Genomic DNA, 53845 nt, shown 5'->3' on the forward strand with positions numbered 1-53845 from the left:
TCCAGCAAGGGGCTGAACTCCCACTCGCGGGTACCGTTCGCGCCTTCATCGGCACCGGAAAACAGCAGCGAGCTGAGGGTGTCCGCCACGCTCTGCTCTGCCAGGCATTCCAAGGTCCAGGCAAAGGGCTCGTCCCATAGCTCGCCGTAGTACTCCAGATGCAGGCCGTCACGCATCGGCGCCAGGGCCAGGTAGTTGTAGTCGCTGGCCCACAATGGGCCGGCGGGGTCTTCGCCGGTGTCGTCGTGCTCGGCGGCCTGCTCCCGAGTGAACTCATGGATGCGTTGCTGCAGGGCCAGCAGCCGCTGGTAGCCAGGGGAAGACAAGGGATTGGACATGGGCTGGATTCCGCGGGTAACGCAGGCGCGGGCCTGCTGGATAAACGCTGGGCATGGTGAGGGCCGATCATAACAAAGCGGCGAGGGCGGCCCGCTGTGAAGCGAGCGCTGGGCGGTACACATTTTTCCAACAAATAAACTCTGTCGTCAGGGCCTGACCGGACGCTAGGATCCGTCGCCGACCTGCCGGCCTAGTGTTTTCCAGGGGCTCCACAGCATGCAATCAAGGCTACTGCCGTCATCAGCAACCGGGCTCGCGCCCAGGGAAATCACCCTGGATGACGCAGCGCTGTTGCAGCGTTTCTTTGTCGAGAACCCGGAGTATTTCCATATCGTCCACGGTGCAGCGCCGCAGCCGGACGAGGCGCGCGACGAGATCGATGATGCACTGCCAGCGGGCTGGTCCTACACCCACAAGTGGAAAATCGGTTACTTCGACAGTGAAGGGCGCCTGCTGGCGTTCGTCAGCATTGTCAGCGACCTGTTGGCACAAGGGGTCTGGCACATAGGCCTGTTCATGCTGGCTACCCCCTGTCACGGCAGCTCCCTTGTCCGGCAGTTGCACGCTGAGCTGGAGGCCTGGGCTGCGGGCGAGGGCGCACGCTGGCTGCGCTTGAGCGTGGTCCAGGACAATGCCCGGGCACAGGGCTTCTGGAATGCCTGCGGTTATGCCCAGGTGCGTACCCGTGACGGGATCGAGCTGGGGCGCTTGCAGCACCAGGTGCGGATCATGATCAAGCCCCTGGCCGGGGATGCGCTGGCCGACTACCTGGCCCTGATGCCCCGTGATCGCAGCGAGGAGCAGGTACCTTCCTGACAAGGTGCCAGGAGCACCCGGACGGCGTGACTACCGCAAGGCACCCCCCCCAGCCAGGTGCTAGGCGTGGCTGAGCGACAGCTGGCTGATGATGCAGGCCGAGCCATCCTCCGCCGGAGTGCTGGGGGTGAAATCGATCTGGTTGTAGATCCCGCCATGAAAGTCGAATACCTGGCCATTCCAGGTCGAGTCCAGGGCGTGCGGGGGAGAGCTGGCTTGCTGACCATTGCAACTGGCGCCGATGGTGATCAGCCCAGCGTAGGTGCAGTGGATGCTGAGCTGGAACAGCGCGTCGAGCGGGACGCCGCCGAGCAGCAGTAGCGGCCTGGGGTCGGCGCCGTTGAAGCTCTGGCGCAGGGCATAGGTCAGGGTGCCCTTGTCCCAGAACACCTTGACGGCCGGATTCACGTCATCGCGTACATGCATTTGCGCAACCACCACTTTCTGCGCCGAGTTGACCTTGGTCAGGGTCATCTGCTGGCGGCTCCAATGATCGGCGGCGCTGCTCAGGGCCCAGTAGCGGGATTCCTTCCACTCGCAGCGGGTTCGATGGGTGCTTTTGCTCGCCGCGCCCCGGGTCGGCGCGCACAGTTGTATCGAGCCATCTGCCAGGCGCGAGATCACGCTCGGGCATTGGGCCAGGGCGAGGTTGCCGTTGAGCTCCAGTGCCAGCGGGTTGCTGGCCGAGGTGGGCAGTGGGGTGGCGATGTCGAGTGTGCTGATGTCTACCGGCATGTGGAGGTTTCCTTGTCGGGGCGGTCGGTGGGCCAGCGTCCAGGGCGATGCTCGCGGCTGCGGGGCCGCGGCATCAGCGGGAGCTGTTTCCCGGAGCGCCCCCGGAGCCGCTAGACCGCGGTGCCGATGTGACTGTCGACCCCGTTCCTCACCGACCCGCAGTTCTATCTCGAGCTTTGCCGCACCGTGGTCCGAGGGGCTTGATCAGCCTGAACTAAAAACGCCCCTGCCAGTCCCATTGGGCATCTTTGAACGACTGGGGGAACACCATGAAAACTCATCCTGCAATGCTCTGCGCCGCGGTTCTGGCTTCAAGCCAGGCGCTCTTGGCACAGGCTGCCCAGACCACTACCGCCGAGCCGGCCTACCAGAGCCAGGTAGCACGCTACCAGTGTGAAGGGCAGGTGCGCATCGACGCCGCCTACCTGAACATCGACAACGGCTCCTCGTTTGCCACGCTGTATTACAAGGACCAGTTGATCCCCATGCACATCGCGCGTTCCGCTTCCGGCGCCCTGTACGTGGCGGACGACGAGCAGAACAGCTTCCGCTGGCACACCAAGGGCAAGATGGGGGTGCTCTCGTTCCTGGAGGCGGACCACACCGCCACGGAGCAAACCCTGCTCAAGGACTGCAAGGAACTCGAGCAGGACTGAAAAACCGCCAACGCACTTTCCCGCGGGCAAAAAAAAGCCCGCGGGGAGTGCGGGCGAACGTAGTTGCTTGAATGAGCGAGGCGACTATACACAGCGCTTTTTCGCCGCTGGGTGAAAGAAGTTTCATCTTGCGCCTCAGGGGGCCGGCCTTGCCCAGTCCCGTACTCGGCCGGCACGCTGGCGTGCTTCGGTTTCAGACGAAGGGCTGGCCGTGAAAGCCCCGTGGCAGACGCTGCAGGCCCGGCAGGGCGGTCAGGCGTTCGGTCCAGGCGTTACGCCAGAGTTGGCCGCCATGGCTGGCCTTGGCCTTGCGTGCAGCCCGACGAGCGGCATTGCGCTGGTTGCGTCGGGCCTCCTTGTAGATCTCGGTGTTTCGGCAACTGCGGCATTTGACCCGGTTCAGTTCGCCGGTGGAGGCCAGTTGGGTGCCATGATGACCGCAGGCCAGATGCCCGGCGACCTTGAAGTGAGTAACCATCGCGTTTCTCCTTCGGAGTGAGTACGGAGCACGCGTCGTGTGTTCGATGCGTCTCCATTCTTTTACGACCGCAGGGCACAGGCGACGTTCGTTGTTTTGTCGGCAAACCCCGAGCCCCCGGCAGATCTGTTCTAACCTGCTAAGGCGAGTGAAAAATCCCTTCAGGAAGAGAGGTGGGCATGGCAACGCAACAGCAACGCCCTTACGAGCAGGAACGCAGCGATGAGACGGCACCCTACGAGGTTGAACACAAGGAGCCGCCTCCGCAGACCTGGAAGCATCCGGATGATGGCAAAAGCCTGTCGGAACTGGATGAAGAACGTCCCTTGAAACCGTGACCCACAGCCCCGCTCCAGAGCGGGGCTGTCGTTTGTGGCAAAGCCTTGGGCGGGCTCTGTTACCATCCCCGGTTTTGCCGCCCCGAAGCGCCGGGGCGAGTGGTCCGTTCAAGGGAGAAACACATGATTGTCACCACCACCGCCCATATCGAAGGCCGGGAAATTGCCAGCTACCTGGACATCGTCAGCGCCGAATCGGTCCACGGCATCAACGTGGTCCGTGACCTGTTCGCCGGCATGCGCGACTTTTTCGGCGGCCGCTCCCAGACCCTGGAGCGCGCCCTGAAGGAAGCGCGGATACAGGCCACCAATGAAATCAAGGAGCGCGCCCGGCAGTGCAACGCCGATGCGGTGGTCGGCGTGGATTTTGAGATCAGCATGCCGGCAGGGCGCGGTGGCATGGTAGTGGTCTTCGCCACCGGCACCGCCGTCAGGCTCAAGTAGCGTTCAACTCCTCCGGGCGTTCAGGGCGCGACCGGGGTGCACAGCTCCACTAAAGTGCCGTCCGGGCAGCGCACATAGGACACCGTCTGCCCCCAGGGCTTGCTTGTGGGGGGCGCCAGTTCCCGGGCACCGTGCTCCAGGGCCCGGGCATGGGCCGCCTGCACGTCTGCGGTGACCAGCCCCAGTTCCATGCCCAGGGGCCTGGGCGAGGAGTGAGCCGCCACATGGCCGGCCGGGAAATTCATTTCTGCCAGGTCATGGTCGGCGAAGGCCAGGGTAGTGCTGCCGGTTTCCAGCTCGCCATAGGTGCCGGATTCGTGGAGAAACCGCCGCTTGAAACCAAAGGCCTGCTCGAAAAAGCGCAAGGAACCTTCGACTTCGGGTACGTAGATGATGGTGTATCCGAACTGCATGGCGTGACGCTCCTGTCCATGGATTGTGAGGCGGCGAATCTAGCACGGGCCTGCGGCTGCGCAGGGCCCGTCGTTGTAAGCCGCTGTTTCATGGCTGCTGCTCCCTCAGGTGCCAGCCCAGGGCCGAGCATTGCAGCTCATGGGTCGGCGCCAGGGCCTGGAGAAAGGCCTGATCGTGGGAGGCCACCATCAGGGCCCCGGGAAAGTCCCGCAGGGCGCATTCGAAGGCCTGCACCGATTCCAGGTCCAGGTGGTTGGTGGGTTCGTCGAGCAACAGCAGTTGGGCTGGGTTGCCGCCCCACAGGGCCAGGGCCAGGGCGGCTTTCAGGCGCTCGCCGCCGCTCAGTTGCGCGCAGGGTTGCAGCACCCGCCGGGCATCCAGTTGCAGGCGTGCCAGGCGGGTACGCAAGGCGCTTTCCTCCAGGGGCGTGGCGGCGTTGCCCAGTTGTTCGAGCAGTGAGTGTGCAGGATCGAGTTGCGCCAGATGCTGATCCAGATAGGCACTGGCTACCGCCACTCGGCATTCGCCGCTCAGTGGCTGCAACTGGCCGGCCAGCAGTTTCAGCAAGGTGGACTTGCCGCAGCCATTGGGGCCGACCAGGGCGATGCGCGCAGGGCCGACGACGTTGCAGGTGAGGCGGCTGGCCGGGGCTTGCGGGTCCAGCCAGGGCAGTTGCGCCTGCAGCAGACTGAATACCGGCTGTCCGGCCTGCAAGGTGGTGGCGGGCAGAGTGAGCAAGGTCGGTGACTGCGCGCCGACCCGGGCAAAGGCGTCGCGCACCTGCTCGTCGAGCTCGCTCTTGTGCCCCTGATGGGCGTGGCGTACCTGGCCCATGATGTCCCGCGCGGCGCCGAGCAGCTTGGCCCGTTCGAAGCCTGAGACATTGGCGGTCTTGGCGTGCCGGCGCGAGGCCGCGGCGTGGCGCTGGATGGTGTCGTGTTCCCGTTGCAGGCGCTTGTGCTCGCGGCTGCGCTGGGTACGCGCATGGTCCAGCGCCGCCTGCGCCGCCTCGCTGTGGGCCTGGCGCTGCGCCTGGTACAGCGCATAGTTGCCGCCATAGACCTGGGCGCCCTGGGGGCCGAGTTCGACGATGCGTTGCACCTGCATGAGCAACTGGCGGTCATGGCTGACCAGGATCAGCCCGCCACGCCAGCCTTGCAGTTGTTCCGTCAGCCAGCGCCGGCCGTGGCGGTCCAGGTGATTGCTGGGCTCGTCGAGCAGCAGCAGGTCGGCGTTGCCCAGCAGGGCGCCGATCAGCACCACCCGGGCCAGTTGGCCGCCGCTGAGGACGTCCGCCGGGCCCTGCGGTTCCACGTGCTCCAGGCCGGCTTCATCCAGGGCCAGGCGCAGGCGCTGGGCCAGGTCCCAGCGATCATCCACCAGGTGCAGGTCTTCCAGGCTGGCGCTGCCGTCGGCCAGGCGCTCCAGGGCGCCCAGCGTCTCGGCGAGGCCGGCGACCTGGGCCACGCTCTGCCCCGGCTGTACCTGCGGGTCCTGGGGCACATAGGCCACGCTGGCAGTGTGGCTGATGCTCCCGGAGGAGGGTTGCAGGTCGCCGGCGATCAGGCGCAGCAGCAGGGACTTGCCCACGCCATTGCGCCCGACGATGGCCGTGGGCAGGCGATCGAAACTCAGGTTCAGGGCATCAAGCAGGGTTTCGCCATTGGCGAATTGATAGGTCAGCTGGTTCAGGGAAACCAGTGCGGGCAGCCGGGTGACGTGAGTCATCAGCACCTCCGGAAAATGTGGCAACAGGCCAATGAGCGCTAGCAGTGCTCATCGCGGATACATTTTTGGAAGGCTTAGTTGTTCACGTCGGCAATCGTCCTTGGACGGGAAAGAAGGTGCGTAGCCTAACCTCAGAATTCTCTGGCTGACAAGTACGCAAATTCGAAGGTGGCCGTCGTCAGCCCGGTTGGGCCTCCTTTGCCAGGCGCCGCAGAAAGTTCGCCAGGCCCGCTTCCTCGGCCTTCAGGCCCTGGCGGGCCCGGGCCTTGGGCAACTGCGCCAACTCACCGAGGACGAAGCGCTCCAGCAGCGCCGGATGGATGTAGCACTTGCGGCACACCGCCGGAGTGTTACCCAGTTCCCGGGCCACTTCCTTGACCGTTGCCACTATGTGTTTCTTCGCCTCGGCCTGGGGCTCCCAAGGCTGCTGGCGCAACCGCTCCAGGGCCAGGACGCTGCCGGCCCAGGTGCGGTAGTCCTTGGCGGTGAAGTCGGCTCCGGTCAGTTGCTGCAGGCAGGCGTTGATGTCCGACGAGCTGACGTGGTGCCGTTGACCGTCTTCGTCCAGGTACTGGAACAGCTGCTGCCCAGGCAACTCCAGGCAGCGCTTGACCACCCGTGCCAGGCGCGGGTCCTTGACGGTGATCTGGTGCTCGACCCCGCTCTTGCCACGGAACTGGAAGTGGATGGCGCTGCCGCTGACCTGTACATGGCGGTTGCGCAACGTGGTCAGGCCGTAGGAGCGATTGTCCCGGGCATACTGGCTGTTGCCGACGCGGATCAGGGTTTCATCCAGCAGCAGGATCAAGGTGGCCATGACCTTTTCCCGGCTGAAGCCGGGCACCGCCAATTGCGCCTGCAACTGCCGGCGCAGCTTGGGCAAGGCGTTGCCGAACGCCAGCAGGCGAGCGTACTTGTCACCGTCGCGCACTTCGCGCCAACGCGGGTGGTAGCGGTACTGCTTGCGGCCCCTTGCGTCGCGGCCGGTGGCCTGCAGATGGCCCTTGGGGTCGGGGCAGATCCACACCTCAGCGTAGGCCGGGGGAATCGCCAGGGCGTTGATCCGCTGTACCTCGGCGGCCTGGGTGAGGCGCTGGCCCTGGGCGTCGTAGTAGACGAACTTGCCCCGCAGCTTGCGCCGCCGGATGCCCGGCTGGCGGTCGTCGGTGTAGTGCAGGTCGGCGGGGAGGGCGGGAGTATCGCAAGCGTCGGGCATGGCGGCAGGTCCTGGGCAAAGTGCGGGCCGGTAGACCATGGACCGCGGCCTCGGCCAAGGGTGCCGATTTTCTCTGCGGGTTACGCCAGGACGGCCACTGCCTTGATCTGTGCCCAGAGTTGCTGCCCGGGGTGCAGGCTCAACTGGTCCCGGGAGAAGCGGGTGATGCGCGCCAGCAACGGGCTGCCCGCCACGTCCAGACGCACCAGCACATGGGCGGTGTTGTCCGCGGGGATTTCGTCGCGCACCGTTACCGGCAGGCGGTTGAGGATGCTGCTGTGCTCGCTGTCCTGCAGGCTCAGGCTGACGTCCCGGGCCTGGACCTTGAACCGCAAGGCCTTGCCCAGTGCCAGAGGCTCGTGGGCCACGCGGATAGTCAGCTGGCTGCCGGGCAGTTGCAGGGTCAGCAACTGGTAGTCCGGGTCGTAATGGCTGACCCGGCCTTCCACCACCACGCCCGCGTCGTCACCCAGGGCCAGGGGCAGGTCCAGGCGCGCCAGGGTCTCGCCCACGGGGCCGCTGGCCAGGGCCCGGCCATCGCTGAGCAGGACGATATGGTCGGCCAGGCGCGCCACTTCATCCTGGGAGTGGCTGACGTACAGCACCGGGATATCCAGTTCGTCGTGCAAGCGTTCCAGGTAGGGCAGGATCTCGCTTTTGCGTTTCGAATCCAGGGCCGCCAGGGGCTCGTCCATCAGCAGCAGCCGCGGGCTGGTGAGCAGCGCCCGGGCAATGCCGATGCGCTGGCGCTCGCCGCCGGAAAGGTGCTGCGGGTGGCGCTGCAGCAGGTGGCCGATGCCCAGCAGTTCAGTGGCCTGGGCCATGTCCACCCGGCGTTGTGCCTTGGCGATGCGCCGCAGGCCGAATTCCAGGTTGGCTTGCACGGACAGGTGGGCGAACAGGCTGGCCTCCTGGAACACATAGCCCAGGGAGCGCTTGTGGGGCGGGACGAACAGCTTGCGCTGGCTGTCCTGCCAGACTTCGTCGTTGATCTGGATGCGCCCGCGGCCGGCTTTTTCCAGGCCGGCGATGCAGCGCAGGCAGGTGGTCTTGCCCGAGCCCGAATGTCCATACAAGGCTGTTACCCCGCGCCCTGGCAGTTGCAGGTCGAGATCCAGGGCGAAGTCCTGGTAGCCCAGGTGCAGCTTGACGTGAATGCTCATCGGCTCAGCTCCAGCCGGCTTTGGTCTTGCGGCTGGAGTACAGCGCCAGCAGCACCAGGAACGAGAACACCAGCATGGCCCCGGCCAGCCAGTGGGCCTGGGCGTATTCCATGGCCTCGACGTGATCGTAGATCTGCACCGAGACCACCCGGGTCTTGTTGGGAATGTTGCCGCCGATCATCAGCACCACGCCGAACTCGCCGACGGTGTGGGCAAAGCCGAGGATCGAGGCGGTGATGAAGCCTGGCCGCGCCAGGGGCAGGATCACCGTGAAAAAGGTGTCCCAGGGGTTGGCGCGCAGGGTTGCGGCCACTTCCAGGGGACGGCTGCCAATGGCAGAAAAGGCATTTTGCAACGGCTGTACCACGAAGGGCATGGAGTAGATCACCGAGCCCAGCACCAGGCCGGCAAAACTGAACGTCAGGGTGCCCAGCCCCAGGGACTGGGTGAACTGGCCGAAGAAACCGTTGGGCCCCAGGGCCAGCAACAGGTAGAAACCTATCACCGTCGGTGGCAGCACCAGGGGCAGAGCCACCACGGCACCGATCGGCCCCCGCAGCCAGGAGCGGGTGCGCGACAGCCACAGGGCTATCGGAGTGCCGACCACCAGCAGGATCAGCGTGGTCAGGGACGCCAGCTTGAGGGTCAGCCAGATGGCGGAAAAATCGGCACTCGACAGGCTCATTTACAGTTGGTAGCCGTAGGACTTGATCACCGCGGCAGCTTTTGGCCCCTTGAGGTAGTCCACCAGTGCCTTGGCGGCCGGGTTGTCCTTGCCCTTGTTGAGGATGACCGCGTCCTGCTTGATCGGGTCATGCATCTGGGCCGGGACGATCCAGGCCGAACCGCTGGTGACCTTGCCGTCCTTGTAGATCTGCGACAGGGCGACGAAGCCCAGCTCGGCATTGCCGGTGGAAACGAACTGATAGGCCTGGGTGATGTTCTGGCCTTCGACGATCTTGTCCTTGACCTTGTCGGTCAGGCCCAGCTTGGCCAGTACCTGGGTTGCGGCCAGGCCGTAAGGCGCGGCTTTCGGGTTGGCGATGGACAGATGCTGGTACTGGTTGTCCTTGAGCACCTGGCCCTTGGCGTCGACGTAGCCGTCCTTGGCCGACCACAGGGCCAGGGTGCCGATGGCGTAGGTGAAGCGCGAGCCCTTGACGATGTCGCCTTCGCTTTCGAGCTTTTGCGGGGTGCTGTCGTCGGCCGAGAGGAAGACTTCAAAAGGCGCGCCGTTCTTGATCTGGGTATAGAACTGTCCGGTAGCGCCGTAGGCGGCCACCAGTTTGTGCCCGGTGTCTTTCTCGAAGTCGGCGGCAATCGCCTGGATCGGTGCGGTGAAGTTGGCGGCCACCGCGACCTGAACTTCATCGGCCTGGGCCGAACCCAGGGCGAAGACAGCGAGCAGGGCGGCGAGGCAAGTCGGGGCAAAACCTGAGGCGCGAAGGTTCATCAAACAGCTCCATTGGGGGGGCGGATGCGTTGGGCAGTGAGTTATTGGAAGGGGCCTGCACCAAGGCGAGGGGGAATCGCTATATAGCGGAATATATAGCGATTTGTCGATGAACGGAACTCTGTTGCCAGCGCTTGTGGCCCGGGCCGCGATGTGGATCGCGGCTCTAGTGAATCAGCGTCTGCGCAGTTGTGCCAGGGTTTGTTCGGCCAGGCGCAGGGTCAGTTCGTAGGCGGGCAGTTCCACCCCCAGGCGCAGGGCCTGGCCGGACCAGAGGTTGGCGAAGTCCGCCTCGTCCTTGGCACGCAGCGGCATCAAGGCGCCGCCGGCCCGGGGGAAGGCCGGCGCCAACGGGCTGATGGGGCCGATTTCGCGCATGACGCGGTTGACGATGCCCCGGGCCGGGCGCCCGGTGAACAGGTTGGTTAACGCGGTTTCGCTTTCCTTGGCGTGGCGCAGGGCATGGTGGTGGGCGGCGCTGACCTTGGCTTCCGGGGTGAACAGGTAAGCGGTGCCCAGTTGCACCGCCGAGGCTCCCAGGGCCAGCGCCGCGACGATGCCCCGGGCATCGCCGATGCCGCCGGCGGCAATCACCGGCAGTTGCACCGCGTCGACGATCTGCGGCACCAGGGCCATGGTGCCGACCTGGCTGTTGAGATCGTCGCCGAGGAAGATTGCCCGGTGGCCGCCGGCTTCGTAGCCCATGGCGATGATTGCGTCGCAGCCGCGCTCCTCCAGCCAGAGCGCTTCATCGACGGTGCTGGCCGAGGACAGCACCTTGGCTCCGGTGGCCTTGACCCGGGCCAGCAACGAAGGCTCTGGAAGGCCGAAGTGGAAACTCACGACTTCAGGGCGCAACTCTTCCACCAGTTGGCAGGTGCTCTCATCGAAGGGCGCGCGGTTGCTGACCGGGGTCGGAGCATCGAAGTCGGCGCCCAGCTCGCGATAGTAGGGCTCCAGGGCGTTCTTCCAGCGTTGCTCGTGTTCGGCATCGACGGGCTGCACCTGGTGGCAGAAGAAGTTCAGGTTCAACGGGTTCTGCGTGGCTGAGCGAATCACCTGCACTTCCTGACGGATCTGCCCGGCGTCGAGCATGGCGCAGGGCAGGGAGCCCAGAGCACCGGCCCGGGAGGCGCCGATCACCATGGCGGAGCCGGAGGGGCCGGCCATGGGCGCTTGGATGATGGGCAGGGCGATACCCAGCAGGTCTAAGAGGCGGCGATCAGTCCATTGGCTCATTTGCGGGAATTCTCCGTCGGCAGGTTTAGACGATGCAGCCCGTGGTTTTTATCAGGAGATGGCGCCCCGAGGCCAGCTGACTTTTCCACGGGGCTCGATTCCAGGCCTTTGCAACCGATACGGCGGCCGCTGCCGACGGCTGTTGGCGGCGTCGATCCGGCGCTAGACTGCGGCGGATATTTTTCCTCATCGCACCCCTCAAGGAAGGCTGGCCATGGATGTAAAACTGCGTGAAGTACTGCCGTTCAGCGTTGCAGGCCTGCAAGTAAGGACCCTCAACGCCGCCGAGCAACGGGCCGACAGCGCACGGATCGGGCCGATGTGGCAGCGCTTCTATGTCGAGGGGCTGTTCGACAAGATCAGCCCTCGCCAGGCTGATTCGTTCGTCTATGGCGTCTATTCCAACTACGAGTCCGATGCCAGCGGGCACTTCGACGTGACCGCCGGCGTGGCGCTGGAAGGTGCCTGCGCCGACTACCCGAGCGTGGCTGTCCAGGGCGGGGACTACCTGGTGTTCAGTGCCAAGGGCGCTATGCCCGATTGCGTGATCCAGACCTGGGGGCTGATCTGGGCCTACTTCCAGGACAACCCCCAGGTCCGGCGCGCCTTCGCCACGGATTTCGAGGTCTACACCAGTGCCGATTCGGTGGCGATCTACATCGGCATCGAGGCCTCGCAGGCCGCTTCGCGCTCCAGCAACTGACGCTTGCGTTCCACACCCCAGCGGTAGCCTGAAAGGCTGCCGTCGCTGCGTACCACCCGGTGGCAGGGAATGGCCACCGCCAGGCTGTTGGCCGCGCAGGCCTGGGCCACGGCGCGCATGGACTTGGGCGCGCCAATGCGCTGGGCAATTTCGGCGTAGCTGGCGGTGCTGCCCAGAGGAATGCTCCTCAGGGCCTGCCATACCCGCTCCTGGAACACCGTGCCCTGCAGATCCAGGGGCAGGTCCAGGCCAATGGCCGGGGCCTCGATAAACCCCACTACCTGGGCGACCAGGCGCTCGAAATCGCGGTCGGCACCGATCAGGTTGGCCCGGGGGAACTTGTCCTGCAGTTGCTCCAGCAGCGGGTCGGGTTCATCCCCCAGGAGAATCGCACACACACCGCGCGCGCTTTGCGCCACCAGTATTGCCCCCAGGGAACACTGGCCGAGGGCGAAGCGGATATCGGTGTTGGGGCCGCCGGCGCGGTAGTCGCTGGGCGTCATGCCCAGCAACTGGTCGGCCGCTTCGTAGAAACGGCTGTTGGAGTTGAAGCCGGCGTCATACAGGGCTTCGGTGACCGACTGGCCGCGTTCCAGGTGGGAGCGTACCTTGCGTGAGCGTTGCGCGTTGGCATAGGCCCGGGGGGTCAGCCCGGTGGCGGCCTTGAACACTCGGTGAAAGTGATAGCTGCTCATGCCGGCCTGCTGCGCCAGCTGGCCCAGGCTGGGCGGTGTTTCGGCGCCCTCGATCTGCCGGCAGGCCAGCGCCACCAGCGTGGCATGGTGCGCCGCGACCTGGGTCTGGTCACTGGCCAGGCGCTTGCTCGGGCGGTAGCCGGCGGCTTCGGCTTGCTCGGCGCTGTCGAAGAATTCGACATTCTCGGCCTTGGGCAAGCGCGACAGGCTGCTGGGGCGGCAATAGACGCCGGTGGTGCGCACGGCGTAGACAAAGCTGGCGTCGGCGCTGGCATCGCGCTTGAGCACGGCTTGCCAGCGGGGGTCCTGTTCGATGCGGTGCTTGCGCGACAAGGCGGTCATGGTCGGTACTCGGTAAGCGGTGGCGGCCAGATTAACCAAGCTGGGGCCGTTCGGCACTCCGGGCCTTGCGCTTGAATTCTCAACGTCAGCCGGCCCGGCGCAAGGTCAGGTTGATCCGTTGCTGGCCCAACAGCGGGTGGTGGCCGTCCTTCAGGGCCAGCACTCCGTGATAGCGCAGGCGGTCGACGCCGCCCCAGACCACCACGTCGCCATGCAGCAGCGCGACCCGCTGGCTCTTGTCGCTGCGCTGCCGGCCGCCGAAGAGAAAGATCGCCGGCAGGCCCAGGGACAGGGACACGATAGGGGCCGAGTAGTCGCGCTCGTTCTTGTCCTGATGCAGTGACATCTTTGCCCCCGGCCGGTAGCAGTTGATCAGGCAGGAGTCCGGGGCGAACCCGGGAAAGCCGGCCGCCTCGGCCGCGGCTTCGGCCAGCTCCTGGAATACCTTGGGCAGTGCTGGCCAGGGGCGCTGGCTTTGCGGGTCGATGGGGCTGTAGCGGTAGCCGCTGCGGTCGGTGGTCCAGCCCAGTTGCCCGCAACTGCTGAGGCCCACCGACATGGTGAAGCCGCCGGGCGTCTGCATCTGGCGAAAGGGTGCGGCGGCGAGCACGGCATCGAGTTGCGGCAGCAGCGCTTCGACCCAGGGCAGGGCGAAGCCGCGCAAGACCCGGGACTCTGGGCCCAGGACCTCGACGCGGGCAGGCTGCTGCAGGTCGCTGTCACTGAACAGCCCGAGGGTGGCTGGGCCGTCATCATTACAGTGCATCGTGAAAAATCACTCCAAGGGTATGGCGCTGGCCACTGTGAACGCGGCTGACACCGTGGCGCAAGGTCACCCGATAGTGCCCGCGCGCTCCGGCTACCGGGCGATGATGCACGGCGAAAACCAGCCCATCACCCTGCTTCAGACCAATGACCTGCGGCCGCGATTGCATGCGTGGGCGCTGTTCGGTGAGCACCAGTTCACCGCCGCTGAAGTCGCTTCCCGGCTGCGACAACAGGAAGGCCACTTGCAAGGGGAATACGTGCTCGCCGTACAGATCCTGGTGCAGGCAGTTGTAGTCCCCGGGGCCGTATTGCAGCAGCAAGGGCGTCGGGCGCATCTGCCCGGCGTCGTGGCAGCGCTGGATGAAGGCGGCGTGTTGCATCGGGTATTGGACGTCGATGTTCATCAGGCGGTTCCAGCGGTTGGCCTGGTCCACCAGGCGCGGGTAGAGCAACTGGCGCAATTGCGCCACGGGCTCCGGCAGCGGATAGCCAAAATACTGGTACTGGCCACGGCCAAAGCCATGGCGGGCCATGATTACTTTCGAGCGAAACAACTCGGGGCTCTGGTAAAGCCGGCTCAGGGCCTGGCATTGCGCTGGGGTCAACAGGCCTTCGAGGCGGGCGCAGCCGTCCTGGTCGAGGGCCTGCTCGATGCGGGCCCAATCCAGTTGTTGCAGGCGATCGTGTAGCGAGGGGGCGGGCATGGCGGGAGTGTCCTGGGCGGTAGGGAACCCGGCCAGTCTGCGGCACGGTTGGCCGCGGAACACTCCGTTGCTTGCGCTTGAATCGGTGGTGCGCAGCGGCGCTCTACAAGGCCTTGCTGGCGCTGACGTCGCTGATGACATCGTCGGACTGGCCATGCAGCGCCTCGAGGGCGGCCCGGGCTTCTTCCTCGGAGCCGGTCTGCAGCTGGGCGAATTCGAAGCGGCGCTCACCGTTGAGCTTGTATTTGATGACGTACTTGGTGGTCTGGGGCACGGGGCTACCTGTTGTCGCGAGGGGAGGGCTTAGCGCAGTTTCGAGCTGGAGCGGCGAATGATGCGGATCGAATGCGTCAGGTTCGGCTTGCGGGTCACGCTGATGGGCCGACGGTTGACGGTGTCGATGGTGATGTTCCAGAAGCCAGTGCTGGGGGCGGTGATCTTTGCCGGGAACTTGTCGAAGGCGCCGCCGTGATAGGTATGACGGCCGCCGTTCTTGAAACTGCGGAAGTTGGCGTCGCTCATCAGGCGAATGTTACAGACCTGGGAGCATTCGATGACGACGATATCGTCTTCGTTCAGGTGCTCGCGCTGGTGGATGAATTTCATGGGCGCCTCCAGAAGGGCTATAGCTACAAAAGCAAAAAACGTTTGCGTGGGCGGTGGCGCAGTTTATCAGGCCCAAAGGAGTATTATTCGGCCCCGGCGTCGAGCTTTGACAATTTAAAACAGTTATTTGGATTTTTATCGGCGATAAAGCCGTGCCTCCGGAGAAAAACGGCGCCTTTGCTGTCGGAGGGACTTTATTGGAGATTTTTATATGAAGCGCTGGGTGTGGGTTCTGGTCTTGGCCATCGGCGGTTGCGCAAGCGTCTCGGACATCAACCAGACACCGCCAACCCTGAGCGTGATTTCCGGCAAGAAGCCTCAGGAATACGCCAAGTGCCTGGCCGACAAGCTCTCCGGCAGCCGCGGCGCGCTGCAGGTCGAGCCGCACAAGGACGGCTTTCGGGTACTAGTGCCCCAGAGCCTGTCGCCGGCCCCGGCTGCAGTGTTCTACATTGAGGCGCGTTCCGGTGGCAGCAGCATCAAGCTGCACGAGCAGATGAGCAACAACCCCTTGCGCCCTCAGGATGTGCGCAAGGCGGGTGAAGACTGTATCTCCGGCTAAGCCGTTGCTCCCTGCGGGTGACCGGCCCCGGTTACCCGCTTGCATCCCTTCTCCAGACTTTGCCCCAGGCCCCGGGTAGCGCCGCCAAGCGCGGCCCGGGGCCGCTTTTGCGTGGGCAGAAGCCTTGTTGCACTGCGGCGATTAGCCGCTTTTTTTCGCCTGGTAAAACCTTGTTTTGCTGTTCGGTATTCGATAGGCGCGGGGCAATTTCGCGTTGTCCCGGTGGATCAATTGACCTACTATTTGTGTGCTTATGCCATGCAGGTCTAAGCATATAACTAGAATAATGGAGTCCATATGATCCCACTGGATCGAATGCTATTGAGTGGCCTGATGCTGCTGTTGGTTCAAACTGCCCATGCCGTGGAGGGGCAGAAAGTCTTTACCCAGGGAGGCGCCCAGCCGGGGGCGACGGCTTGCCTGGCCTGCCATGGCGCCGATGGCATGGGCCTGGCTCCGGCCGGGTTTCCACGCCTTGCCGGGTTGCCAGCGGGATATCTGGGCAAGCAGTTGCACGACTTTCGCAGCGGCGCCCGCACCAGCCCTGTGATGCAACCGCTGGCCAAGGCCTTGAGTGAGGAGGAAATCACCGCGGTCACCACGACCCTGGCCGCCATGCCTGCGCCCAAGCTGGCTCCTGTCAGCCGTAGCCAGGTGGCCACCAGTGTCGGTGAGCGCCTGGCCCTGCGTGGTGCCTGGGAACGGCAAGTGCCCGAGTGCGTCAGTTGCCACGGACCGGGTGGCGTGGGCGTCGGTACCGCCTTCCCACCCCTGGCCGGGCAGCCTGCCAGCTACCTGGTGGCACAGCTCAACGCCTGGCGTGAAGGTACCCGCCACAACGACCCCAATGACCTGATGGGGCACATCGCCAAATCCCTGAGCGCCGAAGAAGTGGCTGCCGTGGCGGACTACTTTGCAACCTTGAACTCCCAGGAGGCGCGCCCATGAAACTATTGATTCCAGGGGCGCTGCTGAGCCTGCTCGCGATCCAGGTCCAGGCGGCCACCATCGCCATGGAGGACCAGTCGCAGATCCCGGCGCCGAGCGCTTCCGCCCATGTCGAGTACTTCAAGCCGCCGGCTGAAAGCGAGCTGCCGGACAACGCCTACGGCAAGCTGGTACGCGAAGGCTACGCCCTGTTCGTCGATACCAAGCGCCTGGCGCCGCAGTTCGTTGGCAACGGCCTCAATTGCAGCAATTGCCACCTTGATCAGGGGCGCCTGGCCAACTCGGCGCCACTGTGGGGCGCGTACCCGATGTACCCGGCCTATCGCAAGAAGAACGACAAGGTGAATACCTTTGCCGAGCGCCTGCAAGGCTGTTTTCAGTTCAGCATGAACGGTGGCAAGCCGCCGGCGGCGGACAGTCCGCAGATTACCGCGCTGTCGGTGTATGCCTACTGGCTGGCGAGCAAGGCGCCGCTGGGCGTCGAGCTGCCCGGGCGCGGGTATCCCGATGTGGCGCAGCCCGCCAAAGGCTACGACCTCAAGCAGGGTGCGGCGGTGTATCAGGCGCAGTGTGCGGTTTGCCACGGTGACAACGGCCAGGGCCAGAAGGCCGGTGCGGATTACGTGATGCCGCCACTCTGGGGCAAGGATTCCTACAACTGGGGTGCAGGGATGCACCGGATCAATACTGCGGCGTCCTTCATCAAGCACAACATGCCTCTGGGCAAGGGCGGCAGCCTGAGCGATCAGCAGGCCTGGGACGTGGCGGCGTTCGTCAACAGCCACGAGCGGCCGCAGGACCCGCGCCTGGTGGAGGGTTCCATCGAGAAGACCCGGGTCAAGTTCCACGCCAATGACGGGGTGAATTTGTACGGTCAGACGGTAGAAGGCGTGCTGATAGGCCAGGGCATCCGATAAACTAGCGCCCATTGTTGCCGGTGCCGCCCGGGCTCACGCCTGGGCGGCATCGATTTTTTGGGAGAAAGCATGAAGCGGGAAGATGTCAGGGCAAAGCATGCAGAGGGCTTGATCTCTGCCACCCACGTGATCCAGAACCCGGCCAATTCAGGGGAATGGATTGTGTTTTTCAAGAAGAGCGCCGGGCGCAGCTATTTTCTGGTGGACGACAGCGACGAGGTGGAGTCTTTCTGCCGTCTCGACGACCTGATCGAAACCATTCGTGGCCTGGGCATCAAGTTCGCCGAAATTCATATGTAGAGGGCGTGCGCCTTCTACTTGCAGACCACCACCACGCTGCGGCTCTTATAGTTGCCAACATCGACGCCGAGGGTCTTGTCGCTTTCCTTGGTGGCGGGTGTGCCGACAGTGCTGACGATCCGATAGCCGGTGCCGGCGCAGGACGCCTCGGCTTTCTCGTAACAGCTGGCCCAGGAGCTGGCCTCGCCAGAGCAATCGATGCTCAGGCCTTGTTCGCCATTGGCCAGGTAGGTATTGGAGGCGGTGGCACATCCACTCAGGGCCAGTACTGCGGTGACAGTGAAAAGTCTGTTCATGGGGGATTTCGTCATCTGAGGGGGAGGGGGTGAAGTGGCCGTGCATGCCAGTGGCGATGCTATAGCTAATGGCCATTTCGGTACAGCACGTCACCTTAGTCCTCCGCGGGCCTGCAAAAGTGCCGCAGCCCCTCTGGGTGAGGGGGTTGTGGTGCCTGCGGGTGAACATCGCCAGGGCGAAAACGGTGCCATCATGGAGTCCGGATGGCCCGCCTTGGCCGTTGAGTCGAGGGTGTACCTGGTCGATGCCTGGGGCATTCCGGCAACCCTGTGCAGGTGCCGGTTTACAAGCGCTGTGCGGTGATGGAGGTTTACCTGGCAGGCTATCTGGAGGATGCTGCGGAACTATCTGGCACTTTATTTCTCTATGATGGCAGCGGTTAGCCAGCGCGGGGCATTGTAAGGCGCTCGCGCCCTCATTAGACTGCGCCGAAACTCGTACACACAGCCTTTTTAAGGACTCATATGATCAAGAAATGCTTGTTCCCAGCAGCCGGTTACGGTACTCGCTTCCTGCCAGCGACTAAAGCCATGCCTAAAGAAATGCTGCCGGTGGTGAACAAGCCACTGATCCAGTACGGCGTTGAAGAAGCGCTGGATGCCGGATTGAATGAAATCTCCATCGTGACCGGCCGCGGCAAGCGCGCCCTCGAAGACCACTTCGACATCAGTTACGAGCTGGAAAACCAGATCAAGGGCACCGACAAGGAGAAATACCTGGTCGGTATCCGCAAGCTGCTGGACGAGTGCTCGTTCTCCTACACTCGCCAGACCGAAATGAAAGGCCTGGGCCACGCCATTCTGACTGGCCGCCCGCTGATCGGTGACGAACCCTTCGCCGTGGTACTGGCGGACGACCTGTGCGTCAACCTCGAAGGCGACGGCGTACTGACCCAGATGGTCAAGCTGTACAAGCAGTTCCGCTGCTCGATCGTGGCCATCCAGGAAGTCGATCCGCAGGAAACCAACAAGTACGGCGTGATTGCTGGCGAGATGATCCGTGACGACATCTACCGCGTTCACAGCATGGTCGAGAAGCCAAAGCCGGAAGACGCACCGTCGAACCTGGCGATCATCGGTCGTTACATCCTGACTCCGGACATCTTTGACCTGATCGAGCAGACCGAGCCGGGCAAGGGTGGCGAGATCCAGATCACCGACGCCCTGATGAAGCAGGCGCAGAACGGTTGCGTGATGGCCTACAAGTTCAAGGGCAAGCGTTTCGACTGCGGTGGTGCCGAAGGCTACATCGACGCAACCAACTTCTGCTTCGAGAACTTCTACAAGACCGGCAAGGCTTACTGATAGCCGCTGCACGGGTTTTTCGGAAAAGCCACCTTCGGGTGGCTTTTTCATTTGTCGCCCTTATGTAGACCTCTGCGCTGACCCGATCGCCATCTGCGGTTATGCTTGTCAGCCTGCCTGGGAGAGTGAAATGGCCTACGATTTTGATCTTTATGTAATTGGTGCCGGTTCCGGCGGTGTGCGCTGTGCGCGATTCGCGGCGGGTTTTGGCGCGAAGGTCGCGGTCGCTGAAAGCCGCTATCTGGGCGGTACCTGTGTCAACGTCGGCTGCGTGCCGAAAAAGCTGCTGGTGTACGGCGCGCACTTCGCCGAAGACTTCGAGCAGGCCTCGGGTTTCGGCTGGTCCCTGGGTGAGGCGAATTTCGATTGGGCGACCCTGATCGCCAACAAGGATCGCGAAATCAATCGCCTCAACGGCATCTACCGCAATCTGCTGGTCAACAGCGGCGTGACCCTGCATGAAGGCCACGCCAAGCTGATCGATCCGCACCAGGTAGAGGTCAACGGCCAGCGCTACAGTGCCAAGCACATCCTCATTGCCACCGGCGGCTGGCCACAGATCCCGGATATCCCGGGGCGTGAGCATGCCATCAGTTCCAACGAGGCCTTCTTCCTCAAGGAGCTGCCCAAGCGCGTGCTGGTGGTGGGCGGTGGCTACATCGCGGTGGAGTTTGCCGGGATCTTCCATGGCCTGGGCGCCGATACCCAGCTGTTGTATCGCGGTGAGCTGTTCCTGCGCGGTTTCGACGGCGCAGTGCGCAAGCACTTGCAGGAGGAACTGACCAAGCGTGGTTTGGGCCTGCAGTTCAATGCCGACATCGAGCGCATCGACAAGCAGGCCGACGGCAGTCTTGAGGTCACCCTCAAGGATGGTCGCAAGCTGGCCGCCGATTGTGTGTTCTATGCCACCGGGCGCCGGCCGATGCTGGACAACCTGGGGCTGGAGAATACCGGCGTGAAGCTCGACAAGCGCGGTTTCATCGAAGTGGACGAGCAGTATCAGAGCAGTGAGCCGTCGATCCTGGCGATTGGCGATGTCATCGGCCGCGTGCAACTGACGCCGGTGGCCCTGGCCGAGGGCATGGCCGTGGCTCGGCGCCTGTTCAAGCCCGAGCAGTACCGTCCCGTGGATTACCAGATGATTCCTACGGCGGTGTTCAGCCTGCCGAACATCGGTACCGTCGGCCTCACCGAAGAGCAGGCGCGAGAAGCGGGGCACAAGGTGCAGATCTTCGAGAGCCGCTTCCGGCCGATGAAGCTGACCCTGACCGACTGCCAGGAACGCACCCTGATGAAGCTGGTGGTGGACGCCGACAGCGACAAGGTCCTGGGGTGCCACATGGTCGGCCCGGATGCCGGTGAAATCGTTCAGGGCCTGGCAATTGCCCTGAAGGCGGGGGCGACCAAGCGCGACTTCGACGAAACCATCGGCGTGCACCCGACGGCCGCCGAAGAGTTCGTCACCATGCGTACGCCTGTTGCGGGCTGATCAAGCCTTCGCAGGTGCGTCTGGCTGGGCCTTGGTGGCAGCAGCCAGGCGCAACGCCTCCAGGCCGGCCTCGGCCTTGGTGGCGCGCAATTCCATCTCCTTGCTCGATCGAGCCTGTTTCCTGGTTTGTTCCTTGAGTGCCTGAACTTCTTCCTGGGCAACGCGCAGGCGTTCCTGGAGCAGGGTGCTTTCGCTGTCCTGGCGGGCGACCTGTTCGCTCAGGCGGGCCTGCAGCGCCGAATTCTTGCTGGCGGCATCCTGGGCTTGCTTGAGCTCTTTGTGGATGGCGCGCTGTTCGCTGAGCAGGCGCTCGTTATCGCGATGCAGTTGGGTGATCTCGTCCTGGCGTACCAGCGCGCTCTGTTGGGCCTGGCGCAGCTCCATCTGGATCTGTTGCAACTGCCCTTCGTGGCGGCGCTGCTCCTGTTCGCGCTGTTCCTTGCTGGCCGCGCGGTAGTGCTCCAGGGCGTCCCGGGCATGCAGGTGCTTTTCCTCCAGGGAGTGGATCTGCTGCTCCTTGTCCTCCAGTCGCAGCTCAAGGCCCTTGAGTGCCTGGTTGAGTTCGGCGTTGCGGGTCTGTTCGCTCTGCAGCATGGAGCGAGTGTCTTGCAGGGCGGCGCTTTCCCCGGCCAGGGCGCTGGCCTGAATCTGCAACTGCTGTTGCAACTGCTCCTGAAGCTGGTGGGCTTCGTGCAACTGGTGTTCCAGCACCTGCTTCTGTTCTTCGAAGTGGGCGAGGGCTTGCTCCAGGGGTTCCTGGGCCTGCTCCTGCAGACGTTGCGCCAGGCGCCCCACCAGTTCACCCAATTCTTGGTCCAGGGGCGCAGGGCCGCTGTCACGCCGGCTGGCGCCGTCATCCAGCTCCTTGAGATAGCGGTGGATGGTGGTTTTCGAGCCGGTATTACCCATTTCGATGCGTACTGCGTCGATGCTGGGGTGTTCGCCGCGGGCAAGAATCGCCTGACGCGCTTTCTTCACCACCGCCTTGTTTATGCCTCCGCGAGCCATGCATCCTCCGACGATTTAATACTGTGTTACGTGGTATGTAATTACATGGAATTGTACAGCAGATGTGAAATTATCAAAAGCCTGAAACTGACATGGGATATTATGGTATTACCCCGTGTGATAGGCGCTGAGGGCGGTTTTCGCCAGCCATCGCCGTACATTTGCCTGAGTTGAGCTGCCATGAGCGAGCTGGATCGTTATCTGCAAGCCGCCACCCGCGACAACACCCGTCGCAGCTATCGGGCGGCCATCGAGCATTTCGAAGTGCAGTGGGGCGGTTTCCTTCCGGCTACGGCCGAAAGCGTGGCCCGCTACCTGGCCGCCTATGCCGGTGAGCTGTCGATCAATACCCTGCGGTTGCGCCTGTCGGCCCTGGCCCAGTGGCACAGCAGCCAGGGCTTTGCCGACCCGACCAAGGCACCGGTGGTGCGCCAGGTGTTCAAGGGCATCCGTGCGCTGCACCCGGTACAGGAAAAACAGGCGCAACCCTTGGAGCTGCAGCACCTGGAACAGGTCGTCGCCTGGCTAGATAAGGAGGTCGCGAGTGCCGCAGCTGAACAGCGCCAGGGGGATCTGTTACGTGCCCGGCGTGATCGGGCGCTGATCTTGCTGGGCTTCTGGCGCGGTTTTCGCAGTGATGAGCTGTGCCGCTTGCAGATCGAGCATGTGCAAGCGGTGGCCGGGTCGGGCATCAGCCTCTACCTGCCCCGCAGCAAGAGTGACCGTGACAACCTTGGGCGGACCTTTCACACCCCGGCCTTGCTGCGCCTGTGCCCGGTGCAGGCCTATATCGAGTGGATCAACAGCGCGGCGCTGGTGCGCGGGCCGGTGTTTCGCGGCATCAACCGCTGGGGGCGCCTGAGCGAGCAGGGGTTGCATGCCAATAGCGTGATCGCGTTGCTGCGCCAAGCCCTGGAGCGTGCCGGTATCGCTGGCGAACATTACACCAGCCATTCCCTGCGCCGGGGCTTCGCCACCTGGGCGCACCGCAGCGGTTGGGATCTGAAATCACTGATGAGCTATGTCGGCTGGAAGGACATGCAGTCCGCCATGCGCTACGTCGAGGCCAACCCGTTCATGGGCATGGCGCGCATCGGCGAGAAGCCGGTACAGCAGTAGATTAAGGTTTCTTCTATTAATACTGTTGGCTGATAGTCAAAACCAATCGGCAGCATCAGGTTTGCCAATGAGCCAAGGGGCGATTCATTGGTTAGGATTCTCCCCATCAAGTTTTCACCCAATGTTCTCAACCACTGATGGAGAGTCAACGATGCCTATCATCAACAGCCAAGTTAAACCCTTCAAAGCTACCGCATTCAAAAACGGCGCATTCGTCGAAGTGTCGGACGCCGATCTGAAAGGCAAATGGTCTGTCGTGTTCTTCTACCCGGCTGACTTCACCTTCGTGTGCCCAACCGAGCTGGAAGACCTGGCCGACAACTACGCCGAATTCCAGAAGCTGGGCGTCGAGATCTACAGCGTTTCCACCGACACCCACTTCGCCCACGCTGCCTGGCACAACACTTCGCCAGCCATCGGCAAGATCCAGTACACCATGATCGGCGACCCGACCCTGGCCATCTCCCGCAACTTCGATGTGCTGATCGAAGAAGCCGGTCTGGCTGACCGTGGCACCTTCGTGATCAACCCTGAAGGGCAGATCAAGATCGTTGAAATCAACGACGGCGGTGTAGGCCGTGACGCTTCCGAGCTGCTGCGCAAGATCAAGGCCGCTCAGTACGTCGCTGCTCACCCAGGCGAAGTCTGCCCAGCCAAGTGGAAAGAAGGCGAGGCCACCCTGGCTCCGTCCCTGGACCTGGTCGGCAAGATCTAAGTCCATGCATTACCCAAGGGCGGTGATCCGCACTTAAGCCAGCTGCACCGCCCTCAAACAACGCCCGGGCGAGATTCGCTCGGGCGTTGTTTTTTCTACCGAATCAAAACAGGAGATCGCCCGTATGTTGGACGCCAATCTTAAAGCTCAGTTGAAGTCTTACCTGGAACGGGTCACCCAGCCGATCGAGATCGTAGCCTCCCTCGACGACGGTGCGAAATCCCAGGAAATGCTCGCGTTACTCAAAGACATTGTCAGTCTTTCCAACCAGATTACCTTGCTCGATAACGGCAGCGACGCGCGCAAGCCTTCGTTCTCGTTGAATCGCCCGGGAAGTGATATCAGCTTGCGTTTCGCCGGTATTCCCATGGGCCACGAATTCACTTCCCTGGTGCTGGCCTTGCTGCAAGTGGGTGGTCATCCATCCAAGGCCAGTGCCGAGGTGATCGAGCAGATCCGCTCGCTCAAGGGCGAGTTCAATTTCGAAACCTATTTCTCGCTGTCCTGCCAGAACTGCCCGGACGTGGTCCAGGCGCTGAACCTGATGGCGGTGCTCAACCCCAACATCCGTCACGTGGCCATCGATGGCGCGCTGTTCCAGGCCGAAGTCGATGAACGCAAGGTCATGGCGGTGCCCAGTGTCTACCTCAATGGCGTGAACTTCGGCCAGGGGCGCATGGGGCTGGAGGAAATCCTCGCCAAGCTCGACACCGGTGCGGTGGAGAAGCAGGCGCAGAAACTCAACGCCAAGGAAGCCTTCGACGTGCTGGTGGTCGGCGGTGGTCCAGCGGGTGCTTCGGCAGCCATCTATGCCGCTCGCAAAGGCATCCGTACCGGTGTGGCTGCCGAGCGTTTCGGTGGCCAGGTGCTGGACACCATGGCGATCGAGAACTTCATCTCGGTGCAGGCAACTGAAGGGCCGAAGCTGGCCGCCGCCCTGGAAGAGCACGTCAAGCAGTACGACGTGGACATCATGAACCTGCAGCGGGCCAGTGCCCTGGTGCCGGCCAAGGAAGTCGGCGGCTTGCACGAGATCCAGTTCGAAAGCGGCGCCAGCCTCAAGGCCAAGTCGGTGATCCTGGCTACCGGTGCCCGCTGGCGCGAGATGGGCGTGCCGGGTGAGCAGGAATACAAGGCCAAGGGCGTGTGCTTCTGCCCGCACTGCGACGGCCCGCTGTTCAAGGGCAAGCGTGTGGCGGTGATTGGCGGCGGCAACTCCGGTGTCGAAGCGGCCATCGACCTGGCGGGTATCGTCAGCCACGTGACCCTGCTGGAGTTCGACAGCAAGCTGCGGGCGGATGCGGTGTTGCAGCGCAAGCTCTTCAGCCTGCCCAACGTCAAAGTCATCACCAGCGCCTTGACCAGCGAAGTGAAGGGTGACGGCCAGAAGGTCACCGGCCTGGCCTACAAGGACCGTGATTCGGGCGAGTTCCACACGGTGGACCTGGAAGGCATCTTTGTGCAGATCGGCCTGTTGCCCAACACCGATTGGCTCAAGGGCACCGTCGAGCTGTCGCCTCGTGGCGAGATCATCGTCGATGCCCGCGGCGAGACTTCGCTGCCTGGGGTATTTGCTGCAGGTGACGTCACCACGGTGCCCTACAAGCAGATCGTGATAGCCGTGGGCGAGGGCGCCAAGGCTTCCCTCAGTGCATTCGATCACTTGATCCGTACCTCAGCACCGGCTTGATCGGTCGCTTAGAAAAACAAAACCCCATGAGCCTGGCTCATGGGGTTTTTTATTGCTGTGCCGGCAGGCACCGGCTTGTCGCTGAAGTGGCCGCTGGGTCTTGCGCCGCCCTTGAGAAGGGGAGTGCTGACAATCCAGCTTCTACACAGGCCGGCTTCGCACCTGCATAGGTTTACAGCGGTGCTGGCTGGATGATCTCGACCCAGTAGCCGTCCGGGTCCTTGATGAAGGCCAGGCTTTTCATCCGGCCATCGTTCAGGCGCTTCTGGAAATCGCAGCCCAGGGCTTCGAAGCGCTCGCAGGCGGCGACGATGTCCGGCACCGAGATACAGATGTGGCCGAAGCCGCGCGGGTCGCTGTTGCCGTTGTGGTAGGCGAAGGCTGGATCGTTCTCGGTGCCGTGGTTGTGGGTCAGTTCGAGAATGCCGGGAATCGACTTCATCCACTCGGTTCGCGCGCCAGCGTCTGCCGGGATCTGTGCCTTGTCCACCAGGGCCAGGAAGTACAGGCCGAACTCGGCTTCAGGGAAGTCGCGTTTTTCCACCAGGGAAAAGCCCAGGACCCGGGTGTAGAAGTCCAGGGAGCGAGTGATGTCCTTGACGCGCAACATGGTGTGGTTGAACACGAAACGGGCAGTGGCCGCATCCGGTTGGGCGGTCACGCCGGGAAAGGTATTGAGTTCGTTGAGGCTCATGGGCCCTCCAGAAGAAAGTGCGGCCAAGACTGCTTGCCGGGGCAAGCAGCCTTGGCTCGCAATGGTTCGGACATCCTTGGGATCGGGCAATGATACGCAAGTGGGTCGGCTGGCGCCAAACCCAAAGCTCCTGATCTATTGCCCATTCCTGGCGCCGGGCTCAGACTTCCAGGCCCCTTTACCTCAGTGTGCAAACGCATGATCGAGTCTTTTAAGTTCCGCGCCGCAGCTCTGTTGCTACTGGCGCTGGCCGGTGTTGCAGAGGCCGAGCCGCAAGTGACCTGGCCCCAGGGCTGGACGGTGGAACCGCTGCCGGCCCCAGAAGGCGAAGAGGCCGCCAAGGTGTCCCGGCAGAGAGCGGTCAAGAGCGATACCGCTGGCAATCCACTCATGGTCATGGAGTTGACCATGACTCAGGTGGACAGTGGGCATGTAGTCAATCTGCAGGGGGTATTGCTGGAGATGCGCAAGTCGGTGCAAAAGGACTTTGCCCAGGGTGGTTATCAGAGTGTCTGTAACAAGATTCATGCCGCGCAGTTGAGTCGTCTCGAGGCGCTGGAGACTACTTGCACCATTACCCAGAATGGCCGGCATGTGCTCTCGCAAACATTGGTGGCGGCACTGAATGGGGATAAGGCTTATGTACTTTCATACGCTGGCCAGGCTGCGGCTTTTGCCGAGAGCCAGGATGAAATACTCGCTGTACGAAATGGCCTTAAACTTTAAGGAAAAATCTGAACCAATCGGTTCGCTTTCTGCAGGTTGCCCGTTCGTTAGCGAAAAGGCATTAAGCCTGAAGTTGCTCGGGAATCAGACGTTATTGCGCGATGTATCGGCTAGGGGGAGGGGTGGGATCCCGCTCGGCTCTTCCCTTAGATGCAAGTCGTAATAAGAATTTTCTTAATCAATGTAAAAGGCCCTACATATGCAGGGCCTTTTTCGGGGTGCGGCTTTGTTCAAGCGCGCAGCCAGGAATCCACAGTGGCGGCACCGTACTGTTCTTTCCAGGCCTTCAGGCCGCGGTGATTGCCGCCTTTGGTTTCGATCAGTTCACCGGTGTGCGGGTTCTGGTAGACCTTGACCACGCGGGCACGGCGCTGCTTGGGGGCGTTGGCCTGTGGCTGGCCGGCCTTGCCCTGGTTGGGATCAAGGATGGCGATGATGTCACGCAGGCTCTTGTCGTAGGACTTCATCAGGGCCTGGAGCTTTTCTTCGAACTCGATTTCCTTCTTGAGCCCGGCGTCGTTTTTCAGGGATTCAAGCTGCGCGAGCTGTTCTTGAAGTGCTTTTTCTGCAGCACGAAACTCAGCAAGTCTGGACAATATCTTCACTCCACTAGTCTATTTGGCTGATACAAACCACAAACAAAGCTATAAGCCATGAGCCGATTAAGGCTCGATTAAGTGGCCTACCTGTGAATCTTGTACAGGCGGGAAAAATTGTAGTAGTTAATGCATCGAGAGTAAATCAGGTTGTTCTTGTTAAATGCGATATTGACCAATTGATTCAAATTTGTGCAGGCCCCGAGTTGTTAGATCCAGCACTTTTTGTTCGGGTATGGCTATTTAATGGCGCGCCAGGGCTGCAACAAATTCGGCACTGGGCATGGGCCGTCCGAATAAATAACCTTGCAGGAAATCCACCCCTTTAGCTGCTAGATAATCCCGCTGTTCTGCAGTTTCAATACCTTCGGCGACAATGCCCAGATCGAGTTTGGCCGAGAGTTCGATAATGCTGTCGAGTATATGCAGGGACAGTGCGTCGGCACCGATCATGGCGACGAAACTCTGATCGATCTTCAAATAATCCACATTGAACTGGCGCAGATAACCCAGGCTGGAATGCCCGGTACCGAAGTCGTCGATGGCGATCATCACACCCAGTTCGTGCAGGGCGGCAAACAGCTGGTGGGTGGTGGCCGTGGGCTCGATCAGTTCGCGTTCGGTCAACTCCAGCACCAGGATCACCTTGCCTGGGGGGAAGCCGGCGAGGAACTCCCGGCAGTCCTCCAGCAACTGCAGGTCGTGGCAATGGCTGGCGGTGATGTTGATACCTATATGGAAACCGTCGGTAAAGTGCGCGGCATGGGGCGCCAGGGCTTGTTGGGTCTGCTGCATCAGCGAGCGGGTCATGGGCACGATCAGCCCCGAATGCTCGGCGAAGGGGATGAACAGGTCCGGGCGCACCAGCCCCTCTTTCGGATGCTGCCAGCGCATCAGGACTTCGATGCCGGCCCACGCCAGGGTGTCCCCGCGCACCACCGGCTGAAAGTACGGAATGAACTCCTGCGCCCCCAGTGCCCGTTGCAGCTCGTGGGTGGGGGAGGCGGAGCGCTTTTGCAGCCAGTGGGCAAGTACGCCCGCCGCCGCGCCGAAAAACACCAGCAGGCTGAACAGTGCCGGGTACTGGCTCTTCATGTAGTTCCACACGTCGCCCTCGGGAAACCCCGAGCTGACGCTGTAGGGATAGCGCGATGAGCTCAGTTGCTGGCTGGCCACGGCCGCCAGTGGCGGGCTGCCCTCGTGGACACGGCCGTCGCTGGACAGCCAATGCCCGCCGACCTGCAATTGCAGGTCGGCGAAGCGGCTGATCAGGCGCAGGGCATTGGTCAGGTGATAGCCGTCGATGGTGGCCAGGGCGGCGCGATCGCCCTCGCTCCAGCGATAGACCAGCAGGGCCGTGTCGGGGGTGACAGGGTTGCCGCTCATCAGCCAGAGGCGGCCGTCCACGTAGTCCAGGGGGTTGAGCGGGACTGCGAAACTGCCGAGCAGGGAGCTGCAATAGTTGTTGTTGCGCCACACCAGGTTGGTCGAGCGCACGAACGGTCGGCGGGTGACCTGTTCGCGCAGGGCCAGTTGCCGGACTTCATCACAATCGCGGCCCACCTGGGGCAGCAGCGCCCTGGCGGCGATGTCGGTGTTGTCGAGCATCAGGTCGAACTGGCGGATGGCCTCTTCGGCGGTTTCCAGGCTGCTGTGCATCAGTGTTCGTTCGGCCTGGGCGTAGAGGATGAGGGCGCCGAGCCCGATGGGAAGAAGCATGGCCAGCAATGTCCAGAAGGTACGGGTAGAGCGCTTCAATGGACCTTTGGCGGTCAGGGGCATGGATCGGACCTGTCGGCGGGCGAGGGGGAGGATGGCACCGGGGGGCATGGCCCCTGCGGCTGTCTTGATCATCGCAGGATAGCCGGCTTTTACCGGCGATAAAGGCGCTGCGCGTGCTGGATGAAGGCCAGGGCCGCCGGCGACGCCTGGCGTCGGTCGAGCACCGCGATCCCCACTTGGCGGCGCACGGCAGGCTCCAGGGGGCGGCTGGTGTAGCGCGGGTCCGCGGCCTGGGGCAGGGACAACTCGGCAACGATGCTCAAGGCATCGCCGCGGGCCACGGTTTCCAGGGTGCTCAGCAGTTGGGTGCTGCGGTAGCAGATATTGGGCCGCAGGCCGGCACCGATGAACAGGCGTGACACCAGCTCCGCCGAGCCGGCTTCGGTGAGCACGAAGGGGTCATGGCACAGTTGGTCCAGGCGCAGTTGCGCTTCACTGGCCAGGGCGTGGCTGGCTGGAATCAATGCCAGCAACTGGTCCTCGACCACAGGCACGGTGTCGAAGCGCTCCTGGGGCAACACCACGAAGCCCAGGTCCACCCGTCGTTCTTCCAGCCATTGCAGGACCTGGCGATCGGGGCCTTCGTCGATATGCACTTCGATGTCCGGATATTCGCGGCGGTAGTCGTGAAGAATCCGGGGCAGGAGGCGGATCGACGAGGTGGGGCCGAACGAGCCGATGCGCAAGGTGCCGCGCTTCATGCCCCGGGCATCCGCGGCTTCCTGGGCCAGGGTCGCCGCCAGGCCGAGCATGGCCCGGGCGCGCAGCAGCAACTGGGTGCCGATGTCGGTGAGTTCGACCTGGGCCTGGTGCCGGCGAAACAGGTCCACCTGCAGCTCCTGCTCCAGTGACTTGATGGCATGGGACACCGCCGACTGGGTGATGCCCAGGCGCGTGGCGGCGCTGGTAAAGCCCTGGAGTTCGGCCACCAGGGAAAAGATCTCCAGCTGGGTCAGGGTCATGAGTAAAAGCTCATTTTACGATGATCAGGCATTAGACAAAAAATGGTCGTGCAGTACAAACCCATTGCCTCAGAGCGTCTTGACCATGAGTGAAAGCAATATCAGCGGCCCCCTGGCGGGCGAATACCGGGACCTGGCGGTGTATGGCCGCCTGGCGACAGTCACCATGATCTGGGGCGGCACCTTCGTTGCCGGGCGCTACCTGGCCGGCGGGCTCTCGCCCTTGCTGGCCGCCAGCCTGCGGTTCCTGCTGGCCAGCCTGGCCTTGCTCGGCTTCATGGCCGTGGCGCGTATTCCCCTGGTGCGGCCCAGCCTCAGGCAGTTCGGCCAACTGGCACTATTGGGGTTCTTCGGGATCTTCTTCTACAACCTGTGTTTCTTCCTCGGCCTGGAGCAAGTCAAGGCTTCTCGGGCATCGTTGATCGTGGCCCTGAACCCGGCAGTGATTGCCCTGGCGTCCTGGGCGCTGTTCAAGGAGCGCCTGGGCCGGCGCACGCTGTTGGGCATTGCCCTGTGCCTCTGTGGCGCGGCCCTGGTGATCTGCAGCCGTGACCCTTCGGCCCTGGCGGCGCAGGCCGGGAGCTGGCAAGGCGACCTGCTGATTCTTGGCTGCGTGCTGGGCTGGGGCGTGTACTCGCTGTTCTCCAGGGGGCTGAACCACAGCCTGGGCTCATTGCAAACCGTGACCTGCTCGATCCTCCTGGGCACCCTGATGCTCTGCGCCGCCACCCTGATCCGTGGCGAGTTCGACCTGCAGGCGGTGGCTCGCCTGAACCTGGCCCAGGGCTTGAGCCTGTTGTACCTGGGCGTGCTGGGTTCGGCGCTGGCCTATATCTGGTATTACGACGGCTTGCGGCGGATCGGTGCCACCCGTTGCGGTGTATTCATCGCCCTCAATCCGCTGACGGCGGTGATCCTCGGCGCGCTCGTGCTGGGAGAACAGTTGAGCCCGGTGATGGGGGTGGGCGGGGCGCTGATTCTCGGCGGTATCTACCAGTGCAACAAACCCCTTGCGGGCGGGCCAAAAAAGGCGATTTTATAGAGAATGCGGACAAAGGCTTTTACGCTGTGTAGAATCCGGTTACGCATACAATAATAAAGTCTTCTGGCAGCAGAAGCCTCGCCCCCCAGCCTGTAAGACAGGGTCGAAATGAAGATTCTCGGGTTTCAACTGATCTATGGTGACTTCCTCGCCCGCAGCGTGCGCGGTATCTCCTGTGCGCCACCGTCCCTCCTCAGCATTGCTAGCAACTAACGATCCGTTAATTCTAAAAATATGATGAGGCGCCAACCATGGCAGATATCTTCGAAAACCCAATGGGCCTGATGGGCTTTGAATTCATCGAATTCGCATCGCCTACCCCCAACACCCTCGAACCGATCTTCGAGATCATGGGTTTCACCAAAGTCGCGACCCATCGTTCCAAAGACGTGCATCTGTATCGCCAGGGTGCGATCAACCTGATCCTCAACAACGAACCCCATAGCGTCGCTTCCTACTTCGCGGCCGAGCACGGCCCGTCGGTGTGCGGCATGGCGTTCCGGGTCAAGGATTCGCAAAAGGCCTACAACCGCGCCCTGGAACTGGGCGCCCAGCCGATTCACATTGAAACCGGCCCGATGGAACTGAACCTGCCGGCGATCAAGGGCATTGGCGGCGCGCCGCTGTACCTGATCGACCGTTTCGGCGAGGGCAGCTCGATCTACGACATCGACTTCGTGTTCCTCGAAGGCGTGGACCGCAACCCCAAGGGCGCGGGTCTGAAGATCATCGACCACCTGACCCACAACGTGTACCGCGGGCGCATGGCCTACTGGGCCGGCTTCTACGAGAAGCTGTTCAACTTCCGCGAGATCCGCTACTTCGACATCAAGGGCGAGTACACCGGCCTGACTTCCAAGGCCATGACCGCTCCGGATGGCATGATCCGCATCCCGCTGAACGAGGAATCGTCCAAGGGCGCCGGGCAGATCGAGGAGTTCCTGATGCAGTTCAATGGCGAGGGCATCCAGCACGTGGCCTTCCTCACCGACGACCTGGTCAAGACCTGGGACGCCCTGAAGAAGATCGGCATGCGCTTCATGACCGCGCCACCGGACACCTACTACGAAATGCTTGAAGGGCGCCTGCCGAACCACGGCGAGCCGGTCAACGAGCTGCAATCGCGGGGCATCCTGCTGGACGGTTCTTCGGAAGCCGGCGACAAGCGCCTGCTGCTGCAGATCTTCTCGGAAACCCTGATGGGCCCGGTGTTCTTCGAATTCATCCAGCGCAAGGGCGATGATGGCTTCGGCGAGGGCAACTTCAAGGCACTGTTCGAATCCATCGAACGCGACCAAGTGCGTCGTGGCGTACTCGCCACCGAGTAAGCCCCGGCACGCTTGAGTCCAAGGCCCGATCAGGAGGTTTCTGGTCGGGCTTTATTTTGCCTGTCGGTGGGCGATTGTGAATGTGTTAATGTTTCGCCCCCGATTCCCAGCCCCTGACCGATGCCTCGATGAACACACCCAGACCTTCCCTGACCTTGACCCTGCTGCAGGCCCGTGAGGCCGCCATGGCGTTTTTCCGTCCCTCGCTGAACCAGCACGACCTGACCGAACAGCAATGGCGGGTGATCCGCATCCTGCGCCAGAACGGCGAGCTGGAGAGCCATCAGCTGGCGAAGATGGCCTGCATCCTGCCGCCGAGCATGACCGGTGTGCTGACCCGCCTGGAGCGCGACCAGTACGTCAGCCGGCGCAAGTCTCCGGAAGACCAGCGCCGCCTGTTCATCACCCTGACCGACAAGGGCCAGGCCTGTTTCGAATCCATGAGCGGCGACATGGAAATCAACTACCAGAAGATCCAGCAGCAGTTCGGCGAAGACAAGATGCAGGCCTTGCTGGCCCTGCTCAACGAGCTGAAGCAGATCAAGCCCTGAGCCTGTACCGCAGGCCTTGATGCACGCGAGATACCCCCGCAGCCGGGCTCAGCCCCGGCGCTGGCGCAGCAGATGGCGTACGCCTTCGAGCACCAGGACCAGCACCGCCAGCCAGATCGGCACGTAGGTCAGCCATTCCCCGGCCTTGATGCTTTCCCCCAGCAGCAGCGCCACCAACAGCAGCAGTACCGGTTCCACATAGCTGAGCAGGCCGAACAGGCTGAAGGCCAGCAAGCGGCTGGCAATGATGTAGCACACCAGCGCCGAGGCACTGATCACCCCCAGCACGGGAATCAGCAGGTACAGCCAGGGTTGGGCCGCGACCACGGCAATGCCCTGTTCGCCGCTCTGCACCACCCACAGCGCCACCGGCATCAGCAGGGCCATGTCCACCCACAGGCCGCCCAGGTGGTCGGTGCCCAGGCGCTTGCGCAAGACGAAATACAGCGGGTAGCCCAGGGCCACCACCAGGGTCGCCCAGGAAAAGCTGCCCACCTGGTACAGCTCGTTGAGCACGCCGATGCAGGCCAGCACCGCTGCCAGCTTCTGCAGCCGCGACAGACGTTCGCCATAGACGATGCGTCCGGTCAGGACCATGGTCAGCGGCAGCAGGAAATAGCCCTGGGATACGTCCAGGCTGTGGCCGTTGAGCGGTGCCCACATGAACAGCCAGAGCTGCACCCCGACCAGCGCCGACGACAGCAGCAGCGCCGGGCCCAGCACGGGCTTGCTGCGTACCCGTCGCAGCACTTCGTCGACCCGATGCCATTCACCGGCCAGCAGCATGAACAGGGTCATGCAGGGCAGGGTCAGCAACATCCGCCAGCCGAAGATCTCCACCCCGGTCAGGGGCGCCAGCAGCGAGGTGTAGAAATACATGACGGCAAACAGCACCGACGCCAGAACCGATAACGCAATACCTTTAGACACGCAGTCCTCGTAGAACCCGAACGCTCGGGATGCACAAAAAGAAGGGGAGAGTGGAGCGAGGGGGAATATAGAGGGTTTGCCCCGGGATTTTTGCTCTGTTTGCGACACCCCGGCGGGAAAATTTCTCGTTTGTGGCGCGGCCCGGCCTTCCAGGGAAAGGCCGGACTGCGATGGCTGCTGGGTTTGCGCGGCCAGGGCCCGTGTTTAGCCCAGGTGCGCAAAACGTCCGGAGACAAAATGGCCGACATCATTGAAACCGGGTGTCGAGGCGTGCCCCGGGGTCACCAGCGCGTCGATGAAGGCTTCGTCCTCAGGGCTGATCTTCACCTCCAAGGCCCGGGTGTAGGCGTCCCACTGGGCTTCAGTGCGCGGGCCGACAATGGCCGAGCTCACCGCCTGGTTGTTCAGTACCCAGGCAATGGCGAACTCGACGATCCCGGCCCCGCGCTCCTGGGCGTATTCCTGGATCTGCTGGGCGATGCGCAGGGATTCGACCCGCCATTCGGTCTCCAGGATGCGCTTGTCCTGGCGCCCGGCGCGGCTGGCGGCGTCCGGGGTGACGTCCGGCGCATACTTGCCGCTGAGCACACCACGGGCCAGGGGGCTGTAGGGCACCACGCCCAGGCCATAGGCGCGGGCGGCGGTGATCTGCTCACCCTCGGCCTGGCGGTTGACGATGTTGTACAGCGGCTGGCTGATCACCGGGCGGTCCACCCCCAACTGGTCGGCGACTCGAATCGCCTCGGCAATCCGCCAGCCGCGATAATTGGACAGGCCCCAGTAGCGGATCTTGCCCTGGCGCAACAGGTCGCCGATGGCCGAGATGCTCACCTCCAGAGGCGTGTTGTGGTCTTCGCGGTGCAGGTAGTAGATGTCCAGGTAATCGGTGCCCAGGCGGGTCAGGCTGGCCTCGATGCCGTTGAAGATGTGCTTGCGGCTCAGGCCGCTGCGGTTGGGCACGCCGTCCACCGGACCGAAGCCGACCTTGGACGCCAGCACCCACTCATGGCGGTGGCTGGCAATGGCTTCGCCGACGATCTCCTCGGAGCGGCCCTGGGTATAGACGTCGGCGGTGTCGATGAAGTTGATCCCCTGGTCCCAGGCCTTGTCGATGATACGCAGCGAGTCTTCGGTACTGGTCTGCTCGCCGAACATCATGGTGCCCAGGGTCAGGCTGGAAACCTTGAGACCGGAATGGCCGAGGATGCGATAGCTCATGGGCGGAATCCTTGTGCTAGAGGGCTGGCCAGGGCATTTCCGGCCATTGGGGCGACCATCAAATACCACAACCCCGGGCCTCTGCAATGCCTGAATGGCGCCTCCTTGCCGGCATAGGTGCCCGTGAGATCGCTATCGCTGGCAAGCCCGCTCCTGCAAGGAGGTTCCGTAGGAGCCGGCTTGCCGGCGAACCGCGCAGCGGCCAACCGCCCCGGGGCCGCACCGGGTCAGGGACACAGCGCCCGGCAGCGTTGCAACACAAAACTGTGCAGCAGGCGCACCCGCTGGGAAACCTGTAGGCGATGGGGGCACAGCAAGTTGAAGGGGGACGGTTCCCCTTGCCAGTCGCCGAGCAGCGGCACCAGGCGCCCGGCGCGGATGTCCTCGGCCACATCCAGCCGGGCCTTGTAGACAATGCCGTGGCCGGCCAGGGCCCAGCGCCGGGCCACCTCACCGTCGTCGCACAGGTAATCGCCACGCACCAGGACTTCGCGGGTTTCGCTGCCGCGGCTGAAACGCCAGCGGTCATAGGGCTGGCCGTTGCGCAGGTACAGCAGGGCGCTGTGCCCGGCCAGCGCCTCGGGGTTTTGCGGCACCCCGCAACGGGCCAGGTAGGCCGGGCTGGCGCAGGCGATGCGCCGGTGCCCGGGGAGAATCGGCAAGGCCACCAGGCTGGAATCCTCGGGCACGCCAAAGCGCAGGGCCACATCCACAGCGTCGCGGAACAGGTCGGCGTGGCGATCATCGAGCCGCAGTTGCAGGCGCAGTTGCGGGTGCTCGGCCTTGAATTCATCGAGCCAGGGAAGCAGGGCATTGCGCCCGAAGTCCGAGGGCGCCGACAGTTGCAGCACCCCGGCCAGGCCCAGGCTCTGCTGCTTGAGCGCCAGCTCGCCGTCCTCCAGGGTGGCCAGGGCCAGGCGCACGCTTTCCAGGTAGCGGCGGCCTTCCTCGGTGAGCCGCATGCTGCGGGTGGAACGCGCCAGCAGACGGCTGCCGAGGCGGGTTTCCAGGCGCTTGAGGGCGATGCTGGCGGCTGCGGCGGTCAGGCCCAGGGAGCGGGCCGCGGCGGAAATGCTCCCGGCATCGGCGGTGCGTACGAAGATTTCCAGGTCCAGTATCGAGCTCATTAATAAAAATCCTTTAAAGATCTTTGCGTTTTAGCTGGATTTTTCCTCGATTGGCAAGCTGGGAAGATGCAATCACTTTCAATCGCAGCAGGTGATCGCAATGACTCTTTCCAACTCAAGCCTGGCCCAGCAAACCTTGGTGGTGATTGGCGCCGGCAGCGGCATTGGCGCCGCGGTGGCGCGCCAGGCCGCGGCCCGTGGCGCTCGGGTGGTACTGGCGGGGCGCAGCCTCGAGGCCTTGCAGCGCCAGCAGGCACAGCTGCCGGAATCGGCCTGCAGCATCGCCGTGGACATTACCGATGCCGCCAGTCTCCAGGCCTTGTTCGCCAGGGTGGGGGCCTTCGATCACCTGGTGATCAGCGCCGGTCCGGCCATTGCCGCCAAGCCCCTGGCCGACACCGATCTGCTGGATGCCCAGCGGGCTTTCGAGGTGAAGTTCTGGGGCGTGTGGCGCGCGGTCCAGGCGGCGCTGCCGACACTCGCGCCGCAAGGCAGCATCAGCCTGACCTCGGGCCTGCTGTCGCGCAAAATGGTCCCCGGGCAAGTGCTCAAGACCACCCTCAACGCCGCCCTCGAAGCCCTGGGCAAGCACCTGGCCAAGGAGCTGGCGCCACGCCGGGTGAATGTCATCAGCCCCGGGGTCACCGCCACCGAAGCCTATGCCGGGATGCCCGAGGACGCCCGCGAAGCCATGTTCGCCCGCACCGGTGCCAACCTGCCGGTGGGCCGCGTCGGCCAGCCGGATGAGGTGGCGGCGGCCTTTATCCTGGCCATGGAGAACGGCTTTATCAGCGGGAGCCTGATCGATGTCGATGGTGGAGGCCTGCTATGAACTGGCGCTTCGATCACCTGGCGTTCAACTGCGCCGAGGGCGAGGCGTTGCAGCAGGCCTTCGCCGATCTGCTGGGCCTGCAAACGGGCCGGCGGCCGCCGTTTCCCTTTCCCGGGCGCTGGTTGTACCAGGGCGAGGCGGCGCTGGTGCACGTCATCGAACAGGCCCATTGCCCTGAGCCGCACCTGAGCCACATCGCCTTCAGTACCCAGGAGGCAGCCGAAGCCGTGTTGCGCCGGGTGCAGGCCAGTGGCCTGGAGCATCAAGTGGCGCAGGTGCCGGAAGACGGCATCTGGCAGATCTTCGTCCGCTTGCCCGGCGGCCTGGTGCTGGAGTTGGATGCTCCGGCGATGGGGGCGTTGAGCATCAATCACGACTACGCCCGACAAGGTGGGGCACCGGCCTGAGCCCAGCCATGAAAAAGCCCATTGGAGCCGAGGTTCGAACGGGCTTTTGTCGTGGCCGGGGCCGTGTAGTGCCGCGGCTTAGCGGTTCAGGGTGCGGGTCATGCGCAGCGCCAGCAGGCTGCCGGCAACAATTACCCCGGCCAGCAGGTACAGCGCGGCGTCGGTGGAACCGGTGCTGTCCTTGACCCAGCCGACGATATAGGGGCTGAGGAACCCGGCCATCTGGCCCATGGAGTTGATCAGCGCCAGGCCACCGGCAGCTGCACCGGCGCTGAGCAGGGCAGTGGGCACCGGCCAGAACATCGGCAGGCCGGTGAGGGCACCCATGGTGGCGAGGGTCAGGCCGAGAATGGCGATGGCCGGGTTGGCGGCGAAGTTAACCGCGATCAGCAGCCCCACGGCGCCCATCAACATCGGCACTACAAGGTGCCAGCGGCGCTCCTTTCGCAGGTCCGCCGAGCGCCCCACCAGCAGCATGAACACCGCCGCCAGCAGGTAGGGAATGGCGCTCAGCCAGCCGATCACCAGATTGTCGGCAAACCCCAGGTTCTTGATGATCGACGGCAGCCAGAAGTTGATCGCGTAGACCCCGCTCTGGATGCAGAAGTAGATCAGGCCGAAGGCCCAGATCGCCGGGTTCTTGAACACCGCGGCCAGGGAGTCGCTGGCGGTCTTGGGCTGGTTGGCGAGGTCGCTGGCCTGGTCGGCCTCCAGCACTGCGCGTTCAGTCGGGGTCAGCCACTTGGCATGGGCGAAGCTGTCGCTGAGCAGGAAGAACGCCAGGGCGCCGAGGATCACGGTAGGAATGCCCTGCAGCAGGAACATCCACTGCCAGCCGGCGAGGCCGCCCTGGCCGGCGGCGAAGTGGTTGAGGATCCAGCCGGAAAACGGGCTGCCCAGCAGGCCGGACACCGGGATCGCCGACATGAACAGGGCCATGATCCGGCCACGGCGGAAGGTCGGGAACCACTGCGAGAGGTACAGCACCACGCCGGGGAAGAAGCCGGCTTCGGCGGCCCCGGTGAACAGGCGCAGGGTGTAGAACTGGGTCGGCGTGGTGACGAATAGCAGGCAGGTGGACAAGGTGCCCCAGGTGATCATCATCAGCGCGATCCAGCGCCGCGGGCCGAACCGGTTCAGTGCCAGGTTGCTCGGCACGCCGCACAGCACGTAGCCGATGAAGAAAATCCCGGCACCCAGGCCGTAGACCGTTTCGCTGAATTTCAGGGCATCGAGCATCTGCAACTTGGCGAAGCCAACGTTGACCCGGTCGAGGTAGTTGAACAGGTAGCAGACGAAGATGAAGGGGATCAGGCGCAGGGTGATGCGCTTGTAGACGGCGTTCTTGTCGTCAGCCTGGGCCAGTGGGGCAGCGGCGCTCTGTGACATGGTGTGTCTCTCTTTATTATGATTTTTCGCGGTGCAAGGGTAACGTTGACCGCCCTGAGAGTCTCGGTCACCGGCGCGGGCCTGTCTTTGTGCCGGCGCACAGCGATTGGCCCCGGGCCCTGTGCCACTGAACAACGCCGCGTACCCCGCGGCCCGTCCCCGCAGCTGTAGCCGTCAAGGATCATCCCCCCATGTTCGAACTGGATCATGACCTGGCGCAGGATATCGTCGACCGCACGATGGCGATCCTGCCCTACAACGTCAACGTCATGGACAGCCAGGGCCTGATCCTTGGCAGCGGCGAGCCGGAGCGTATCAACACCCGGCACGAAGGCGCGCAACTGGTGCTGGCCAACGGCCGGGTGGTGGAGATCGACGAACCCACCGCGCGCCAGCTCAAGGGCGTGCAGCCGGGCATCAACCTGCCGTTGCTGCATGACCAGCGGCTGATCGGGGTGCTGGGCATTACCGGCGACCCGGCGCAGTTGCGCACCTATGCCGAACTGGTGCGCATGACCGCCGAGATGCTGGTGGGCCAGCGCCACCAGCAGGCCGAGCAGCAATGGCGGCGCCAGCGCTGCGACGACCTGCTGGCCCTGCTGCTGAGCGACGGCGGCGACTCACCGCGGCTGGTGGATGAAGCCCAGCAGATGGGCCTCAAGCCACAGCTAGCGCGTACGCCCTATCTGTTCGAACTGGCCCAGGAACCGGCCTCGGGGCAGGGCGTGGATAGCCTCAGCAGTTGGTTGCTGAGCCGCTATCCGGACAGCTGGTGCGTCAGCTCGTCGAAGAGTTCCCTGCTCTGGTGCCGCCCGGCGAGCCTGAGCCTGGACAACCCGCGGCTGCTGGAAAAGCTCGACGGCCAGGGCTGGAACATCCTGCGGGTGGCGGTGGGCGGGCAGGCCGAGGGCCTGGCCGGATTGCGCCGCTGCTACCGCCGGGTCGGCGACCTGCTGGCCTACGGCCGGGATATCCTGCCGGACGCGCGATTGCTCACCCTCAACCGCTACCGGCTGCCGGTGATGCTCTGGCGCCACCGCAACGATGACGCCCTGGACGAACTGCTGACGCCGTTGCGCAAGGTCCTGGCCAAGGACAGCAACGGCCAGTTGCTGGCGACCCTGCGCAGCTGGTGCGACCACGACGGCCAGAGCCAGGCCTGCGCCGATGCCCTGGGCATCCACCGCAACAGCCTGCGCTACCGCATGGAACGGATAGCCGAGCTCAGCGGCGTCGACCCCTTGCGCCTGGACGGCATGCTGGCTCTTTATCTTGGCGTACAGCTGCTGCCCCACCGCAGCGAGCCAGCCTGATTTATCGCGCCGATCTCCACCATCGCCTATCCCGATCCAACAGGGGTGGTAGCCGCTGCCGAGCCTTGGCGAGGCTGCGAAAAGGCCCGCAGGGCCTTGCTTGGCAATCTCCAGCCAAACCTGTATCGCTTCCAAGACCTTCGCGAGCGCTACGCGCCCGTTCGCAGCCTGCGGCAGCGGCTACAGGCCCAGGAGGATTTAACGGGTCTGTAGCCGCTGCCGAGCTTCAGCGAGGCTGCGCAAAGGCCCGCAGGGCCTTGCCTGGCAATCTCCAGCTAAACCTGTATCGCTTCCAAGACCTTCGCGAGCGCTACGCGCCCGTTCGCAGCCTGCGGCAGCGGTTTCAACGCTAGGCGAGGTTGCGCGGTTGTAGCAATGAACAATAAAGCGCCCTCGGACTTGTGCAGTGGCCCGGGGTCAGCGCCTGCGCCAGATGGCAGCATGGCGGCACAAGAACCGGAGAAAACCCATGAAGATCATCATCGCCCCCGACTCGTTCAAGGACAGCCTGAGTGCCGAAGGCGTGGCCCAGGCCATTGCCCAGGGGCTGGCGGATGTGTGGCCCGACGCCGAGCTGTGCCAATGCCCCATGGCCGACGGTGGCGAAGGGACGGTGGAATCGATTCTCGCCGCCTGTGACGGGCAACTGCGCAGCAACCGGGTCCAGGGGCCGCTGGGAGCGATCGTGGAGGCGCGCTGGGGCTGGCTGCCCCAGAGCCACACGGCAATCATCGAAATGGCCGAGGCCAGTGGCCTGCAACTGCTGGCGCTGGAGCAGCGCGATGCGTGCAACAGCAGTACCTTCGGCACCGGGGAGCTGATCCAGGCCGCTCTGGAGGCCGGTGCCCGGCGCATCATCCTGGCCATCGGCGGCAGCGCCACCAACGACGGCGGCGCGGGGGCCCTGCAGGCGCTGGGGGTCAAGCTGCTGGACCGCCAGGACCGGATACTGCCTCGCGGAGGCCTGGCCCTGGCCGACCTCGACCATATCGAGCTGGATGCCATGGACCCGCGCCTGGCCCAGGTGCGCTTCGACATCGCCGCCGACGTCAACAACCCGCTGTGCGGCGAGCACGGCGCTTCAGCCATCTTCGGCCCGCAGAAAGGCGCCTCGGCGCAGCAGGTGCAGCAACTGGACCAGGCCCTGGGACACTTTGCCGACCTGTGCGCCCAGGTACTGCCCAAGGATGTGCGTGATGAACCCGGCAGCGGCGCGGCCGGTGGCCTGGGGTTTGCCGCCAAGGCGTTTCTCGGCGCGCAATTTCGTCCCGGGGTGGAAGTGGTGGCGGAACTGGTGCGCCTGGAACAGGCCGTGCGCGGTGCCGATCTGGTGATCACCGGTGAAGGTCGCTTCGACGCCCAGACCTTGCGCGGCAAGACCCCCTTTGGCGTGGCGCGCATCGCCCGTGAGCAGGGGGTTCCGGTGATCGTCATTGCCGGCACCCTGGGCGAGGGTTACCAGCAGATGTACGCCCACGGCGTGGATGCGGCCTTCGCCCTGACCTCAGGCCCCATGAGCCTGGAACAGGCCTGCCGCGAAGCTCCGCGCCTGCTGCGCGAACGCGCCGCCGACATCGCCCGCCTCTGGCGCCTGGCCAGCAACCACTAGGCACCCCGTAGGAGCTGGCTTGCCAGCGAATAGGCCCTCAATCCTTGCCGCATCCGCAAGAACGCCTTCGCCGGCAATCGCCCGTCAGTAAACCCCGCCTTCGCTGGTGGGGGCGTCCAGGGTCTTGTACTGGCCGGCCAGGCTCTGCAGGCCCTTCATCAGGACGGTGGTATCCACGCCCACCGCGACAAAATTTGCCCCCAACTCGATGCAACGCCGCGCCAGTCGCTGATCGGCACTGAGAATCCCTGCGGCCTTGCCCGCCCGACGAATCCGCACGATGGCGTCTTCAATCGCGGCCACCACGTCCGGGTGCCCGGGGTTGCCCCGCTGGCCCATGGCCGCCGACAGGTCCGCCGGGCCGATAAACACCCCGTCGACCCCGTCCACCGCGAGAATCTCATCCAGGTTGCGCAGGCCTTCGAGGTTCTCGATCTGCACCAGCAGGCACATCTGCTCGTCCGCCTGATCCAGGTAGCCGGCGATGCTGTTCCAGCGCGACGCCCGGGCCAGGGCGCTGCCTACGCCACGAACCCCCAGTGGCGGATAGCGCATGGCGCGCACCAGCTGGCGTGCCTGCTCGGCGCTTTCCACCATGGGGATCAACAGGGTCTGGGCGCCGATGTCCAGCAATTGCTTGATCAGCGCGGTATCGCCAATGGGCGGGCGGATAATGCCTTGGGCTGGGTAAGGGGCAATGGCCTGCAACTGCGCCAGCAGGCTTCGCAGATCGTTGGGCGCGTGTTCGCCGTCCAGCAGCAGCCAGTCGAAACCGGCATTGGCCGCCAGCTCGGCACAGTAGCCGTCCGCCAGGCCCAGCCACAGGCCAATCTGCGGTTCGCGCTGTTGCAGGCGTTGCTTGAACAGGTTCAGTGGCATGTCCATGGCAGTCTCCTCAGACGAAACGACAGGCGATGCTGCCCAACTGATCGTAGTCCACGTGGAATACATCTCCGGGACGGGCGGCCACCGGGCGAGTGAAGGAGCCGCCAAGAATGATCTGCCCGGCCTCCAGACCGACGTCATAGGCCGCGAGCTTGTTGGCCAGCCAGGCCACGCCCTTGGCCGGGTGGTTGAGCACCGCGGCAGAGACCCCGGACTCCTCGATCACGCCATTGCGGTAGAGCACCGCCGGCACCTTGCGCAAATCCACATCCCCTGGACGCACGGCGCGGCCACCCATCACCACCCCGGCGTTGGCGGCATTGTCCGAGATGGTGTCGAAGACCTTGCGGGTGGCCTGGGTCTGCGGGTCCACCTGCTGGATGCGCGCATCGATGATCTCCAGCGCCGGGATCACCCAGTCGGTGGCGTCCAGCACATCGAACAGGGTGCAGTGGGGCCCCTTGAGCGGCTTGCCGAGGATGAACGCCAGTTCCACCTCGACCCGGGGCACGATGAAGCGCTGGAAGGGAATGTCGCTGCCTTCATCGAACAGCATGTCGTCCAGCAGGGCGCCGAAATCCGGCTCGGTGATGTTCGAGGAAACCTGCATGGCCCGTGAGGTCAGGCCAATCTTGTGGCCCACCAGCTTGCGCCCGTCGCGGATTTTCTGTTCCACCCAGCTGCGCTGGATGGCGTAGGCATCTTCGATGCTGATAGCGGGGTATTGCAGGGACAGCTGGCCGATCTGTTCACGGCTGCGCTCGGCGGCGTTGAGGCGCGCGGCGGCTTCCTGGATATCCGAGGGGCTGAGCATGGTTATTTCTCCCGAGGGTTGACGATATGAGCCGGCACCTGGAGCACCAGCCAGGCGCCGCAGGCAATCAGCAGGGCCAGGGCGTAGAGGGCCAGGCTGGCGCTTTGGGTGGCGTCGCGCACCACGCCGATCAGGTAAGGGGCAAGGAACGCGGCGACGCTGCCGAAGGAACTGATCAGGGCGATACCCGCGGCCTGGGTGCTGCTGGCGAGAAAGGCCGGCGGCAGTTGCCAGAACATCGGCAAGGCGGCGCTGGCGCCCATGCCCGCCACCAGCAGGCCGAACATCACCAGCCAGGGGTTGTCCGGGGCCAGCCCGGTGAGGATCAGCCCCAGGCTGGACATCAGCAGCGGCACCCCCAGGTGCCAGCGGCGTTCGCGCAGGCGGTCCGAGGAGCGGCCGACGCCGAGCATGAACAGGCAGCCTGCCAGGTAGGGCAGGGCACTGAGCAGGCCGACATTGCTGTCCCGGGCGATGCCGGCGTGGTGGATCAGGGTCGGCATCCAGAAGGCGATGGTGTTCACCGCCAGCATCACCGCGAAGTAGATGCACACCAGCAGCCAGACGTGGCGGTCCCTGAGGATGCCGCTGAAACGGGTGATGGACTTGTGCTGTTCTTCCTGTTGCAGGGCCTGCAGCAGCCAGGTCTTCTGCGCCAGGGTCAGCCAGCCCACCTGTTCGATGCTTTCCGGCAGGGCCTTGAGCACCACCAGGCCCAGCAGCACCACCGGCAGGCCTTCGATGAGGAACATCCACTGCCAGCCGCGCAGGCCGCCGAAGTCGTGGAAGCTTTCCAGGATCCACCCGGAGAGGGGGCCGCCAATGACTCCGGCCATGGGCACGGCGATGGCGAACAGGGCGGTGACCTGGCCGCGGCGGCTGGCCGGGAACCAGCGGTTGAGCAGCACCAGGATGCCGGGGAAGAAGCCGGCCTCGGCGACCCCCAGCAGAAAGCGCAAAACATAGAAGCCCCAGGCGCTGTCCACCAGCATCAGGGCGCTGGACAGCAGGCCCCAGACCAGCATCAGGAAGGCGATCCAGCGCCGTGGGCCGACCCGGTCCAGGGCCAGGTTGCTGGGCACCCCGAACAGCGCGTAGGCGACGAAGAACAGCCCGGCACCCAGGCCATAGACGCTGTCGCTGAAGCCCAGGTCCTGGGTCATCTGCAGCTTGGCGAAACCGATGTTGATGCGGTCCAGGTGAGCAAAGATGTAGCAGACGAACAACAGCGGCATCAGCCGCCAGGTGATCTTGCGATAGCAGTCATCGACCTCGGCGACCGGCGCCGTGGCAAGGGTTGAGTGGGGCATGGCAATGATCTCGTTATTGTTCTTGTGTGGGTGGCCGGCCTGCAGGAGCCGGCTTGCCGGCGAAGGCGGATCCGGGGCTGGCACAAGGCCTGAGGGCCGCTTCGCTGGCGAGCCGGTTCCTACCGGCGGCTACCCTCAGGCTTGTCCGCGCAGGAACTCGTGCACGTTGTTGTGCTTGAAGTTCAGCTCGGCATCCAGCTCGCTCATTTCGAACGACAGGGCCAAGAGGCGCTGGCCCTGAAGCTCGGCGAAGTGCGCCTTGATGATCTCGAACAGGCCTTCGGCGACCTGGCGTCGTGTGGCCAGGTCGCGGCCGGCTCCCACTTGCAGGCGCATGTGGACGAAGGCGTAGTCGTGCTTGCCGTCGGCCATGCGCCAGGTGTCCAGGCGCACCCCGCGGCTGCGGATGCCTCCCAGGGGGAACACGCCAGTGGCGCCCAGGTAGTCATGGACCTTTTCGAACAGCCCCGGCAGGTCGGCGGCCTGTTCGATGTTGTCGGTGTATTCAGCGATGAAATGCGGCATGGGGAACTCCTTCGCAAGTGGCCGGCGGGAACCCGGCCGCTTGCGAGTCAGGGTGGCAGCTGGGCCTAGACAGGGAAGATGGCGTTGATCTGGCCGGTGCCGGAGCTGCCGAACAGCGGAGTGACGATTTCCGCTGGGCGGTTGTATTCAGGCCCGCCCAACAGCCCCAGGAGCATGGCCGTATCGTGCATTCCGCCCTCGCCATGACAGCTGCTGGCGTAGTCCGGGAGCATGGCGCAGAACTCGCGGAAGCGGCCCTGCTGCCACAGCTCCACCACCCGCTGGTCCACCTGCTTGTCGAATTCCCGGGTCCAGTTGTGGATGTTGGCCTCGGCCTCGCGGTCGTTGGAGAAACGGTGGGAGAGGGAGCCCGACGCCAGCACCAGGACCTTGCGATCGCTCTTCTCGATGGCCCGGCGCACCGCGGCGCCAAAGGTGAAGCTGTCTTCGAGGCGGTGCCAGGCGCACCAGGCGGCGATGGACACCACCTTCAAGTGCTCGGCAGCGGGCACGTCCATGTGCATGTAGCGCATGGGCACCAGGGTGCCGTACTCCAGTTCCAGGCTGGGAATGTTGTGGGCCAGGGTGCGCACGTCGGCGGCATTGGCCTCGGCGGCGATCAGCTCACCCAGCTCCGGGCAGCCCTGGTAGTCGTAGGTCATGTTCTTGATGAAGTGCGGCAGCTCGTTGCTGGTGTAGGTGCCGTTGAACGCCTCGCCGCAGTTGATGTGGTACCCGCTGTTGACCAGCCAGTGCACATCGAACACCACTGCGGTGTCTGCCCCCAGCTCCCGGGCCCGGCGGGCGATCTCCTTGTGCCCGGCAATAGCCGCCTCACGGCAGCCGTGGTGTTTGCCCGGCAGTTCGGACAGGTACATCGATGGTACGTGGCAGACCTTGGCGGCCATGACGACTTCGCCCATGGTGCTTCTCCTGAAACATCTTCTTGTTGGGGTGATCCGGGACGGTTCTGAACCTTACACGCCCCAGCGCGGTATGTGGTGGCTGCCCATGGAGAGGCAGACGTTCTTGATCTCGGCAAAGACCTCGAAGCTGTATTCGCCGCCTTCGCGACCGGTGCCCGAACCCTTGATGCCGCCGAAGGGCTGGCGCAGGTCGCGCACGTTCTGGCTGTTGATGAACACCATGCCGGCCTCGATGCCACGGGCCAGGCGATGGGCCTTGCCGATGTCCTGGGTCCAGATGTAGGAGGCCAGGCCGTACTCGGTGTCGTTGGCCAGTTGCAGGGCCTGGGCCTCGTCCTTGAACGGGATCAGGCACACCACCGGGCCGAAGATCTCTTCCTGGGCGATGCGCATCTGGTTGTCCACGTCGGCGAACACCGTGGGCTGGATGAACTGCCCGCGGGCCAGGTGCGCCGGCAGGTTGGCCGGGCGTTCCAGGCCGCCGGCCAGCAGGGTCGCGCCTTCTTCCAGGCCGATGCGGATATAGCCGGTGACCTTGTCGTAGTGGGCCTGGGTGATCATCGAGCCGACCTGGGTCTTGGGGTCCTGCGGGTCACCGACGATCAGGCGCCTGGCCCGGGCGGCGAACTCCTTGACGAACTGCGGGTAGACGCTTTCCTGGATGAAGATCCGGCTGCCGGCGGTGCAGCGCTCGCCGTTCAGGGAAAAGATGGTGAACAGCGCGGCGTCCAGGGCCCGTTCCAGGTCGGCGTCCTCGAAGATCAGCACCGGCGACTTGCCGCCCAGTTCCATGGAGTACTTCTTCAGGCCCGCGGTCTGCATGATCTTCTTGCCGGTGGCGGTGCCGCCGGTGAAGGAAATCGCCCGCACGTCCGGGTGGCGTACCAGGGCATCGCCGGCGGTGGCACCGTAGCCCTGGACGATGTTCAGCACCCCGGCGGGAATCCCGGCTTCCACCGCCAGCCGGCCCAGCTCATTGGCGGTCAGCGGCGACAGTTCGCTCATCTTCAGCACCGCGGTATTGCCCAGGGCCAGGCACGGCGCGGTCTTCCAGGTGGCGGTCATGAACGGCACGTTCCATGGCGACACCAGGGCGCAGACGCCCACCGGCTGGTACAGGGTGTAGTTGAGCATCTGGTCGTCCACCGGATAGCTGTGGCCATCCATGCGGGTGCAGACCTCGGCGAAGAAATCGAAGTTGTGGGAGGCCCGGGGAATCAGCACGTTGCGGGTCTGGTGGATCGGCAGGCCGGTGTCCAGGGTTTCCAGCTCCGCCAGGTGCGGCACGTTCTCTTCGATCAGCGCACCCAGGCGGCGCATCAGCCGGGCGCGCACCGATGCCGGGGTATTGGCCCATTTCGGAAAGGCGTCCTTGGCCGCCGCTACCGCCTGGGCGATTTCCTCGGCGCCGCCGCTGGCCACCTCGCCAATGGCTTCACCGGTGGCGGGGTTGTAGTTGGTGAACACTTCGCGGCTTTCGACTTCGCGGCCGTTGATCCAGTGCTTGATCATTTATGCGTGCTCCTTGGCCACGGCAGTGGGCTCCGGGTGGGCGTGATGGGTGAAGAATTCGCTTTCGCTGACGATGCGGTTGACCAGCCGGCCGATGCCTTCGATTTCCACCACCACCTCATCGCCGGGCACCACGTCGGACAGGCCTTCGGGGGTGCCGGTGGCGATCATGTCCCCCGGTTGCAGGGTCATGAAGCCGGACAGGTATTCGATGAGGTAGGGGATGTCGAAGATCATGTCGGCGGTGCTGCCTTGCTGGCGCAACTCGCCGTTGACCCAGGTGCGCAGGGTCAGGTTGTTGGGTTCGGGTACCTGGGCCGCGTCGATGATCCACGGGCCTACCGGGGTGGTGGCATCGCGGTTCTTCACCCGCAGGTTGGGCCGGTAGTAGTTCTCCAGATAGTCGCGGATCGCATAGTCGTTGCACAGGGTGTAGCCGGCCAGGTAGTCCAGGGCATCCTCGCGCTTGACGTTGCGCGCGGTCTTGCCGATCACCGCCACCAGCTCGCACTCGTAGTGCATGTAGGCGACGTTGTCCGGGCGCCAGGTCACCTGTTTGTGGCCGGTGTAGGTGCCGGGAGACTTGATGAACACCAGCGGTTCGGTGGGCGGCTTGAAGGCCAGCTCGGCGGCGTGGTCGGCATAGTTCAGGCCCAGGGCGAACATGGTCCCGGTGGCCGGCGGCAGCCACTGCACCTGGTCTTCGGCCAGGACCCGGCCGTCTTCCAGTTGCAGGGTGTTGGGGCCGGTGACCAGGGCCTGGTGGACCTGGCCCTGATAACGAATGCGTGCATGTTTCATGTCGGTTCCTTATTCGGCCACGATGGTGTTGGCGAGGCGGCCCAGGCCGCTGATCTGCACTTCGACCCGATCGCCGGGGCGTACATCGACCCGGCCTTCCGGAGTGCCGGTGATCAGCACGTCACCGGGGTGCAGGGTCATGAACTCGCTGATCTCGGCAATCAGCTGGGGAATGCTGCGCACCAGGTTGGCGGTGCTGTTGTGCTGCACCCGCTCGCCGTTGACCCACAGCTCCAGGCTCAGGGCATGGGGGTCGGCCACCTCGGCGGCCGGTACCAGTTCCGGGCCCAGGGCGCAGAAGCCGTCCCGGCACTTGGCCTTGACCGCGGGGCGGTAGTAGCTGTCTTCCGGCAGGCTGAATTCGTTGGCGATGGTGTAGCCGGCCACGTGTTCCAGGGCGTCTTCCAGGCGCACCCGGCTGGCGCGCTTGCCGATCACCACGCCCAGGGCCGGGCCGGGCTGCAGGCGCTCTACACCTTGGGGAAACACCACCGGCGCCTCATGGCTGTTGCGGGTGTTGGGGGTCTTGATGAACAGCACCGGCTTCACCGGCGGCTTCTGGTAGGGCGGCTGGGTGAAGCTCTGCAGATGGCTCTGCAGCAACCCCTGGTAGTTCAGCGCAACGCCGAACAGGGTGCCGCCGGCGTGATCGTTCAGTGCACGGCTCATCGGGCTCTCCTGGTGTCCGTACCCGTAGCGGCTTGCCGCTGGCGGGTCGATTTCGTTAATGTGTTAACGTTATATTTAATATGTTAACGATCGTCAAGCGATGGACTGCCCGCTTCCATCCTGCAGTGGCGGGCAAGCCGCGAATCACGCAGGATGCGCAGGGTCCGCGTGGATCAAAATAAAAAACAGAAGGGCGCCATGAACCCACGCCAACCGATTCCCAACATCAACATCGGCCAGGTCTACGACCAGCGTTACGCCGATGCCCAGGTGCACTACGACAAGCTCAGCAACCTGGCCGGCTTCTTCGGTCGCAACATGCCGGTGCATCGCCACGACCGTTTCTTCCAGGTGCATTACGTGCAGAGCGGCGCGGTGCGGGTCTACCTCGACGATCAGCAGTATCTGGAGTCGGGGCCGATGTTCTTCCTGACCCCGCCGACCATTCCCCACGCCTTCGTCACCGAGGCCGACAGCGAAGGCCATGTGCTGACCGTGCGCCAGCAACTGGTGTGGGAGTTGATCGGCGCCGACCCGGCACTGGCCCCGGCGCCCCAGGTGCCGCCGGTGTGCGTGGCCCTGGCGCGCCTGGGGCCGCAGTTCGCCGGCGAAGTACGACGCCTGGAGGGCCTGTTCCATGAATTGCAGCGGGAGATTGCCGGGCAGGGCCCGGGGCGCGAGCCGGCGCTGGAAGCCCTGACCCGGCTGCTGATGATCAGCCTGCTGCGGTTGTCGGCCAACTCCCTGACGGCGCGCCCGGCACGCCATGAAGACCTGCAGATCTTCCACCGCTTCAACGAGCTGATCGAGGCCCGCTACCTGGAGCACTGGCCCCTGGGCCGCTACGCCAGCAGCCTGGGAGTGACCGAGGCGCGCCTCAATGATGTCTGCCGGCGCATCGCCGACCTGCCGTCCAAGCGCCTGGTGCATGAACGGGTGATGCAGGAGTCCAAGCGCCTGCTGCTGTTCACCGGCAGCTCGATCAACGAAATCTGCTACCAGCTGGGCTTCAAGGACCCGGCCTATTTCAGCCGGTTTTTCCAGCGTTACGCCAAGACCGCGCCGGGGGAATACCGCTTGCGCCAGGGGCAGGCGCCTGCCCCTGGCGCAAATGCGCCGGGTGCCTGATCCCTGGGGCAGGGCTGATGCCATGGAGCCGCGCCCAGGCAACTGACCCTGGCGGTATTCGCCGTCTGGCGGGCGTGGCAGAATCCGCGCCTTTGCCCGACAAGGAGCGTCGTCATGCTGCGTACCGTTGTGTTGCCCCTGCTGGTGCTTGGCGCCTTGCCGTGCCTGGCCCGGGAGCTGCCGGAGCTGACGCCGCTGTGGTTGCAACAGGAGGGCTGGATCGGCGCGTGCGACAACCGCCGCGACTGCCAACTGCTCTACGCGCCGAACATCGACTTTGCCGAGCGGGTCAACCACCTGACCCTGAAAGTCCGCAGCCAGGCCGGCCCCGAAGGCCTGTTGCAACTGCAACTGGAGCACCAGGGCGCGCCATTGGAACTTGGTGCATTGCGCCTGGATGGCCAGCCGCTGGAGCCCGGCTTGCTGGCGGCGCTGGTCCAGGAAGTGGAAGCCCCCGACAGCACCCGTGAACAACAGTACTACCGGGTTGATGACCAGCCCCTGGCCCGCCTGAGCCCCGGCATCAGGTGCAAGCTTCGCCTTGAAGCGCGTTGCTCGGTTGCGCCGGTGCCGTGCCCAGCAACAGGTCCGCGGCCTTTTCGCCGATCATGATTGCCGCCGCATTGGTGTTGCCGGTGATCAGGCTCGGCATGATCGAGGCGTCCGCCACCCGCAGCCCCTGGAGGCCGTGGACCCGCAACTGGTCGTCCACCACCGCCAGTTCGTCGTGGCCCATCTTGCAGCTGCCCACCGGGTGAAACACCGTGCCCAGGTGCTGGCGGATCCATTGCTCGATCTGCTCCTGGCTCTGCACCTGCGGGCCGGGTACCAGCTCGCCCTTGAGGCGTTGGGAGAAGGCCCGGGTCGCTGCCAGCTGGCGCACCAGGCGCAAGCCGGCCACCAGCTTGCGCAGGTCTTCGGGGTGGCTGAGGAAGTTGGCGTCGATCAGCGGCTTGTCGTGCGGGTCGGCGGAATTCAGGCGCACCCGGCCGCGGCTCTGCGGGTGCATCACCGCCACATGCAGGCTGATGCCGTGGCCCACGGGGATCAGGCGCTGGGGCTGGTTCTTCAGGGCCGGGGCGACGATCAGCCCCAGTTCCGGCACCGGGTCCTCGGGCGCAAGGCGCAGGAAGGCTCCGGACTCGACGGTATTGGAGGTCAGCGGGCCCTGGCGCCGGGTCAGGTACTGCCAGGGTGAGCGGGCCAGGGGCAGCAGGCCCTTGGCGGAAATGCCGTAGCCCAGCTCGGGGTCGCTGCGGTACATCAGCACGATGTCCTGGTGATCCTGCAGGTTGAGCCCGACCCCTGGCAGCGGGTGGCGGGAAACGATCCCGTGGCGCGCAAGCTCCTCGGCCGGGCCGATGCCGGACAGCAACAGCAGTTGCGGCGAGTTGATCGCCCCGGCGCACAGGATCACTTCCCGGCGTGCCTGCAGTTGCCAGACCCGGCCGTCCTGGCTGATTTCCACACCGCTGGCACGAGTGCCTTGCAGCAACACCCGGTGGGTCAGGGTACTGCTCAGTACCGTCAGGTTCTGCCGGTGCAGGATCGGGTGCAGGAAGGCCCGTGCCGCGCTGCAGCGCTCGCCGTTGATCTGGGTGACATGGAAGGGCCCGAAGCCTTCCTGCTCCGGGCCATTGAAGTCCGGGTTGTAGCTCCAGCCCAGCTCGGTGGCGGCCTGGTAGAACACCTGATTGACCGGGCTCGGGCTGCGCTGCTCGGCGACGTTGAGCTCGCCGTGCTGGCCGTGCCACGGCGAGGTGCCGGGTTCGAAATGCTCCGAGCGCTTGAAGTAGGGCAGCAGTTCGTCATGGCTCCAGCCCTGGTTGCCGGCGGCGGCCCAGCGGTCGAAGTCCAGGCGATGGCCGCGGATATAGATCATGCCGTTGATCGCGCTGGAGCCGCCCCAGACCCGACCCCGGGGGCAGGGGATCGGCACGTCGCCACTGCTGGCCTGTGGGCTGAACTGGTGCATCCAGTTCCAGCGCGGGTTGGCGATCAGGCGGATGATCCCCGCCGGAGTGCGCACATAGGCGGCGGGCAGCAAGGTGCGGTCACTGGGCCCGGCTTCGATCAGGCACACCTGGACCTTGGGATCGGCGGACAGCCGGTTGGCCAGCACGCAACCGGCGGAGCCGGCGCCCACCACTATGTAGTCGAAGGTCTGCGTGGTTGTTTCACTCATCGGAGGTACCTCGTTGGCAGTCACAGAAATCCATCTCACAGCCCCAGCAGCGAGCCGACGTCGAGGGTCACTTGCAGGCCGACGACAAAGCCGTTGCCGCTCAGCTCGCGGGCTTCGGGGTTGTAGAAGTTGTCCGGGTTGACCAGGTACTGGACGCTGGGCTCCAGGGCCAGTTGCCGGGTCAGGGCGATATGGGCGTTGGCTTCCAGTGCGTAGACATTGCGTTCGCCCAGGCGCGGGTCGCCGCCGTTGGCGATGCGGGCCTGCTGCTGGAAGCGCAGCTGGTGGTCGTTGAGGCGCAGGTAGCTGGCCTTGAGGTTGAGCTTGTCCTGGGGCCGGTCGAAGGGCGCGAGGTAGGTCAGCCCGGCCTCGGCGAACTGGCTGAAGGGCTGCTTGTCATCGGCCGCCGCCGACAGCGAACCGAACAGCAGCAGGGCCTGGGGCGCACTGCCGGTACCGGCGTCGGCACGCCACAGTGCCTGCTGGAACTTGAAGAAGGCACCGCCGGTGCCGAAGTCCATGGCCCCGGTCAGCGGGTCCACCTGCTTGGAGGTGTTGTAGTAGCCGTTGAGCTCGTAGTGGGAGCTGTAGGCATCGCGGTTCTGGCTGCCGATGCCCAGCAGCAGGCTGGTGCCGCTGGCGTCGTCGGTACTGAAATCCAGGCCCTTGCGCTCCTTCAGGTAGTCCACCGGGTTGGACTCGAAGGCGCCGCCATGCACGTACCACTGGGGCGTCAGCTGGTATTTCAGGTAGCCGCCCCAACTGCCGTAGGGCGGCGGCAGGATGCCGGTGGAAGAGTCGATGATCGGGTCGTTGCAGGTCACCGTGCTTTCGCAGTTGTAGATATAGAAGTAGCGCCGGGCGTTGGTCCGCCCCAGGCTCAGGTCGACCCGGCCGTCGAGCCAGGTCTGCTGGTAGGTCAGCAGGCTCAACTGGTTGCTGGTGAGGTCGTTGTGGATCGGCGCGCCGCCGAAGTAGCTGCCGGCGGCGCCCTGCCAGTTGCGCGAGGTGGGCACGCCGGTCTCGTGGTCGAGGATGAACAGCGTCTGCTCGAAGTGCAGGGTCGCGCCGTCGAGGCCGGCGAAGGTCCCCAGATCGATATCGGCGCCGACGAACAGGTCGCCGCTGTTGCCGAAACTGTGGGGCCGGGGGCCCGTGTCCAGGTTCTTCATGGCCAGGCTGAGGAACTGCACATGGGGCGTGATGCCACGGTCGGCCAGGTAGTCCCCCAGGCCGGACAGCGGGCCGGTACGCGGCGTGGGCGGCGTCTGGGCAAGGCAATCAAGGGGCAGCAGCAAGGCGGCCAGCAGCGGGCACAGCGCATAGGTTGCATTCATGTCGGGTACTCGATTCTTGTTGTTTTTGTCTTGAGTGTCGGTTGCACATCGTTTGTTCAGG

At 64.2% G+C, this 53845-nt stretch carries 60 protein-coding genes (2 of these 60 running past the window's edge); 24 read left to right on the forward strand and 36 right to left on the reverse strand.

The genetic code is table 11. The annotated features are described in order from the left end of the window. On the reverse strand, positions 1-338 hold the 5' end (the start) of the coding sequence (locus BM382_RS01425) for a hypothetical protein (RefSeq protein WP_072441561.1). The gene continues 610 nt to the left of window position 1, outside the view; 338 of the gene's 948 nt are visible here — the first part of the coding sequence; the start codon lies at positions 336-338; the stop codon falls past the left edge of the window. Between the two features lie 217 nt (positions 339-555). Here BM382_RS01425 and BM382_RS01430 point away from each other — a divergent pair, with 217 nt between their 5' ends. After that, positions 556-1155: a GNAT family N-acetyltransferase gene (locus BM382_RS01430; protein WP_072441564.1), complete on the forward strand. Its 600-nt coding sequence runs from the start codon at positions 556-558 to the stop codon at positions 1153-1155. A gap of 60 nt (positions 1156-1215) precedes the next feature. On the opposite strand, the gene BM382_RS01435 is transcribed toward BM382_RS01430, so the two are convergent. Further along, a complete protein-coding gene (locus BM382_RS01435; protein ID WP_072441566.1) occupies positions 1216-1890 on the reverse strand; it encodes a polysaccharide lyase family 7 protein in 675 nt (224 codons plus the stop codon). Between the two features lie 269 nt (positions 1891-2159). On the opposite strand from BM382_RS01435, the gene BM382_RS01440 reads away from it, so the two are divergent. Beyond that, complete coding sequence (locus tag BM382_RS01440; RefSeq protein ID WP_019094152.1) at positions 2160-2546, forward strand: MliC family protein; 387 nt, start codon at positions 2160-2162, stop codon at positions 2544-2546. Between the two features lie 193 nt (positions 2547-2739). Here BM382_RS01440 and BM382_RS01445 read toward each other — a convergent pair whose 3' ends face one another. Further along, a complete protein-coding gene (locus tag BM382_RS01445) occupies positions 2740-3024 on the reverse strand; it encodes a hypothetical protein (RefSeq protein WP_065364221.1) in 285 nt (94 codons plus the stop codon). 179 nt (positions 3025-3203) lie between these two features. Here BM382_RS01445 and BM382_RS31810 point away from each other — a divergent pair, with 179 nt between their 5' ends. Together BM382_RS31810 and BM382_RS01450 are read left to right on the forward strand one after the other, a co-directional pair. Further along, positions 3204-3362, forward strand: a complete 159-nt coding sequence (locus BM382_RS31810) for a hypothetical protein (protein WP_011061701.1) — start codon at positions 3204-3206, stop codon at positions 3360-3362. A gap of 123 nt (positions 3363-3485) precedes the next feature. Next, positions 3486-3806: a YbjQ family protein gene (locus BM382_RS01450; protein WP_011061700.1), complete on the forward strand. Its 321-nt coding sequence runs from the start codon at positions 3486-3488 to the stop codon at positions 3804-3806. 20 nt (positions 3807-3826) lie between these two features. On the opposite strand, the gene BM382_RS01455 is transcribed toward BM382_RS01450, so the two are convergent. From BM382_RS01455 to BM382_RS01485, 7 genes are all read right to left on the reverse strand, one after another. Beyond that, positions 3827-4219, reverse strand: a complete 393-nt coding sequence (locus tag BM382_RS01455; protein ID WP_019094154.1) for a VOC family protein — start codon at positions 4217-4219, stop codon at positions 3827-3829. Between the two features lie 88 nt (positions 4220-4307). Then, entirely contained in the window at positions 4308-5948 is a 1641-nt protein-coding gene (locus BM382_RS01460; protein WP_072441569.1) for an ABC-F family ATP-binding cassette domain-containing protein, read from the reverse strand. Between the two features lie 178 nt (positions 5949-6126). Then, the gene (locus BM382_RS01465) at positions 6127-7164 is read right to left on the reverse strand and encodes a DNA topoisomerase IB (RefSeq protein ID WP_072441573.1); all 1038 of its coding nucleotides are present in this window, start codon (positions 7162-7164) and stop codon (positions 6127-6129) included. Positions 7165-7244: 80 nt separating this feature from the next. Further along, complete coding sequence (modC, locus tag BM382_RS01470) at positions 7245-8327, reverse strand: molybdenum ABC transporter ATP-binding protein (RefSeq protein WP_065364218.1); 1083 nt, start codon at positions 8325-8327, stop codon at positions 7245-7247. Between the two features lie 4 nt (positions 8328-8331). Further along, positions 8332-9012 carry a molybdate ABC transporter permease subunit gene (gene modB / locus BM382_RS01475; protein WP_015635894.1) on the reverse strand — a complete coding sequence of 227 codons (681 nt, stop codon included), beginning with the start codon at positions 9010-9012 and terminating at the stop codon, positions 8332-8334. Then, positions 9013-9780 carry a molybdate ABC transporter substrate-binding protein gene (gene modA / locus BM382_RS01480; RefSeq protein WP_011061694.1) on the reverse strand — a complete coding sequence of 256 codons (768 nt, stop codon included), beginning with the start codon at positions 9778-9780 and terminating at the stop codon, positions 9013-9015. A 174-nt stretch (positions 9781-9954) separates the two neighbouring features. Further along, positions 9955-11019: an NAD(P)H-dependent flavin oxidoreductase gene (locus BM382_RS01485; RefSeq protein ID WP_015635893.1), complete on the reverse strand. Its 1065-nt coding sequence runs from the start codon at positions 11017-11019 to the stop codon at positions 9955-9957. Between the two features lie 214 nt (positions 11020-11233). Here BM382_RS01485 and BM382_RS01490 point away from each other — a divergent pair, with 214 nt between their 5' ends. Then, the gene (locus tag BM382_RS01490) at positions 11234-11722 is read left to right on the forward strand and encodes a GyrI-like domain-containing protein (RefSeq protein ID WP_072441577.1); all 489 of its coding nucleotides are present in this window, start codon (positions 11234-11236) and stop codon (positions 11720-11722) included. Here BM382_RS01490 and ada read toward each other — a convergent pair. The 5 genes from ada to BM382_RS01515 all read right to left on the reverse strand — a co-directional run bounded on the left by ada (position 11674) and on the right by BM382_RS01515 (position 14837). After that, complete coding sequence (ada, locus tag BM382_RS01495; RefSeq protein WP_019094159.1) at positions 11674-12759, reverse strand: bifunctional DNA-binding transcriptional regulator/O6-methylguanine-DNA methyltransferase Ada; 1086 nt, start codon at positions 12757-12759, stop codon at positions 11674-11676. The two genes, BM382_RS01490 and ada, sit on opposite strands and share 49 nt — an antisense overlap. A gap of 85 nt (positions 12760-12844) precedes the next feature. Further along, entirely contained in the window at positions 12845-13525 is a 681-nt protein-coding gene (gene alkB, locus BM382_RS01500) for a DNA oxidative demethylase AlkB (protein WP_019094160.1), read from the reverse strand. Beyond that, positions 13515-14231 carry a 2OG-Fe(II) oxygenase gene (locus tag BM382_RS01505; protein ID WP_011061689.1) on the reverse strand — a complete coding sequence of 239 codons (717 nt, stop codon included), beginning with the start codon at positions 14229-14231 and terminating at the stop codon, positions 13515-13517. The genes alkB and BM382_RS01505 overlap by 11 nt, the downstream gene beginning before the upstream one ends. 103 nt (positions 14232-14334) lie before the next feature. Continuing rightward, positions 14335-14505, reverse strand: coding sequence for a hypothetical protein (locus BM382_RS31815; RefSeq protein WP_011061688.1), 171 nt, complete (start codon positions 14503-14505; stop codon positions 14335-14337). 29 nt (positions 14506-14534) lie between these two features. Beyond that, positions 14535-14837, reverse strand: a complete 303-nt coding sequence (locus BM382_RS01515) for a DUF1883 domain-containing protein (RefSeq protein WP_011061687.1) — start codon at positions 14835-14837, stop codon at positions 14535-14537. A 211-nt stretch (positions 14838-15048) separates the two neighbouring features. Here BM382_RS01515 and BM382_RS01520 point away from each other — a divergent pair, with 211 nt between their 5' ends. The 4 genes from BM382_RS01520 to BM382_RS01535 all read left to right on the forward strand — a co-directional run bounded on the left by BM382_RS01520 (position 15049) and on the right by BM382_RS01535 (position 17564). Then, complete coding sequence (locus tag BM382_RS01520; RefSeq protein WP_011061686.1) at positions 15049-15399, forward strand: hypothetical protein; 351 nt, start codon at positions 15049-15051, stop codon at positions 15397-15399. 297 nt (positions 15400-15696) lie between these two features. Beyond that, positions 15697-16347, forward strand: a complete 651-nt coding sequence (locus BM382_RS01525; RefSeq protein ID WP_019094161.1) for a c-type cytochrome — start codon at positions 15697-15699, stop codon at positions 16345-16347. After that, complete coding sequence (locus BM382_RS01530) at positions 16344-17264, forward strand: c-type cytochrome (protein ID WP_011061684.1); 921 nt, start codon at positions 16344-16346, stop codon at positions 17262-17264. The genes BM382_RS01525 and BM382_RS01530 overlap by 4 nt, the downstream gene beginning before the upstream one ends. Before the next feature lie 69 nt (positions 17265-17333). After that, positions 17334-17564, forward strand: coding sequence for a hypothetical protein (locus tag BM382_RS01535; RefSeq protein WP_011061683.1), 231 nt, complete (start codon positions 17334-17336; stop codon positions 17562-17564). Positions 17565-17578: 14 nt separating this feature from the next. Here BM382_RS01535 and BM382_RS01540 read toward each other — a convergent pair whose 3' ends face one another. Continuing rightward, the gene (locus BM382_RS01540; protein ID WP_011061682.1) at positions 17579-17860 is read right to left on the reverse strand and encodes a hypothetical protein; all 282 of its coding nucleotides are present in this window, start codon (positions 17858-17860) and stop codon (positions 17579-17581) included. Positions 17861-18325: 465 nt separating this feature from the next. Between BM382_RS01540 and galU the strand changes: the two genes are divergently transcribed. Further along, positions 18326-19165, forward strand: coding sequence for a UTP--glucose-1-phosphate uridylyltransferase GalU (gene galU, locus BM382_RS01545; RefSeq protein ID WP_011061681.1), 840 nt, complete (start codon positions 18326-18328; stop codon positions 19163-19165). 130 nt (positions 19166-19295) lie between these two features. After that, positions 19296-20654, forward strand: a complete 1359-nt coding sequence (gene gorA / locus BM382_RS01550) for a glutathione-disulfide reductase (RefSeq protein ID WP_041118540.1) — start codon at positions 19296-19298, stop codon at positions 20652-20654. Here gorA and BM382_RS01555 read toward each other — a convergent pair whose 3' ends face one another. Further along, complete coding sequence (locus BM382_RS01555; protein ID WP_072441581.1) at positions 20655-21662, reverse strand: DNA-binding protein; 1008 nt, start codon at positions 21660-21662, stop codon at positions 20655-20657. A 180-nt stretch (positions 21663-21842) separates the two neighbouring features. Between BM382_RS01555 and BM382_RS01560 the strand changes: the two genes are divergently transcribed. The 3 genes from BM382_RS01560 (at position 21843) to ahpF (ending at position 25186) form a co-directional block, all read left to right on the forward strand. Next, complete coding sequence (locus tag BM382_RS01560; RefSeq protein WP_019094164.1) at positions 21843-22781, forward strand: site-specific integrase; 939 nt, start codon at positions 21843-21845, stop codon at positions 22779-22781. A 151-nt stretch (positions 22782-22932) separates the two neighbouring features. After that, the gene (gene ahpC, locus BM382_RS01565) at positions 22933-23496 is read left to right on the forward strand and encodes an alkyl hydroperoxide reductase subunit C (protein ID WP_011061677.1); all 564 of its coding nucleotides are present in this window, start codon (positions 22933-22935) and stop codon (positions 23494-23496) included. Between the two features lie 124 nt (positions 23497-23620). Then, positions 23621-25186 (forward strand): alkyl hydroperoxide reductase subunit F, encoded by a 1566-nt coding sequence (ahpF, locus tag BM382_RS01570; protein WP_011061676.1) that lies wholly within the window; start codon positions 23621-23623, stop codon positions 25184-25186. A 172-nt stretch (positions 25187-25358) separates the two neighbouring features. Here the strand turns inward: ahpF and gloA are convergent, their stop codons facing one another. Beyond that, positions 25359-25880, reverse strand: a complete 522-nt coding sequence (gene gloA, locus BM382_RS01575; protein ID WP_072441584.1) for a lactoylglutathione lyase — start codon at positions 25878-25880, stop codon at positions 25359-25361. 198 nt (positions 25881-26078) lie between these two features. Between gloA and BM382_RS01580 the strand changes: the two genes are divergently transcribed. Further along, positions 26079-26606 carry a DUF4946 domain-containing protein gene (locus BM382_RS01580; RefSeq protein ID WP_011061674.1) on the forward strand — a complete coding sequence of 176 codons (528 nt, stop codon included), beginning with the start codon at positions 26079-26081 and terminating at the stop codon, positions 26604-26606. A gap of 230 nt (positions 26607-26836) precedes the next feature. Here BM382_RS01580 and BM382_RS01585 read toward each other — a convergent pair whose 3' ends face one another. The 3 genes from BM382_RS01585 to BM382_RS01595 form a co-directional block, all read right to left on the reverse strand. Beyond that, positions 26837-27202 (reverse strand): histone-like nucleoid-structuring protein, MvaT/MvaU family, encoded by a 366-nt coding sequence (locus BM382_RS01585; RefSeq protein WP_011061673.1) that lies wholly within the window; start codon positions 27200-27202, stop codon positions 26837-26839. A gap of 243 nt (positions 27203-27445) precedes the next feature. After that, entirely contained in the window at positions 27446-28984 is a 1539-nt protein-coding gene (locus tag BM382_RS01590; RefSeq protein WP_072441587.1) for an EAL domain-containing protein, read from the reverse strand. 89 nt (positions 28985-29073) lie between these two features. Next, positions 29074-29946, reverse strand: a complete 873-nt coding sequence (locus tag BM382_RS01595) for a LysR family transcriptional regulator (RefSeq protein WP_072441590.1) — start codon at positions 29944-29946, stop codon at positions 29074-29076. An 85-nt stretch (positions 29947-30031) separates the two neighbouring features. Here BM382_RS01595 and BM382_RS01600 point away from each other — a divergent pair, with 85 nt between their 5' ends. The 3 genes from BM382_RS01600 to hpaR all read left to right on the forward strand — a co-directional run bounded on the left by BM382_RS01600 (position 30032) and on the right by hpaR (position 32867). Next, positions 30032-30988: a DMT family transporter gene (locus BM382_RS01600; protein WP_072441593.1), complete on the forward strand. Its 957-nt coding sequence runs from the start codon at positions 30032-30034 to the stop codon at positions 30986-30988. A 251-nt stretch (positions 30989-31239) separates the two neighbouring features. Continuing rightward, positions 31240-32316 carry a 4-hydroxyphenylpyruvate dioxygenase gene (gene hppD / locus BM382_RS01605; RefSeq protein ID WP_011061669.1) on the forward strand — a complete coding sequence of 359 codons (1077 nt, stop codon included), beginning with the start codon at positions 31240-31242 and terminating at the stop codon, positions 32314-32316. Between the two features lie 128 nt (positions 32317-32444). Then, a complete protein-coding gene (gene hpaR / locus BM382_RS01610) occupies positions 32445-32867 on the forward strand; it encodes a homoprotocatechuate degradation operon regulator HpaR (RefSeq protein WP_011061668.1) in 423 nt (140 codons plus the stop codon). 48 nt (positions 32868-32915) lie between these two features. On the opposite strand, the gene rarD is transcribed toward hpaR, so the two are convergent. The 3 genes from rarD to BM382_RS01625 form a co-directional block, all read right to left on the reverse strand. Beyond that, entirely contained in the window at positions 32916-33797 is an 882-nt protein-coding gene (rarD, locus tag BM382_RS01615; protein ID WP_015635880.1) for an EamA family transporter RarD, read from the reverse strand. Positions 33798-34001: 204 nt separating this feature from the next. After that, complete coding sequence (locus BM382_RS01620; protein WP_011061666.1) at positions 34002-35015, reverse strand: aldo/keto reductase; 1014 nt, start codon at positions 35013-35015, stop codon at positions 34002-34004. A 227-nt stretch (positions 35016-35242) separates the two neighbouring features. Continuing rightward, complete coding sequence (locus tag BM382_RS01625) at positions 35243-36142, reverse strand: LysR family transcriptional regulator (protein ID WP_019095464.1); 900 nt, start codon at positions 36140-36142, stop codon at positions 35243-35245. Positions 36143-36242: 100 nt separating this feature from the next. Between BM382_RS01625 and BM382_RS01630 the strand changes: the two genes are divergently transcribed. Both BM382_RS01630 and BM382_RS01635 read left to right on the forward strand, forming a co-directional pair. Continuing rightward, positions 36243-36974 (forward strand): SDR family oxidoreductase, encoded by a 732-nt coding sequence (locus BM382_RS01630; protein ID WP_011061664.1) that lies wholly within the window; start codon positions 36243-36245, stop codon positions 36972-36974. Continuing rightward, positions 36971-37381, forward strand: a complete 411-nt coding sequence (locus BM382_RS01635; RefSeq protein WP_072441597.1) for a VOC family protein — start codon at positions 36971-36973, stop codon at positions 37379-37381. The genes BM382_RS01630 and BM382_RS01635 overlap by 4 nt, the downstream gene beginning before the upstream one ends. A gap of 78 nt (positions 37382-37459) precedes the next feature. Here BM382_RS01635 and BM382_RS01640 read toward each other — a convergent pair whose 3' ends face one another. Continuing rightward, positions 37460-38770 carry an MFS transporter gene (locus BM382_RS01640; RefSeq protein ID WP_011061662.1) on the reverse strand — a complete coding sequence of 437 codons (1311 nt, stop codon included), beginning with the start codon at positions 38768-38770 and terminating at the stop codon, positions 37460-37462. Between the two features lie 191 nt (positions 38771-38961). On the opposite strand from BM382_RS01640, the gene BM382_RS01645 reads away from it, so the two are divergent. Together BM382_RS01645 and BM382_RS01650 are read left to right on the forward strand one after the other, a co-directional pair. Continuing rightward, positions 38962-40083, forward strand: coding sequence for a sugar diacid recognition domain-containing protein (locus tag BM382_RS01645; RefSeq protein ID WP_011061661.1), 1122 nt, complete (start codon positions 38962-38964; stop codon positions 40081-40083). Positions 40084-40552: 469 nt separating this feature from the next. Beyond that, on the forward strand, positions 40553-41692 hold the full coding sequence (locus tag BM382_RS01650) for a glycerate kinase (protein WP_072441600.1): 1140 nt from the start codon (positions 40553-40555) through the stop codon (positions 41690-41692). A gap of 84 nt (positions 41693-41776) precedes the next feature. On the opposite strand, the gene hpaI is transcribed toward BM382_RS01650, so the two are convergent. The 8 genes from hpaI to BM382_RS01690 all read right to left on the reverse strand — a co-directional run bounded on the left by hpaI (position 41777) and on the right by BM382_RS01690 (position 49134). Then, positions 41777-42577: a 4-hydroxy-2-oxoheptanedioate aldolase gene (hpaI, locus tag BM382_RS01655; protein WP_011061659.1), complete on the reverse strand. Its 801-nt coding sequence runs from the start codon at positions 42575-42577 to the stop codon at positions 41777-41779. A gap of 10 nt (positions 42578-42587) precedes the next feature. After that, on the reverse strand, positions 42588-43391 hold the full coding sequence (hpaH, locus tag BM382_RS01660; RefSeq protein ID WP_015635875.1) for a 2-oxo-hept-4-ene-1,7-dioate hydratase: 804 nt from the start codon (positions 43389-43391) through the stop codon (positions 42588-42590). Positions 43392-43393: 2 nt separating this feature from the next. Further along, a complete protein-coding gene (locus tag BM382_RS01665) occupies positions 43394-44701 on the reverse strand; it encodes an MFS transporter (protein ID WP_072442428.1) in 1308 nt (435 codons plus the stop codon). A gap of 135 nt (positions 44702-44836) precedes the next feature. Next, positions 44837-45226 (reverse strand): 5-carboxymethyl-2-hydroxymuconate Delta-isomerase, encoded by a 390-nt coding sequence (locus tag BM382_RS01670; RefSeq protein ID WP_011061656.1) that lies wholly within the window; start codon positions 45224-45226, stop codon positions 44837-44839. Between the two features lie 65 nt (positions 45227-45291). Continuing rightward, positions 45292-46149, reverse strand: a complete 858-nt coding sequence (gene hpaD / locus BM382_RS01675) for a 3,4-dihydroxyphenylacetate 2,3-dioxygenase (RefSeq protein WP_041118526.1) — start codon at positions 46147-46149, stop codon at positions 45292-45294. Between the two features lie 54 nt (positions 46150-46203). Continuing rightward, positions 46204-47664 carry a 5-carboxymethyl-2-hydroxymuconate semialdehyde dehydrogenase gene (hpaE, locus tag BM382_RS01680; protein ID WP_011061654.1) on the reverse strand — a complete coding sequence of 487 codons (1461 nt, stop codon included), beginning with the start codon at positions 47662-47664 and terminating at the stop codon, positions 46204-46206. Beyond that, positions 47665-48465, reverse strand: a complete 801-nt coding sequence (locus BM382_RS01685; protein ID WP_019095470.1) for a fumarylacetoacetate hydrolase family protein — start codon at positions 48463-48465, stop codon at positions 47665-47667. Between the two features lie 9 nt (positions 48466-48474). Next, positions 48475-49134 carry a fumarylacetoacetate hydrolase family protein gene (locus tag BM382_RS01690; protein WP_019095471.1) on the reverse strand — a complete coding sequence of 220 codons (660 nt, stop codon included), beginning with the start codon at positions 49132-49134 and terminating at the stop codon, positions 48475-48477. 198 nt (positions 49135-49332) lie between these two features. On the opposite strand from BM382_RS01690, the gene hpaA reads away from it, so the two are divergent. After that, the gene (gene hpaA / locus BM382_RS01695) at positions 49333-50262 is read left to right on the forward strand and encodes a 4-hydroxyphenylacetate catabolism regulatory protein HpaA (RefSeq protein WP_011061651.1); all 930 of its coding nucleotides are present in this window, start codon (positions 49333-49335) and stop codon (positions 50260-50262) included. Positions 50263-50376: 114 nt separating this feature from the next. Continuing rightward, positions 50377-50874 (forward strand): hypothetical protein, encoded by a 498-nt coding sequence (locus BM382_RS01700; protein WP_239690382.1) that lies wholly within the window; start codon positions 50377-50379, stop codon positions 50872-50874. On the opposite strand, the gene BM382_RS01705 is transcribed toward BM382_RS01700, so the two are convergent. The 3 genes in view from BM382_RS01705 to BM382_RS01715 are tightly spaced (at most 56 nt apart) and all read right to left on the reverse strand, a layout consistent with a single transcriptional unit that may run on beyond the window. Next, the gene (locus tag BM382_RS01705) at positions 50786-52447 is read right to left on the reverse strand and encodes a GMC family oxidoreductase (protein ID WP_072441603.1); all 1662 of its coding nucleotides are present in this window, start codon (positions 52445-52447) and stop codon (positions 50786-50788) included. The two genes, BM382_RS01700 and BM382_RS01705, sit on opposite strands and share 89 nt — an antisense overlap. A 35-nt stretch (positions 52448-52482) precedes the next feature. Then, positions 52483-53784 carry a carbohydrate porin gene (locus BM382_RS01710; RefSeq protein ID WP_011061648.1) on the reverse strand — a complete coding sequence of 434 codons (1302 nt, stop codon included), beginning with the start codon at positions 53782-53784 and terminating at the stop codon, positions 52483-52485. Between the two features lie 56 nt (positions 53785-53840). Further along, a protein-coding gene (locus BM382_RS01715; RefSeq protein ID WP_092137437.1) for a 2,3-butanediol dehydrogenase crosses the window boundary here: on the reverse strand, positions 53841-53845 show its 3' portion. The gene runs 1060 nt beyond the window's last position; the window shows 5 of its 1065 coding nt (coding positions 1061-1065); its start codon lies off the right edge, out of view; it ends in the stop codon at positions 53841-53843.

Origin of the sequence: Pseudomonas sp. NFPP25 (assembly GCF_900116505.1) — a bacterium.
In the GTDB taxonomy this organism is placed as follows: domain Bacteria; phylum Pseudomonadota; class Gammaproteobacteria; order Pseudomonadales; family Pseudomonadaceae; genus Aquipseudomonas; species Aquipseudomonas protegens.

Bases quoted from the DNA above. Each gene is read 5' to 3' on its own strand.
- modA (WP_011061694.1), bottom strand. From the start codon at position 9,780: ATGAACCTTCGCGCCTCAGGTTTTGCCCCGACTTGCCTCGCCGCCCTG.
- hpaH (WP_015635875.1), bottom strand. From the start codon at position 43,391: ATGCTCAGCCCCTCGGATATCCAGGAAGCCGCCGCGCGCCTCAACGCC.
- BM382_RS01430 (WP_072441564.1), top strand. From the start codon at position 556: ATGCAATCAAGGCTACTGCCGTCATCAGCAACCGGGCTCGCGCCCAGG.
- BM382_RS01705 (WP_072441603.1), bottom strand. From the start codon at position 52,447: ATGAGTGAAACAACCACGCAGACCTTCGACTACATAGTGGTGGGCGCC.
- BM382_RS01465 (WP_072441573.1), bottom strand. From the start codon at position 7,164: ATGCCCGACGCTTGCGATACTCCCGCCCTCCCCGCCGACCTGCACTAC.
- BM382_RS01485 (WP_015635893.1), bottom strand. From the start codon at position 11,019: ATGAGCCAATGGACTGATCGCCGCCTCTTAGACCTGCTGGGTATCGCC.
- BM382_RS01450 (WP_011061700.1), top strand. From the start codon at position 3,486: ATGATTGTCACCACCACCGCCCATATCGAAGGCCGGGAAATTGCCAGC.
- BM382_RS01670 (WP_011061656.1), bottom strand. From the start codon at position 45,226: ATGCCGCATTTCATCGCTGAATACACCGACAACATCGAACAGGCCGCC.
- BM382_RS01505 (WP_011061689.1), bottom strand. From the start codon at position 14,231: ATGCCCGCCCCCTCGCTACACGATCGCCTGCAACAACTGGATTGGGCC.
- hppD (WP_011061669.1), top strand. From the start codon at position 31,240: ATGGCAGATATCTTCGAAAACCCAATGGGCCTGATGGGCTTTGAATTC.
- galU (WP_011061681.1), top strand. From the start codon at position 18,326: ATGATCAAGAAATGCTTGTTCCCAGCAGCCGGTTACGGTACTCGCTTC.
- BM382_RS01645 (WP_011061661.1), top strand. From the start codon at position 38,962: ATGTTCGAACTGGATCATGACCTGGCGCAGGATATCGTCGACCGCACG.
- BM382_RS01460 (WP_072441569.1), bottom strand. From the start codon at position 5,948: ATGACTCACGTCACCCGGCTGCCCGCACTGGTTTCCCTGAACCAGCTG.
- BM382_RS01635 (WP_072441597.1), top strand. From the start codon at position 36,971: ATGAACTGGCGCTTCGATCACCTGGCGTTCAACTGCGCCGAGGGCGAG.
- hpaR (WP_011061668.1), top strand. From the start codon at position 32,445: ATGAACACACCCAGACCTTCCCTGACCTTGACCCTGCTGCAGGCCCGT.
- gloA (WP_072441584.1), bottom strand. From the start codon at position 25,880: ATGAGCCTCAACGAACTCAATACCTTTCCCGGCGTGACCGCCCAACCG.
- BM382_RS01630 (WP_011061664.1), top strand. From the start codon at position 36,243: ATGACTCTTTCCAACTCAAGCCTGGCCCAGCAAACCTTGGTGGTGATT.
- ahpC (WP_011061677.1), top strand. From the start codon at position 22,933: ATGCCTATCATCAACAGCCAAGTTAAACCCTTCAAAGCTACCGCATTC.
- BM382_RS01525 (WP_019094161.1), top strand. From the start codon at position 15,697: ATGATCCCACTGGATCGAATGCTATTGAGTGGCCTGATGCTGCTGTTG.
- BM382_RS01640 (WP_011061662.1), bottom strand. From the start codon at position 38,770: ATGTCACAGAGCGCCGCTGCCCCACTGGCCCAGGCTGACGACAAGAAC.
- BM382_RS01690 (WP_019095471.1), bottom strand. From the start codon at position 49,134: ATGAGCCGTGCACTGAACGATCACGCCGGCGGCACCCTGTTCGGCGTT.
- BM382_RS01445 (WP_065364221.1), bottom strand. From the start codon at position 3,024: ATGGTTACTCACTTCAAGGTCGCCGGGCATCTGGCCTGCGGTCATCAT.
- BM382_RS01625 (WP_019095464.1), bottom strand. From the start codon at position 36,142: ATGAGCTCGATACTGGACCTGGAAATCTTCGTACGCACCGCCGATGCC.
- BM382_RS01520 (WP_011061686.1), top strand. From the start codon at position 15,049: ATGAAGCGCTGGGTGTGGGTTCTGGTCTTGGCCATCGGCGGTTGCGCA.
- BM382_RS31810 (WP_011061701.1), top strand. From the start codon at position 3,204: ATGGCAACGCAACAGCAACGCCCTTACGAGCAGGAACGCAGCGATGAG.
- BM382_RS01650 (WP_072441600.1), top strand. From the start codon at position 40,553: ATGAAGATCATCATCGCCCCCGACTCGTTCAAGGACAGCCTGAGTGCC.
- hpaD (WP_041118526.1), bottom strand. From the start codon at position 46,149: ATGGGCGAAGTCGTCATGGCCGCCAAGGTCTGCCACGTACCATCGATG.
- BM382_RS01530 (WP_011061684.1), top strand. From the start codon at position 16,344: ATGAAACTATTGATTCCAGGGGCGCTGCTGAGCCTGCTCGCGATCCAG.
- BM382_RS01535 (WP_011061683.1), top strand. From the start codon at position 17,334: ATGAAGCGGGAAGATGTCAGGGCAAAGCATGCAGAGGGCTTGATCTCT.
- BM382_RS01490 (WP_072441577.1), top strand. From the start codon at position 11,234: ATGGATGTAAAACTGCGTGAAGTACTGCCGTTCAGCGTTGCAGGCCTG.
- BM382_RS01455 (WP_019094154.1), bottom strand. From the start codon at position 4,219: ATGCAGTTCGGATACACCATCATCTACGTACCCGAAGTCGAAGGTTCC.
- hpaA (WP_011061651.1), top strand. From the start codon at position 49,333: ATGAACCCACGCCAACCGATTCCCAACATCAACATCGGCCAGGTCTAC.
- BM382_RS01540 (WP_011061682.1), bottom strand. From the start codon at position 17,860: ATGAACAGACTTTTCACTGTCACCGCAGTACTGGCCCTGAGTGGATGT.
- BM382_RS01580 (WP_011061674.1), top strand. From the start codon at position 26,079: ATGATCGAGTCTTTTAAGTTCCGCGCCGCAGCTCTGTTGCTACTGGCG.
- BM382_RS01440 (WP_019094152.1), top strand. From the start codon at position 2,160: ATGAAAACTCATCCTGCAATGCTCTGCGCCGCGGTTCTGGCTTCAAGC.
- BM382_RS01515 (WP_011061687.1), bottom strand. From the start codon at position 14,837: ATGAAATTCATCCACCAGCGCGAGCACCTGAACGAAGACGATATCGTC.
- modC (WP_065364218.1), bottom strand. From the start codon at position 8,327: ATGAGCATTCACGTCAAGCTGCACCTGGGCTACCAGGACTTCGCCCTG.
- BM382_RS01700 (WP_239690382.1), top strand. From the start codon at position 50,377: ATGCTGCGTACCGTTGTGTTGCCCCTGCTGGTGCTTGGCGCCTTGCCG.
- BM382_RS01665 (WP_072442428.1), bottom strand. From the start codon at position 44,701: ATGCCCCACTCAACCCTTGCCACGGCGCCGGTCGCCGAGGTCGATGAC.
- BM382_RS01620 (WP_011061666.1), bottom strand. From the start codon at position 35,015: ATGAGCTATCGCATCCTCGGCCATTCCGGTCTCAAGGTTTCCAGCCTG.
- BM382_RS01560 (WP_019094164.1), top strand. From the start codon at position 21,843: ATGAGCGAGCTGGATCGTTATCTGCAAGCCGCCACCCGCGACAACACC.
- gorA (WP_041118540.1), top strand. From the start codon at position 19,296: ATGGCCTACGATTTTGATCTTTATGTAATTGGTGCCGGTTCCGGCGGT.
- BM382_RS01590 (WP_072441587.1), bottom strand. From the start codon at position 28,984: ATGCCCCTGACCGCCAAAGGTCCATTGAAGCGCTCTACCCGTACCTTC.
- hpaE (WP_011061654.1), bottom strand. From the start codon at position 47,664: ATGATCAAGCACTGGATCAACGGCCGCGAAGTCGAAAGCCGCGAAGTG.
- BM382_RS01435 (WP_072441566.1), bottom strand. From the start codon at position 1,890: ATGCCGGTAGACATCAGCACACTCGACATCGCCACCCCACTGCCCACC.
- BM382_RS01685 (WP_019095470.1), bottom strand. From the start codon at position 48,465: ATGAAACATGCACGCATTCGTTATCAGGGCCAGGTCCACCAGGCCCTG.
- hpaI (WP_011061659.1), bottom strand. From the start codon at position 42,577: ATGGACATGCCACTGAACCTGTTCAAGCAACGCCTGCAACAGCGCGAA.
- BM382_RS01595 (WP_072441590.1), bottom strand. From the start codon at position 29,946: ATGACCCTGACCCAGCTGGAGATCTTTTCCCTGGTGGCCGAACTCCAG.
- BM382_RS01555 (WP_072441581.1), bottom strand. From the start codon at position 21,662: ATGGCTCGCGGAGGCATAAACAAGGCGGTGGTGAAGAAAGCGCGTCAG.
- ada (WP_019094159.1), bottom strand. From the start codon at position 12,759: ATGACCGCCTTGTCGCGCAAGCACCGCATCGAACAGGACCCCCGCTGG.
- BM382_RS01600 (WP_072441593.1), top strand. From the start codon at position 30,032: ATGAGTGAAAGCAATATCAGCGGCCCCCTGGCGGGCGAATACCGGGAC.
- modB (WP_015635894.1), bottom strand. From the start codon at position 9,012: ATGAGCCTGTCGAGTGCCGATTTTTCCGCCATCTGGCTGACCCTCAAG.
- ahpF (WP_011061676.1), top strand. From the start codon at position 23,621: ATGTTGGACGCCAATCTTAAAGCTCAGTTGAAGTCTTACCTGGAACGG.
- alkB (WP_019094160.1), bottom strand. From the start codon at position 13,525: ATGCACTGTAATGATGACGGCCCAGCCACCCTCGGGCTGTTCAGTGAC.
- BM382_RS01710 (WP_011061648.1), bottom strand. From the start codon at position 53,784: ATGAATGCAACCTATGCGCTGTGCCCGCTGCTGGCCGCCTTGCTGCTG.